Raw genomic sequence first — 56017 nt, 5'->3', positions numbered from 1 at the left:
TTTTGATCTTGATTCCCAGGGGTTTGGTGCCACCATTGATCGAAATTCTTTTTTGTAGTGTCCGAAATTAAAGAAGTTTGAAAATCGTTGATGGAACGGTTTGAGTAGATTTATCGGCATAGTCTGAATTGGTAATTGTTTGTGCTCGATTTTCGAAGTACATTTTATGTTTGGTTAAATATTATATTTTTAAAGTTGATAAATAGATTCCATCCAATTGTTAAATCTAATGTCTCCAAATTCTTCTGAATTGTTCTATCCAATTGTCAATTTCTTTTAATTTGTCAATTTCAGTGTATCATAAAAATCTTCTACCCTGCTGATTTTGTGTGACCATTTTCACATTCTGAAGAATTTTTCAAATGTTAAAAAATGTTTGCCGGGCCAGTCTAAAAATTTATGCAAATAGCATTTGGTGTTAATGTGTGTGATGCAATTAGGAAACGATAGCACGCCTTGTGGGATCTGACAGGCTTGAAAAACATCTTCTTTTTCTCATTATAAATTTTAGAATAGCAATGAGCGGGTTGGAAATAATAAGTGCAATTTTCGGTCGCGCAAATTATTTTTTCTTTATTACGATTATTAGAATTTACACTTCTGAGAAGGATAAAAACGACAACCTAGCCCCCGATGGAAACGGCATCTGAGTCACGGACGAAGGGACGTGAACGGATATAGTGGATAGTCGGAACTGAAGTTTGAAAAAAGTAGACCTTTCTGCTGCTCTTCTAAAAAAAATTGAAACTTTTGAAAATTTTGGATGATGTTGCTTTCTCAATTTTTATCTACTTAATCCATTCTATTAAGATTTGTGGACGCTTTGGGATTGTTGGATAGAATCCCAATGTTCACAAATTTTTCCTTTCGCATCAAATCGGAAAAAATTCAGTAGTGATGTATTGATCTTCGGGGCAAATTGGTGAGTGGGAAAGACACTAAATCCCTTCACAATGGCGCGGAAAAGTGATCGATTTCACTGGATATCTTCGCTGCATTTTTTCAAAATAGTCAATGAAAACCTTGTGTTTTGGAGTTTTTTCCACAGCGGGTATTGTGTGAAATATTCTTCACAAATGCGTCGAACAGCACTTTCGGCTTTCTCCTTTGATAACGCGATTTTATAAAAAATTGATGGCATTTTGTTTATTTTGTTCGTCAAAGTTCATGGTATTTTCGATATTTATTTTTATATAAATTAATCTCTTCAAATTACTTTGAAAGAGGTTAATTTTATTATTTTCTAGAAAATTTTAAATACTATTAATGGTCACTTAATCTTCCCATCACGGTATCAAGCGATTTTTTCATTTTAATAGAAGCGTCTTTCACCGCTTTTTCTATGGTATCCTCATGGCTTGTCACCACTAGAGGTTGCATACCTTTGATACGCGCCTCCAAAACACATTTTTTATCTTTTTCAGTACTTTTATCACCATTTTCATCGCTGATTTTCACTTCAATTCTAGTCAAATGTTCATTAAATCTTTCAAAATTTTCTTGAATTTCAGTTTTGAAGTAAGCAATCATTTCCGCGTGCCCATCTATGTTATGGTCTGTGTTTATTAGGATCTCCATATTTAATATTTTTAATTCTTCTAAAGGTACAATTTTTAATTGCGATAATATCTCAACAATTCCGGCGCATCAAAATATAAAGAGATTGTTTTCGGCTTTATCTAATTTCTTACTGATCGTCAAAGCCCATAAAATAAGTTCTTTGCAGAAATTCTGGTCTTCTTTGCTTTGTTCAGGCGCATATTCTTTGATGATTTCCGTCAAAGGTTTTACGGTTTTTAAACTTGCAAAAAATTCTTCGTCTGTATCGGTAAAATTGAGTTCCAATTCATTGTTCAAACCATTGAATTAAATCTGTGTACGCATTTTTCTTACCTTCTTTTTCAAGTTTAGAAATCCTTGGGAATATTTTTTCAAATTCGTTAATCACCGCTTTGTCGATTAAGATTTTAGCTACAAAATCTGCACCCTCCTGTTCACCTTCATAAACCAACTCAATTTTCCCCGTGATGGAAGGAATTATCGAAATAAAATCGACCAAACGAACGGTCGTTTTGTCAGAACCAGATTCTATTAAACGTAATTTTGCGGCTGCTATTAAATTTTCCATAGCGCTGATTGTCAATCTTGCGCTTACGCCACTTTTTGCATCCACATATTCGCTATCTCGCGCGGCGAAAGCGACCTCTTCTAATAAATCTTTGGCTAAATTTGGCACTAAAATCTGTGCTTTATCTTCAGCGGAAACTTTGGCCTCTTGCTCCGTAATTTGTTTCGCTAACGCAATAGTTTTTGGATAATGCGTAAAGATCTGCGAGCCAATTCTATCTTTCAAAGGCGTTACAATGCTTCCTCTGTTCGTATAATCTTCCGGGTTTGCGGTAAATACAAACTGAATATCCAAGGGCATTCTCAATTGAAATCCGCGGATCTGAATATCGCCTTCCTGTAAAATATTAAATAAGGAAACCTGAATTCTCGCCTGCAGATCTGGCAATTCATTTAATACAAAAATACAACGGTTCGCTCGAGGGATCATTCCGTAATGTAATACACGTTCATCAGAATAAGGTAATTTTAAAGTCGCCGCCTTTATTGGGTCGATATCACCAATTAAATCCGCTACATTTACATCTGGCGTAGCCAATTTTTCAAAAAATCTTTCAGAACGATGCACCCAAGAAATTGGCGTTAAATCTCCTTTTTCTTCAATTAAATCCCGGGCAAATTTTGAAATCGGCTGAAAAGGACTGTCATTAATTTCAGATCCTTTTACAATCGGCATATACTCATCCAACAAATTCACCATGCTTCTGGCGATCTTGGTTTTTGCCTGACCGCGAAGACCCAATAAATTAATGTGATGTCCTGCCAGAATTGCTTTTTTCAATTGCGGAACAACGGTATCTTCATAACCCCAAAGTCCTTCAAAAACGGATTCTTTGGCTTTGATGCGCGCAATTAAATTCGCCTGAATTTCTTGGTTAATGGTTTTATTTATGTAACCAGAATTTTTTAATTCTTTAAATGTAATATCTTTTTTCATATCTTTTTTTTGGTGTAAAATGCACTGCGTGTAATGTCAAAATACTTTATACTTTGACTTTTATATTTTTTACTTTTTTTAAATTCTTTTTATTCTATTTTTTTCGTAATCTTCAAATATCATTTCACCCAAACCAGAAAGTCCGGTAAGAAAGGCTTTCCCTTGATTCTGTGCGGTAAAAGCTTCCACGAATTTCCTTAAATAAGGGTCTTGTGCAATCATAAAGGTCGTGATCGGGATCTTTAATTTTCTGGCTTGTGCAGCTTTATTAAGACATTGGCCTACAATAAATTCATCTAAACCGTTGCTGTTCATGTAAAATTCTCCTGAAGGCAATTTAATACAACTTGGTTTCCCATCGGTGATCATAAAAATCTGCTTATTCGTATTTCGTTTTCTGCGCAGAATATCCATTGCTAGTTCTAGTCCTGCAACGGTATTTGTGTGATAAGGACCCACTTTTAAATAAGGAAGATCTTTAATTTTTATCGGCCAAGCTTCATCACCAAAAACAATAATATCGATGGAATCTTTGGGATATTTTCGGTGAATTAATTCCACCAAAGCCATCGCCACTTTTTTTGCAGGTGTAATTCGGTCTTCGCCGTACAAGATCATAGAGTGACTGATGTCAATCATTAAAACCGTGCTCATCTGCGCTTTATGCTTCGTTTCCTCAACAATTAAATCGTTTTCCGTCAGACGTAAATCTGAAATTCCGTTGTTGATTTGGGCATTTTTTAAACTTTCTGTCATATTCATCGTTGATAGATCATCACCATATTGAAAGTTTCTGGTTTCGCCGTCACGCTCATCGCCAACGCCAATTTTCTTGGTGTTGTGATTTCCTACACCACTTTTTTTCAGTTTTCCAAAAATTTGGTCTAAGGCGTATTCGCGCAAAGCATTTTCCAGTTTGGCAGTTAAGACATTTTTGCCTTTTCCTGTTCCAGTATTTCCATCTTTCGGGTCAATTTCTTCTTTAATGTAACCACGTTTTTTGAGGTCTTCTTCAAAATCCTCCAGTGAATAGTCGTCAGTGAAAATATCGTATTCTTTGTTCAGCATTTCCAGCCATTCAAAAGCTTCCTCAATATCACCAGATGTGTGTGTTAGTAAATCTTTAAAAACATCAAAGACCCGCTCAAAATGCGAGACTTCCTCTGGAACGTGTTTTTTAAAAACAAAACCCTTTCCAAAATTATAATTTATATCCTTCATTTATTCTTCCTTTTTTTGTCTTTTAATTAGCTTAGTAATTTACGAAATAGTTTCAGCAGAAATTCCCGTGGTACTTATAAATTAAAGTTAAATTATTGAGATGAGATAATGTATTTCCTCATGGATTTAACGAACAGCAAGGTACAGAAATTTAAAATAAAATATCTTACTAATAAATAGAAAATAGTAATGATTAGTATACAAGTTTGGAACAAATTAATCGGATAGTAAAATTTGAAAGACATTTTGAAAACCTTAAATCAAAAACTTTCAGAGATTTTACAAATAACCTTGATCTCTTTTCTCGTTGCTCATTTTAGATCTGCTGTGTCCGGCAAATATTCGAAGAAAAAGATTTGGTATTATTTAAAGCTAAGTACAAAATCAATCACACCCTGCCCACCATTTTTCATAGACTTTGCTGTTATCTTCCCAATCAACTTTCTCACCAATTCTTGGGGTAATTACACGCATTTTTTCGGATTCATTAAACTTAGATATCTGTTCCAAAGGTTCTTTCCAGGTGTGAACGGATAAAGCAAATTTTGAGTTGTGAACGGCAATAACGCGTTTTGCTTGAAGGTTTTTTGCAGCAACCAAAAATTCTTCCGGCACCAAATGAATGTATTTCCAGGCCTCGTTATACTGTCCGTTTTCTAGAATAGCCAGATCAAAACCGCCATATTTTCTACCGATTTTTTCAAAATGCGTATCAAAACCAGAATCTCCGCCAATGTAGATTTTTCGTTCGGGGGTTTCGAAAATAAAACTTGCCCAAAGCGCTTTATTTTTTTTAAAACTTCTACCCGAAAAATGCCGTGCTGTTTCCGCGTAAACTTTAAAACCGTTTCCGAGATCGCAATTTTCTCCCCAGTCCAGTTCAATAATTATTTTGGGATCGTACTTCCAGTATTCTAAATGTTCGCCCGTTCCCAAACCTGTGATGATCTGTTTTACTTTTAGGCGCAGTTTTGTGACTGTTTTATAATCCAAATGGTCCCAGTGATCGTGCGTGATAATTAAATAATCAAGTTCCGGCATATCATCCGCTGAATATAAATCACTTCCAGCAAAGGCTTTTGTGGTAAAACTTACCGGCGAGGCATTGCCGCTTAAGACGGGATCGACAAGAATTTTTTTGCCGTCAATTTGAATAAAATAAGAAGAATGTCCCATCCAAACATAGACGTTTTCAGTGGGGTTTAAGTTTTTAAGATCTGTTTTGGTAAACTTAAATTTCTGCTTTGGTTTTACATTTTCTTTTTTTCCAAAAATAAAATTAAACATTACTTTCGTCATAGAATAGCCTTCTGTCAATTGTGGCGTAAAACTGAGATTATCAAACGCCCCATTTTTATAATGCTGTGATTTTTTTATTCGTTCTAAACGTTTGCCCGAAGGTGCTTTTCCAAAGGTTGGCTGATGAAGGAATATGCAAATTACAGTGAAAATAATTGCAAGTATTATTAGAAATAGGATCATAAATTTATTTAAAATTTACAGTTTTTATTTAAAAATATTCACAAGTTTAATTGAATTTAGATAAAGAGAAATATCCTGTTGTTTAATGTAATTTAATCAGCCAAATCAATGGCTTTATTAAATTTATTTAATTTTTCAATTCTTGTTTTTGAATTGTCTTCCCAAACATCAGCGAATAGAATTTCTCTTTCGATAGCAATTTTTGCTAAATTTTTAATATCCGAATCAATTTTACCCAATAAAAATAACTGGGCAAAAGCCAGAGAAATAACAGTGTTGTCTATTGTGTTAATATCATAATATTTATTAGGCATTTTGTCTACCATCAATAATAATTTTTCAGGATTTTTTGTGGTAGTATTTAAATCAAAAGTCGACAAGCCGATTTCAGCAAGGTTTTCAGTTAAAAATTCAATTGCTTTTTTAGTTACATTTTTATTTCTCCATGCTAAGTAAAGATAGAAAGTGTCATTTCCAACGTCGTTTCCAAATGGTGCAAATTCATCTGTTATATCATAAAATAATTCGTCTAACATTATTTTTTGACCCGTAGTATTTGCATTTTCTTTTTTTATTTCGATATTCATAGGAATATTTTGTCCTTCGCCTTTAAAAGAATTGAGGATAAAAATTATAGATAATATTTGAACTACTTTTTTCATAATATGGAAGATTTTTTTTGATAATGACTAACTTAAATAAACCACCTTTTCACGCTCAGAACTTTTCAAAACCGCTTCAATAATTTTCATATTTTGAATAATCTCACTTCCGGGAGAAGGTAATTTTTTACCTGAAAAAATATGGTCATAAATTTCCTGATAGTAATTCATATAATTCCCCGCTTCGCTGGAAGTTAATTGTCTTTTCCAAACTGAATTTTCATCTACATAATTTAAAATTCCGTCGGGTTCTTTTAAATTTTCTGTCAAATTTTCATCCACTTTTGGAATAATTCCCGAAATCAATTCCGTTTCCTGATTATCGGTTCTTTCCTGCAAAAAACTGCCTTTCTCACCTTGAAGTACAAAAGCGTAATGCGTTTCTTTGGCGAAAACAGACGCTTTTAATCGCACGCGCAAATCATTTTTGTAATAGAGAATGAGCTCAAAATAATCATTGGCAAATGCAGAACCTTTCATAGAAAAAACGTCGGCAAAGAGTTTTTCGGGGAAGCCAAAAAGCTGCGTCGCCTGATCTATTAAATGCGAACCCAGATCATGAACAGCACCGGAACCTGGCAATTGTGGATTTTCTTTGTGTTCTTTGCCACCAGCTTCAGTGCGGAAACGGTCAAAACTGATCTCAGCTTCTTTTATAGTTCCTAATTTTCCTCCGTTTAAAATCTTTTTAATTTGTAGATAATCCCTGTCAAAACGACGGTTTTGATAAACGCTTAAAAAGCAGTTTTTTTCTTTTGCCAAATTGACCAATTCTTCTGCTTCGGCAACATCAATGGTAAAAGGTTTTTCTACGATTACATTTTTTCCGGCTTCCAAAGCCATTTTCACATATTCAAAGTGCGTTTGAATGGGCGAATTAACCACCAACAGATCGATATCTGCTTTTTGTAGCATGTCGCCAACAGATCTGTAAATCGTAGCATCGGCATATTTTTCTTTGGATTCCTCTCTGTTTCGTTCCACAATCGCGGACAAAACAAATCCGGGATGCTCTTTTATAAAAGGCGCGTGAAATACTTTTCCACTCATTCCAAAGGCGCAAAGACCAACTTTTAACACTTGCATCAATTTAATTTTTAACAAATGTATTTATAAATCAGTAAATATTTCACGTAATGGCGCAATGAAATGAAACGCAATGAGTGGAAAGATTTTTTAAGCAGAAACGCAAAGAAATGGTAGCAACAAAATGTAGGAATATTAAATTTTAAATATTCCCAGTAAAAATCTTTGCGGCTTTCCATGGAAATTATTTGTTTCGGACAAAAAAATTCCCGTCGCTTTAGCCCTGATGGAAGCGGTATCCTTTTTTGGCGCGAGCGAAGCGAGCGCCAAAAAAGATAAAGCGGACAGCGAGTACAATCTTTAATAAAAGCAAAAAAGGTCTTGCTCCTAAATCTTAAAAAAGTTTAAATAAGATAACAAATTCGCAGTTTTGAACTGAAAGCCTTAGCTTTGTGAAACAAGATTTTAAACTATAAAAATAAATATATGTCAAAAGCAATTTCGGATGTACCAGTGGTTTTAAACGAACCGGTAAGATCTTACGAACCTGGCTCTGCAGAAGTAAAAAGCCTGATCTCTACCTATAAAAAAATGTGGGGAGAGAAGCTGGAAATCCCAATGATCATCAACGGAAAGGAAGTAAAAACGTCTGATAAAGTGCGATTACAGTCGCCGCAAGATCACCAGCACGATTTTGGATTTTATTACAAAGGCGATATGTCTCACGTAGATGATGCGATAAAAACGGCTTTGGAAGCGCGTCAAAAATGGGCGGACTTACCATGGGAACAGCGTGTTTCAATATTTTTAAAAGCCGCAGATTTATTTGCCGGTCCATATAGAGACAGACTGAACGCTGCGACAATGATCGGGCAATCAAAAAGTGTGCATCAAACAGAAATTGACGCGGCTTGTGAATTCATCGATTTTTTAAGATTCAATGTAGAGTTTGTTCGTGAAATGTACGCAGAACAACCTATCTCTGACGAAGGAATGTGGAACCGCGTAGAATACCGACCTTTGGAAGGTTTTACTTTTGCAGTAACGCCTTTTAATTTCACGGCAATTTCCGGGAATTTGCCCTCATGTATGGCAATGCTTGGAAATGTAGTGGTTTGGAAACCCTCTGACAAACAAGTTTATTCAGCCCACGTAATTATGGACGTTTTCCGCGAAGCTGGACTTCCAGATGGTGTTATCAATTTAATTTTTACGGGCGGAAAAGATACGGCAGAAAAAGTGATGCAACATCCAGATTTTGCTGGTTTGCATTTTACAGGTTCTACAAGTGTTTTCCAAAATATGTGGAAACAAATTGGCGACAATATTCATAAATACAAAACGTACCCAAGAATAGTAGGTGAAACGGGCGGTAAAGATTTTGTAATCGCGCATCCTTCTGCACATCCGGATGCAGTTGCCACAGGTTTGATTCGTGGTTCTTTTGAATACCAAGGTCAAAAATGTTCTGCAGCGTCAAGAGCGTATATTCCACAATCCTTATGGGAAGCTGTGAAGGCTTCAATGGACGCACAACTGAAAACTATAAAAATGGGTTCTCCAGAAGATCCTTCCAATTATATCAACGCTGTAATTAGTCAAGTTTCTTTTGATAAATGCAAAGGTTACATTGAACGTGCAAATTCGTCGAAAGATGCGGAAGTTATTTTCGGTGGAAAATGTGACGACAGCAAAGGTTGGTTTGTTCAGCCAACTGTTATTTTGACCACCAATTCAAAGTACGAAAGTATTTGCGAAGAGATTTTTGGACCAATTTTGACCATTTTTGTTTATGAAGATGCAGACTGGACAAAAACTTTAAAATTAGTAGATGAAACTTCACCTTATGCTTTAACAGGTGCTGTTTTCAGCCAAGACCGTTATGCGATTGAAGAAGCTTACAAAGCCTTGGAAAATGCAGCAGGAAATTTCTATATCAATGATAAACCAACGGGCGCGGTAGTTGGCCAGCAACCTTTTGGTGGCGCAAGAGCTTCGGGAACGAATGACAAAGCGGGTTCTAAAATGAATTTGATGCGTTGGGTTTCTGTTCGTACGATTAAAGAAACATTTAATCCGCCGAAAAATTATAAATATCCTTTTTTAGGCTAAGATGTTAAGAATGTATTCCGGAGTTTAATCATTCCGGAATTTTTTTTCTTCGAATTACTGGCTGGAAATTTAGATTTTATATTTTAATTAACATTTAATAAATTTCTTTGGCACATAATTTTCAGTGCTGAGAGAACAATTCAAAAATTATTAACTTTAAAAAATTAGAAATTATGGCAGTTAAAGGTAAAGGTCTCCTAGCATTAATAGGATTAGGTGCATTAGCTTATTGGAAATACAAAAATTCTTCTAAGGAAGATCAACAAGTTGTAAAAGACAAAATCAACAACGCAAAAGACAACTTGAAAGGTTGGGGAAGCGATTTAAAAGCTAAAGCGAATGACGTTGTAGATCGAGTTAAAGATAAAGCAAATGATGTGCATGCAGATGTAGAAAATGCTGCTCAAACTAATAATTAGTTTAAGCAAAACAAAAACTCCATTCTTCGGAAAGGAGTTTTTTTTGGAGTATTTCCAAATAATTAAATTTCACTAACATTTGCTGAAATCAATTTTTTGTTAAAAGTCTATTAAACAGGCAATTTCTTTGCTTATAAGTTTACAAAATGGGTGTTAAATAGTTTAGATTTCCGGAAGACTTTCTCTACAGTTGTGTAAGAAACTCGTCTTGTTTATAAGTATTTTGTTCGCCGGACTGAAGATTTTTTACTGTAATTGTTGCATTTCTAAGTTCTTCCTCACCAAGAAAAACCATTTTTTCGATACCTTTTTTTTCAGCATAAATGAATTGTTTTTTAATCTTGGTATTTTCTGGATATAATTCAGCAGAAATATTTTTTTTATGAAGTTCATTAATTATTCTCAATGCCTGAATACTTTCTTGAATTCCATAATTAACAAACAAATATTTTGTTTTTTCGACAGAGTTTTCGGGGAATAATTGAAGTTCTTCCATCACCAAATAAATGCGATCTAAGCCAAAGGATATCCCAATTCCAGGAATATTTTTCACGCCAAAAACCTCCGTTAAATTGTTATATCGTCCGCCGCCGCCGACAGAACCCATTTCTACACCGTCGGCTTTTATTTCAAAAATCGCACCTGTGTAATAATCTAAACCTCGCGCCAAAGTAATATTGAAAACTAAATTTTCATGTGAAATACCCAGATTGATGCAATTGGTTAAAACAAATTCCAGTTCTTCCACGCCTTCTAAACCAACAGGAATTCCTGCGAATTTTTCTTTTAAATCCAATAATAATCTAAGTTGATCGCTCTGCGGAATAAAAAGAAATTCTAATTTCTGGATGGAATCTTTACTGATATTTTTACTTTCCAGTTCTTTTACAACACCATCTCTTCCTATTTTATCAAGCTTATCTAAAGCGACGGTGAAATCAATAAGTTGATCTGGAATTCCCGCGAATTCTGCCAAGCCGGTCAGAATTTTACGATTATTTAATTGAAGTTTTACGGGAATTTTTAAATCTAAAAAAGATTTCAAATATAATTGAACCAATTCTACTTCCTGTAATAAACTTTCACTTCCCACGACGTCAGCGTCACATTGATAAAATTCTCTAAAACGTCCTTTTTGTGGACGATCAGCACGCCAAACTGGTTGAATTTGATATCGTTTAAAAGGAAAAGTTAGTTGTCCATGATTCATTGCCACATAACGAGCGAACGGCACTGTTAAATCATAACGGAGTGCTTTTTCAGATATTTGAGAAGTTAATTTTTGTGAGTTTTTAGAACTCCAGTCTTCGGTATTAGTTTTTGACGCATAATCTCCAGAATTTAAAATTTTAAAAATCAATCGATCGCCTTCTTCGCCGTATTTTCCAGTTAAAGTGGAAAGATTTTCAAAACTCGGTGTTTCCAAAGGCTGAAAACCAAAAAGCCGGAAGTTTTTTTCTAAAACTGAAATAATATATTTTCGGCGGTAAACTTCTTCTGCGGTAAAATCGCGCGTACCTTTTGCTAAACTGGGCTTCATTATTTATTAGTAATTGGTAATGAGTAATAAGTTATTTAATATTTGCAAAAATAACTAATTTAAAACGATTGCAAATTACACATTGCTAATTACTCATATCTTTCAGCATCCAAAGATTGCAACCGCTATGTCCAGAATTTCCCAAAGGTTTTTCTAAATAGTTAAAACCTTGTTTTTCGTAGATAGAAACTGCAGTAGAGAACTCAGGTAAACTTTCGATGTAAATTGAAGAATAGCCAGTTTCTTTTGCAAAGTTGACACTTGCCTCCATTAATTGGCGTCCGATTCCTTTGCCGCGCGCATCCTTGTGCAGATAAAATTTAACGAGTTCTGCACAATTTGCAGGTAAACCTTCAGTTGGGAAAATTCCACAGCAACCAAGTAGTTTTCCATTTTCTTCCGCAACAAAAAGCGCTGAATTATCTTGTTGAAATAATTCAAAAAGATGATCAGTGGAGGAATCCACATAAACAGTTCCTGCGGTAGCGACTTTAAAATCATGAAAGCAACTTCTAATGATTTTTGCTATTTCAAAGTTATCCGATTTCTGAATTTTTCTAATAGTAATTTCCATGCCTTAAAAATACTTAAATATTTTTAAATTAATTTATTTCGTTTAAATAAAAAAAGCCGCAGAATATATCTACGACTCTTTCTTTTCCATCAAACCGCGTGCTATATTTGCTCTAAAATTTCTAAAATTTCAGTACCATAATGTTCAATTTTAAATTTGCCAAAACCTTTTATTTCTAATAATTCTTCTTTTTTTGCGGGTTTAAATTTTGCAATTGAATAAAGTTCCTGATTAGTCGCTACAAAATAGACCGGAAGATTTTGATCTTTTGCCTTTTCTGTACGCCAAAGTTTGAGGCTTTCTAAAGTTTTAACTTCGTCAGAATTCAATTCGTTATTTTCCGCAGAATATTTAGCAGCTTTTTGATCGTTCAAAGAATTAATGTCCGGTTTTGAATTTTTATTACTAGAATAATTTACATTTGATTTTAAGTCCTCGTAATAAATAAAAACTGACCAATACTTTTCGTCTTTTGAATATGCAGTCGTGGTTTTACAGATTTCATGCTTTTCTAAAAAATCATCAACTATTTTTTGATCAGAAAACAAATATTCATCTGAAATGCGAACTTTTAAAACTTTTACTTTCATGGGAATAGACTTTAGAAATTGATTAAAACTTTGCCAAAGATTCAAAACTTTAGCAAAGTAAAAATTTTAAATTATTTTGCACCTAAAAGTACTAATTCATCAACGCGGATTTCAGTGGAATAGCGTTTGATTCCGTCTTTATCATCGTAAGTTCTGTACTGAATTTTTCCTTCTACAGCAATTTCTTTTCCTTTCGTCACATATTTTTCCATAATATCTGCGAGTTTGCCATTGACAACCAGATTGTGCCATTGCGTTTCTTCTACTTTCTCGCCGGCAGCGTTTGTGTAGTAATCGTTGGTAGCCAAAGTGACTTTCGCTAATTTTCCTTTTTCGAAGTTGATGATTTCTACTTCTTTTCCTGTGTGCCCAATTAAGGATACTTTGTTTCTTAGTGACATAACATTTAAGTTTTAAAAAATTAATATTAGAAATGAAACGTTAATTTGTTTTATCATTTCTCTGCTGCAAAGATTCATCAACATCAAAAAATCATTCGGTAGATATCTATTTATTTTCGTTTGTAGTCATTTGTAAACGAATAAGTTGTATTTTAGTTGAACTATATATTAATTGTGAATTCTTAAAAACTGAATTTTTGAGTAAATTTTAAAAATATTTAATTTATGTACGAACATTTTTATACCTGCCCTTATTGCTGGGAAAATATTTCTGCCCTACTCGATTCATCAGTTCGGGACCAAACTTACATAGAAGATTGTGAGGTTTGCTGCAATCCAATTGAACTTCATGTGATTTTTGAAGATGAAGAATTAATGGGTTTTGAAGCCATTAATATTGAACAGTAAATAAAGTGTGAAAAAGAAATTTTAGGAAATACCACTTAAAAAATAATTATGGAATGTCTGGAATGCGGTGAAAAAATTGTTGGCAGAGCAGATAAAAAATTCTGCGATGATGCCTGTAGAAATAGTTTTAACAACAAACAAAACAGTGATTCTACTAATTTAATGCGCAATATAAATAACAAACTTCGTAAAAACTTTCGCATTTTGAGCTCCATTAATAAAGACGGCAAAACCAAAACGACCAAAACAAAATTGACTTCTAAAGGTTTTGATTTTGATTATATCACGCAGGTTGTGGTTTACAAAAACGGCGCAGAATATAAATTTATTTATAACCAAGGTTACAAATTTCTGGAGGAAGATTGGGTATTGCTTGTTAAAAAGGAATAATAAAATTTGCGACTTACAATAATTAATGAAAAAAATCTATCACTTCTTTTCCTTTTTACGATATCTGTTTTAAGATTTGGACAAAAAGTAAAACCAACTACTGTCTTCTAATACAAAAATTGAAGATCTGACCAGATACCAAGAAATTTAATGAGTAATTCTACAACTTATATTTCGAGTATTTTAATCAAAATCAAGTAGCAATGAATTACCGACTCCAACTTATTGGTACAATACTAAAGTTTTGGAAGGTAGAATTCTAAACGGTTATTTACTTTTGAAAAACAGAAATTAAAAAATTTATTCTCCCGCTTCGTACAGTTTGATTTTATCCTCTAAAATCTCAATTTTATTCCATTTGTAAAGTCCGCCAATGGCTTTTTTGAAATTTTTCTTGCTCATTTGTAGTTCCTGCTTGATGTCTTCGGGAGAAGACTTGTCAGACAAGTAAAGCAAACCGTGATTTTGTTCCAAAGCATTTAAAATAATTTGCTGGAACTCATCATTATTCTCATAACCTTCTGGCTGAAGCGAAACATCAATTTTTCCATCTTCACGAACAGCCTTTATGTAGCCAATTTCTTCCGATAAAGGATAAAGTTTTTTGTATACATCTGAAGCATAGATTAATCCAATAAATTCTTTATTAACCACGACATTCCAACCTAATTCTGACTCGTTCATCAAAATTAAATTCACTTTATCACCTTTCTGAAAAGGTACATTTTCATATTGTGGATTTCTTTTAAATTTAGTGGTTCCGGTAATTAAATCCGTGAATTCATCGACATAAAGATTAACCAGATATCTTTTGCCTTCTAAAATTTTTGATTTTTGCTGCTTGTAAGGAATAAAAAGATCTTTGATAATGCCCCAGTTCATAAAAGCGCCGCTAGGCATAGATTCTACGCAGGTTAAAACTGCAAACTCGCCAACTTCCGCAATTGGTTTTTCAGTTGTTGCTTTTAATTTATCATCGTCCTGAAAAACAAAAACTTCCATTTCATCGCCCATTACAGGATTTTCTGGAGCGAACACTTTAGACAAAAAAGCGCGCTCACCATCTTCATCTTCCAGAAATAAACCGGAATAATTTTGTTCTGATATTTTTAAAAATTGAGTTTTTCCGAGTTTCATAAGAGATGTAAATTGATTGAATATAGAATCTGCAAATTTAGTTTAATAAAATGAGTATAAAAATTTAAGTAAAATACTTTAATTCTGTGAAATAATATTGTGACGCGCTTTTTTCCTGCAATTAGTACATTTTGTTAAACTTTCACAAAAATTTTTTTATTTCTAACCAATTGTTTAGTTTTGCATTGTATTAAAAAAATGGCAAGAAAAAAAGAATATATTAAGGAAGAAGTTTTGGAAAAAGCAATGAATGTTTTTTGGCGTAATGGCTATGAAAAAACATCCATGCAAATGCTTGAACGAGAAATGGGAATAAACAAATTTTCAATTTATTCCAGTTTTGGAAATAAGAACGGACTTTTTCTTGAAAGTATAAAGCGCTATAAATTAAAGACCGACGTCATTTTCGAGAAATTCAGAAAGGCGTCAAATGGAGTTCCAGATATAAAACAATTCTTTTATGATTCTATATCCAGTGATTATATGGATACCGAGAAAAAAGGCTGTTTGATCACAAATACTTATAACGAATCTTCAGAAAAAAGAGATCTGCGCATCAATGAACAAATGACTTCTTTTATGCGTGATCTGAAGGCGGAATTTATTAGAAAATTAGAAACAGATACTACTAAAGACGAAAGAACGGTACTTCAACAAGCCAATTTTTTACTTTTAGCAAAACACGGATTAGCCGCGGCTTCTCGGGTAAACACTCACACGGAAATCGAAGATTATATAGAAATGACTTTTAAAAATATATAGTTTTTTTACAATAAAACTAAACGATTGTTTAGAAAAAATAATTAATAATTTAAAAATAAAATATGACAACACTAAAAATCCATAATATGGAAAGTGCACCAGAAGAAAGCAAAGCGTTGCTAGAAAAATCTCAAAAGGCATACGGTATGATTCCGGGTTTACATGGAGTATTAGCAGGAGCACCAGGAATTTTCCAGGCTTACCAAACGCTCCATGAATTATTTATGAATTCTTCATTTAACAAAGAAGAACAAACCGTAGTGTGGCAAACCATTAACGTAGAGCACGAGTGTCATTATTGCGTTCCTGCTCATACTGGAATTGCCAAAATGATGAAAGTGGACGACGAAATTACAGAAGCTTTGCGCAATGAAACTCCTCTTCAAAATCCCAAATTAGAGGCCTTGAGAACTATGACTTTGAAAATTGTCCGAAATCGCGGTCACGTAACCGAACAAGATTTAACCGCGTTTTATGATGCTGGTTTTGCAGAAAGACAGGTTTTAGAAATCATTTTAGGCCTTTCTCAAAAAACGATTAGTAATTATGTTAATCATATCGCAAATACCCCGGTAGATGCACCCTTCCAACAATATGCATGGACCAAAAATGATCCTAAAGCTTAATTTTTCAAAATCTAATTTTAGGTATTAATAAATCTTCCAAAAAATTGGAAGGTTTATTGATGTCTTAAAGAAATTTAAATAAATAAAAAATCATGATAAAAGTATCAATATTGTATCGAAATGGCAATGATGTAAAATTCGATGCAGAGTATTATAAAAATACCCATTTGAAGATGATTTCTGAAAAAATCGGCACTGCATTAAAAGGTTTAGAGCTGGATCTGGGCATTGGCGGTCGGAAAGATGAGGAACCAGCACCTTATGTCGCAATTGCCCATCTGCATTTTGAGGATCTTAATTCTTTTAAAAAATCTTTTTTACCTCACTCAGAATTATTTGGAGCAGATGTGAAAAACTATAGTAATGTATCGGGTGAACTTCAAATAAGTGAAATAATTACTTTTTAGAAATAAAAAAAATTAACATTATTTAAAAACTTTCTTATCACGCTTTATGTGACTGGATATAAATATTCGCAAAGGTTCTTTGATAACTATGCTTTCATTACACGCGGTTAAATCGAATATCAAGCATTTAAATTAATTTAAAATAGGATGTCAAAAGATATAATTAGACAACTAGCACTCAAAAAAATTAAATATTAATTATAAAAGTAATTTTGATACGAGCAGTTGACATATGCAATTTATTTATTTATTTAAAGTTGCGAAAACAGTTGTACATTATTATGACATAAAAAATATTTTATCAAATCAAAAAAGCTGTTTCATTTTGTGAAGCAGTTTTTTTAACCAAAAAAAAAAAGAGAAGCCGAAACTTCTCTAATTATTTTAACAAATAAAATTTTACAACTTCACAGTTGAACGATTTTAAAACTTAAGAATGAATAGATCTCTTTCCCGTTGCGTCCAAAGCTGCTTCTTTCACCGCTTCAGCATAAGTTGGATGCGCGTGTGACATTCTTGCAATATCCTCCGCACTCGCGCGGAATTCCATAGCGACAACTGCTTCTGCAATTAAATCGGCGACTCTTGCACCGATCATATGAACGCCTAAAACTTCATCTGTTTTTTCATCTGCGATAATTTTTATTAAACCGTCTGTATCGCCGGAAGCACGGCTTCTTCCCAAAGCACGCATCGGGAAAGTTCCGATTTTGATCGCGTGACCTTCAGCTCTCAGCTCTTCTTCTGTTTTCCCAACTCCAGAAACTTCTGGCCAAGTATAAACGACGTTTGGAATTAAATTATAATCAATATGGGGTTTTTGTCCGGCAAGAATTTCCGCCACGAGCGTGCCTTCTTCTTCGGCTTTGTGCGCCAACATTGCACCTGCGACAACATCACCAATCGCGTAGATATTTGAAACATTAGTTTGTAAATGTCCGTTTGTTTTTACTCTGCCTCTTTCGTCTAATTCTACGCCAGCTTTTTCTAAACCTAAACCTTCCGTGTAAGGTTTTCTTCCTACAGAAACCAAGCAATAATCGCCTTCAACGGTTATTTCTTCGCCTTTTTTATCTTTTGCGGTCACTTTTACAGAATCACCATTTCTTTCAACACCCGAAACTGCTGTTGAAAGCATAAATTTAACACCCTGTTTCTTCAATACTTTTAGTAATTCTTTAGACATAGCACCGTCCATCACGGCAATTATTTTATCTAAATATTCTATAACCGTCACTTCGGCACCTAATCTTTTATAGATTGAACCAATCTCCAAACCAATAACACCGCCACCGATTATAACCAGATGTTTTGGGATTTCTTTTAATTCTAAAGCTTCTGTTGAAGTAATGACGCGTTCTTTATCTAATTTAATGAAAGGTAAACTTGCCGGTTTTGAACCCGTTGCAATGATCACATATTTCGTGTCAATAATTTCTGAAGTGCCGTCACTTTTCGCCACATTAATTTTTGTAGCCGTTTCGAAACTTCCCATTCCTGTGAAAACTTCGATTTTATTTTTATCCATTAAAAACTCGATGCCTTTCGTTGTCACATCAACCACTTCATTTTTACGGGCGATCATTCTGGCGAGATCTGCTTTCGGCTCATCAATGATAATACCGTGGTCTGCGAAAGAATGTTTCGCATTATAAAAATGTTCAGAACTGTCTAACAAAGCCTTTGAAGGAATACAACCGACATTTAAACACGTTCCGCCAAGTGTGGAATATTTTTCAATAAGGGCCGTTTTAAATCCCAATTGCGCGCAACGAATGGCTGCAACATATCCTCCAGGTCCTGAACCGATTACGGTAACATCAAATTGACTCATTATTTTTCTTTTTTAAATTTAAAGTAATGCAAATTTAAGAAATTTTTTTCCTTCAGGTCTTATAGAATTCCTGAGATTTCTTTGCAAAGTCATTGCGAGAAATGCGTTGATTATTATTGCGAGGAATGCGTAAAGAATTAAAGCCTGTCCGTGCCGCAAGCGCCGGCTTGTCACAAAACATTCGGTAAACCTTCGTAACGCAAAAAAAGCACAAACAGACCGCTAAATTTTAAAAATAAATACGGATTTTTACTAACCGGTATTGGAAATAATTTCATAATAAAAGACGCAAAAAATTGCGTCTTTTATTATTTAAAAACATGGCTTTACCCACATTTACTACTCCCACAATTCCTACAAACCCACAAGAAATAGAATACTAAAATGAAATTCAAAAAAACAACGCTTTATTTTTTTATTTCTATTAAAACTTTTTTTACTTCAGTCTCAGGCGTTTTACAAACTTTATTTTGGCAAGCGTAAATAGTGGTTTGTCCAGGTCTATTTTTATCTTTTAGTAATTCTAAATTCCCTTCTGTTTTTCCGCCAGACAAAAAAACATTAGGCAGATAATGGGAATCAAATTCTATTCGTTTTTTTATAGCATCATTTCCGACGATGGCAACTTCATAAGGTTCGCTAATAAACCACGCCATCAGAATATCCCAGTTTGCATAATATGCTCCGCCTTTTAATGCGTCTTGTTTTACATTATTCAGCATTTGTTTTGACATTGAAATATAATTGTCATTATAAAAATACTGTCCTAAAACAAATAAGTTTTTTGCCATTTGGGAATTGGAAGAAGGAATCACGTTATCAGAAATTTCCATTTTTCGGGCAATAAGTTTTGGGTCGATATCAGACGTATAAAAAAACATTTTACTTTTATCATCATAAAAATGGACAATTGCATATTCTTGTAAATTTTGCGCTTCTAAGAGCCATTTCTCATCGAACGTTGCTTGATATAAATCAATAAAAGCATCGATCGTAAAAGCATAATCATCTAAAAATCCGTTTATAGAAGATTTTCCGTTTTTATAATTTCTGTCTAAACGATAATCCGATTTTTGAGTGTTTTTTAAAATAAAATTTGCGTTTTTTAGGGCTGCATTTAAATATTTAGGTTCATTAAAAACCCGATAAGCATCTACATATCCTTTTAGCATAAGCCCATTCCAAGCGGTTATTATTTTATCATCAGTTTTTGGACGGATACGTTTGCTTCTTTCTTTTAAAAGGATTTTTTTTGAAAGTTCTATTTTTTCAATTAAGTCTTTTTCTGATATTTTATATTTATCAGCGACTTTTTTAAGGTTTTCTGTAATGAATAAAATATTGTTTCCGTTTTCCCAATTTCCATTTTTGGTAACAGAATAATAATCCTCAATTATTGCTGCATCTTTGCCTAATAAAGGGTCTAATTCGCTTTTCGTCCAAACATAAAATTTCCCTTCTTCGCCCTCACTGTCTGCATCTAACGAAGAATAAAAAGCGCCATTGTCATTTGTTAATTCCCTAGCTACAAAGCCTAAAGTTTCATCGACTATCGTTTTATATTTGGGGTTTTTTGTCGCTTGAAAAGCTGAAGAATATAAACTTACCAATTGTGAATTATCGTAAATCATTTTTTCAAAATGAGGCACTTTCCAATCTTCATCGGTAGAATATCTTGCAAACCCGCCACCAATTTGGTCATAAATACCGCCATCTGCCATTTTGTTTAAAGTAACATCTACTGCTTTCAGTGCGTCTTTATCTTTTGTTAAATAATTTTGAAATAATAAAAATTGATAACCAACTGGTAGCGGAAACTTAGGGGCACGCTTATTTCCTCCTTTTGTAAAATCAATAGTACTTTTCCAATTAGAAAATATTGTATTGAGATTATTGATATTATACTCTACTTTTCCATTCTGTGCAACTACTATTTCGCTGCCTTTAATACCTTCGGTTAAGGTTTTTGCTTGTAATTCTGCTTTTTCAGGATTATTTTTTACAAAATTAGAAACCTGTGTAAGCATATCAATCCATTTATCTTTTGGAAAATAAGTTCCGCCATAAATTGGTCTTCCGTCTGGCAAAGCGATTACATTTAAAGGCCAACCGCCGCTTCCCGTCAATAACTGAACAGCATTCATATAAACTTGGTCAATATCTGGATGCTCTTCTCTGTCAATTTTTATGGCTACAAAATTATCATTCATATATTTTGCCACTTGTTCATCTTCAAAACTCTCATGTTCCATCACATGACACCAATGACAGGCGGCATAACCGATACTAATTAAAAGTAGTTTATTTTCTTTTTTTGCTTTAGTTAAAGCTTCTTCACCCCACGGGTACCAATTTACCGGGTTATGCGCATGTTGCAGCAAATAAGGACTAGTTTCGTTGATGAGATGGTTGGTAAAAGGATATGAGCTAGTCATATTTTTTTTTTGATTAGACTGCTTTTGTCCACAAGAATTCATTGAAATTAATAAGATTAAACCTAAAAGTACTTTTTTCATTTTTTATCAATTTTATATTAAAAAGATAGTTTGTTATCCATTCAATAATTTACAATTTTTAACTCGAACTGACTTCAATCATAATGTTAATGTTTCCTATTGTTCCTATTTAAATGCCCTTTCAGCCGTAAAAATGTAAAACTGTAGATTTCATATCTCCAAAAAAACATCTTCATATTTTTTCAAAATATAATTCTTCGAAAATCTCGATTTTATAGAATTTTTAATCAATTCTTCATCGTGCATTTCTTTTAAAACTTCAATTATTTTTTCCGCAAATAGCTTGTGATTTTCAATATCACAAATCTCACCATTAATTTTTGGCTGAATAATTTCCGTAATTCCGCCTTTGCAATTATTCACCAAAGAATAAGTTCCGCACGCGCCGGCTTCTAGCAAAACATTCGGAAAACCTTCGTAACGGGAAGAAAGCACAAACAGATCTGCAAATTTTAGAAATTGATAAGGATTTTTTTGCTGTCCATGAAAGATGACATTTTCTAAATTTAAATCTGATTTCATTTGATTCAAAAGTGCAGCATCTCTTCCATCACCTAAAATATGAAGTTGAATTTTTTCATATTTAAGGTGCGAAAAAACTTTAAGTAAATTGTCAAAACCTTTTCTGGCAGAAAGATTTCCAATAGCAACTACATTTTTAAAATCGTTCGAAAAAGTGTCGGGTTTTACAGCATTTTCTAACTTCTCATTTATAAATTCAAAATCAACCGGGTTATTTATTTTTATCAATTTCTCATTTTTGATGTTGAAATTCTCGATCAGATCATCTTTCATATCGTCACTTTGGCAAATAATTTTCTGGTAATTATTATAAAATTTATAGAAAAACTTGATTTCCTTTTTTGTCACATGTCGCGAAACAACATTAGTTTCTCTTGCAATAAATTTTGTCTTCGGAAAAAGTTTAATAAAAAGCGCCAAATAAGCATTCACTTCACCAAAACCGCTGAAAACTAGATCTGGTTTTCTCCTTTTAATTTCCTTTAAAATAGGAATTAAAGAGTTTCTAATTCTTTGAATTTTTAAGTCAATAATTTCTATATCTTCTTTTAAAAAATCCAAATAAGCGCCTTCCTTGCGCAAAAGCATAATTTTCGGTTCAAATTTCTCACGTGGCAAATGATTGGCAATTGTGGTAACAATTCTTTCTGCGCCGCCAGTTTCCAGATCTGGAAGAATGAAAATAATAGACATTTTCTTCATAGTTACATTAATTCTGGAAATTCGTTTGAATGGTTATTTAAAATGAAATTAACCAAAAAATTGTTTTCTTTTTTATCGAAGAAAATGTACCAGAAAGTTTTATTATTGGATTTATATTTTAAAAAATAGTTACCCTATTTTTGGAATTTCTCTCGTGTTATTTTTGACAAAGGTTTATTTGTATTGGAATTGACGAAATGGTAAATTTTGTCGATGTAAAAATCTATATCTTCTATAAAACTGAAATATTTTTGGAAGTACAGAACTTTAGCAAGTTCATCTAATTGAGAAATAAAATTATCTGTATAAATTATTTCCCCCACCATTCTCTAACTCTTTTCTTTGACTCTTTTCGGGAGTTTTCGGAACCCATTCCCTTCGCAAATTTTTCATCAAAATCATCTTTTACAGCATACTCCGCAGAACTTTCAAAAACTTGAGAAGGTGAATTATTTTCATTTTTTAACTCCAAAAGTTGCTGAATAATATCTAAATCATCCAAGTTTCCAACCCATTTCATGATTTCATTTTTTGCGTCTAAAATAGGATTTTCCACAGTATTAAAGATTAGTTTGCCACATCAGATATAAATTTGATTCGAAGCATTCTCACTTCTTCATCACTCAGATCATCACCAAATTCACCAAGTAAAACTTTCATAGAATCGCTTTCAGAGGATTTCATAAAATCCATAAATTCCTCTACAAGATCTTCATCAAAATTTTCATCTACATAATACGCAATATTTAGTTTAGTTCCTTGATAAACAATACGTTCCATTTCCTTTAAAAGTTCGTCAATAGAAAGATTTTTGGCTTTTGCAATATCTTCCAGATCAATTTTTTTATCGCAACTTTGAATAATAAAAACTTTGTGGCTAGATTTATTTGCAACTTGTTTCAGAACCATGTCTTGCGTACGCTCGATCTCGTTTTCTTCGACATATTTTTTAATAAAATCTGCAAAATCTTTTCCAAATTTCTTTGCTTTTCCTTCACCAACACCGTAGATTTTTCCGATTTCCTCAATACTTACGGGATATTGCACGGTCATATCTTCCAAACTGGGATCCATGAAAACCGTGTAAGGTGGAATACCATTTTTATGCGCTACTTTTTTACGTAAATCTTTAAGTTGCAAATACAAAGTTTCATCTAACCCACCACTGCTCTGAACTTCAACCTGATCCGAATCTGCTTTTGTTTGCGCAAGATCATATTCACGGTCTTCAGAAATCATAAACTTTTCTGTATTTTTTCCGCTCAAAGTTTGAGTTCCTTTTTCAGTCAATTTTAAAACGCCATAAGTTTCAATATCTTTTTGAAGATAATTTTGAACAGTTGCTTGTCTAATAATAGTTTTCCAATAATTTTCAGATTCCTTTTTACCAGAGCCAAAATGTTTGTTAGTTTCTAATTTATAAGATTTTGTAACTGGACTTTCTTTTCCCGTCAAAACAGCGATTAAATCTTTAGTGCGGAATTTTTCTTCTAACTCTTTTATAAGTTGAAGAATTTTTAACAAATCTTTTGTTGCTTCTTTTAAACTGACAGGATTGGTAGAATTATCGCACATTTTTGCGCCTTCACCTAATTCAGGATCAAACTGTTCTCCAAAATAATTAAGCAAGTATTGACGTCGGTTCATGGAAGTTTCAGTGTAACCAGAAACTTCATTTAAAAGTTGAAGACCAATTTCACGCTCGGAAACTGGTTTTTGTGCCAAAAATTTTTCTAATTTTTCAATATCTTTTGGATCATAAAAAGCCAGACAATAACCTTCCCCCCCATCTCTTCCGGCTCTTCCAGTTTCTTGATAATAACTTTCTAGCGATTTTGGAATATCATAGTGAATCACAAAACGAACGTCTGGCTTGTCAATTCCCATTCCAAAAGCGATCGTTGCAACAATAATATCCGCTTCTTCCATCAAAAATTTGTCCTGATTAGCAACGCGTGTTTTTTGATCTAAACCTGCGTGATAAGGCAAAGCATTAATTCCATTAACTTGTAAAAGTTGTGAAAATTCTTCCACTTTCCTGCGGCTTAAACAATAAACTATTCCTGATTTTCCTTTGTATTTAGAAACAAATTTTACAATTTCGCGATCAATATTAACTTTAGGTCGAACTTCATAATAAAGATTCGGTCGGTTAAAACTTTCTTTAAAAACAGTCGCACCGCTCATTCCCAAAGTTTTTTGAATATCATCCTGAACTTTCGGCGTCGCGGTTGCTGTTAGAGCAATGACAGGTAAATCCGCAATTCTATCTACAATCGCTTTTATATTTCTGTATTCAGGACGAAAGTCATGACCCCATTCTGAGATACAATGGGCTTCATCAATGGCAACAAAAGAAATTTTTACAGTTTTTAGAAATTCTTGGTATTCTTCTTTTATAAGACTTTCTGGCGCAACATAAAGCAGTTTTGTTTTGCCTGCTCGTATATCGTCCATCACTTGTTTGGTCTGTGCTTTATTTAATGAAGAATTTAAAACATGCGCTACACCTTCTTTATCAGAAAGTCCGTTTACAGCATCAACCTGGTTTTTCATTAATGCAATTAATGGTGAAACTACAATCGCAGTTCCTTCAGAAATCAAAGCGGGAAGCTGATAACAAAGAGATTTTCCGCCGCCAGTCGGCATTAAAACAAAAACATCATTTCCATTTAGTAGCGTTTTTATAATTTTTTCCTGCTGACCTTTAAATTTAGAGAAACCAAAATATTTTTTAAGTTCTTTTGATAAATCGGTGTTTTTTGTTTCCATCTAATTTTGTTTGCTAAATTTGCACGTGCAACCAAAGTTATAAAAAAAATATGAAAATCAATTTTTTAAAACTTAACTTTTAATTAAAATCAACTAGCAAATTGAAAAATTCCGACCTTTTAGAATTAGCAAAAAAATCAATTGAGATTGAAATAGAAGAATTAAGTCGCCTTAAAAATCGCCTTGACAATAGCTTTATTAAGGCATTGGAATTAATCAATAAAGCGACGGGAAAATTAATTATTGTGGGAATTGGTAAGTCTGCGCACGTGGCAAATAAAATTGTAGCAACGCTAAATTCCACTGGGACACCTTCTCAATTCCTACACGCTTCCGAAGCATTTCATGGTGATTTAGGTGTAATTCAAAAAAGCGATATCGTTTTATGCATTTCAAATTCGGGTAATTCCTCGGAAATAGTAAATGTTTTGCCTTATTTAAAACAATACAGTTCTGCGTTAATTGGCATGACCGGAAATTTAGAATCAAAATTAGCCGAGTATTCTGATGTCGTTTTAAATACATTTGTAGAAAAAGAAGCTTGTCCTATAAAATTGGCACCAACGAGTTCCACAACCGTTCAAATGGCACTTGGAGACGCTTTAGCAGTGTGTTTAATGGAAATGAAAAACTTTAAAGAGCAGGATTTTGCAAAATTCCATCCCGGTGGAAGTTTAGGAAAAAATTTAACCGCAACTGTGGAGCATTTTCTATCTCAAAACAAACCTACCGTTACAGAAAATGCTAAAATTAGAGAAATAATAATCTCAATTTCCAGTTCAAAGCATGGTATCACAGTCGTGGTGGAAAATGAAAAAATATTAGGCGTTATTACAGATGGTGATTTACGGAGAATGCTTTTGAACAACGATTCTTTAGAAAATATCAGTGCGGGAAAAATAATGTCCTTAAATCCCAAAAGTATTTCAAAAGATTCGCTTGCAAAAGAAGCGATGGCAATTTTGAAAGAGAACAACATCGGTCAGTTAATAGTCACGGATTCTGATAAATATTGCGGCATCATTGATATTCATAAGCTTCTGGATGAAGGTATTATTTAAAATTTAATTTAATTTAAATCTTAGTCAGTTTCTTTTTTCGTACTTTACAAAATAACAATCCGAAGTTTCTTTTAATAATCTAATTTTTTTCTAGATTAATCATTAATTTCGCAGAGATAAAAATAGTTATCAAAAAAAGAATGGAACAAAAAGAAATGTCTTTTTTAGGACACATTGGAGAATTAAGAGGACATTTAATTCGCTCAGCTATTGCCATAATTATTTGTGCAATATTTATTGGTTTTAATATCAACTTTATAATGGACCATATTTTCTTCGGTCCCACGAGAAATAATTTTCCCACATTTAGAGTTGTTAATCATTTCTCCAGATTGCTTATAGGAAGCGACAGTATTCATTTGCCAAACCAATTTCCAGTGCGTGTTCAAAAATTATATCAGCAGTTTAATGTAATGATGGCTGTTTCACTATTTGGAGGGATGGTTCTTGCTTTCCCTTACTTAATCTGGGAAGTCTGGCGTTTTATAGGTCCTGCACTTCACCCGAAAGAAAGAAAAAACTCCGTTTTTTTGATTAATTTCATCTGGATCCTATTTATAACAGGAATTTTATGCGGTTATTTTATGATTTTACCATTCGCAATTAATTTCGGGGTGATTTTTAAAATTTCGGATATTATCGTTCCACTTTATGACTTGAGCGATTATACTTCACTTTTTCTTCAAGTAGTTTTAGGAATGGGAATTATATTTCTTTTTCCTGTATTGGTATATTTTCTTACACATTTAAAAATTTTAACACCGGAATTCATGAAAAAATACCGTCGCCACGCGATTGTTTTAATTATGGGTGTTGCGGCTATTATAACGCCTGCAGATGTTTTAAGTATGATGGCTGCGGCGCTTCCACTTTTATTACTTTATGAATTTAGTATTGTGATGTGTAAAATCACACTTAAAAGAATGAATAAAAGAAGTAAAACTACAGACATCGTGATTTCAAAATAATCTTGTCTAAATGAATAAAAAAGTAATCTTATTATTTTTAGCGGTTTCATCTTTATCTTGGGCGCAAACTTTTACAAAATCTGACACGTTAAAAGGTTCAAATACGGAGTTTCGAAATTTTTGGGACATTAAGAAATATGATGTTTTTGTAGAACCTCATTTTGCAGATAAATCTATCATTGGGACTAATAAAATTTCTTTTGAAATTACAAAAGATGTTGAAAACCCCACTTTTCAAATTGATCTTAAAGAGCCTATGAAATACCAAATTTTGGCTTCTGATATTAAATTTAAAAGCGAAAAAAGAGATGGCGATTTTATTTTTTTAAAAACAGATCAAAAATTTAAAAAAAATCAAAAATTTACCATTACTTTTAAATTTTACGGAAATCCAATTATTGCTGTGAAACCACCTTGGGACGGCGGTTGGGTTTTCACTGAAGACAAAAATAAAAACCCTTGGATCTCTGTTGCGGACGAAGGAATCGGCGTTTCGGTTTGGTTACCAAGCAAGGATATTTGGAGCGATGAGCCAGACGAAGGATTAATTTTAAAAATAAAAACCCCAAAAAATTTAGTTGGTGTCGGAAATGGAAGATTAGTTTCGACAAAATCTGAAGGCGATTCCAAAATTTATACTTGGGAAGTAAGAAACCCAATTAATGATTATTCAATCATTCCAAATGTGGGGAAATACGTCAATTTTAAAGACACTTATAATGGTGAAAAGGGCAAATTAGATTTAGATTATTGGGTTTTAGATTATAATTTAGATAAAGCAAAAAAACAATTTCAGCAGGTAAAGCCAATGCTTAAAGCCTTTGAATATTGGTTTGGACCTTATCCTTTTTATGAAGATTCTTATAAATTAGTTGAAAGTCCCTACTTGGGAATGGAACACCAAAGTTCGGTGGCCTACGGAAATCATTATGAAAACGGTTATTTGGGACGAGATTTAAGCGGTACAGGCGTTGGATTAAACTGGGATTTCATAATCGTGCACGAAAGCGGACATGAATGGTTTGCGAATAATATTACGGCAAAAGACCAAGCAGACATGTGGGTTCACGAAGGATTTACCTGCTATTCTGAAACACTTTTCACCGAAAATTATATGGGAAAAGAAGCTGCGCAAAAATACATTGTTGGATTACGTAAAAATATTAGAAATGATGAGCCAATTGTAGGGAAATTTGGCGTTAGAAATGAAGGTAGCGGTGATATGTATTATAAAGGTGCAAATATGTTGCACACGATTCGGCAAGTCATCAATAATGATGAAAAATTTCGGCAAATTTTACGCGGTTTAAATAAGAATTTTTATCATCAAACAGTGACTGGCAAACAAGTTGAGGATTATATCACCCAAAAATCAGGTATTGATTTTAGTAGCGTTTTTCATCAGTATTTAGAAACGATTAAAATCCCGAAATTAGTTTACAAACAAGACGGAAGTTCTTTAAAATACAAATGGGAAGATACAGTTGATAATTTTCAACTTCCTATGCGTATTAACAACGGTTCTCAAACGATTATACCAAGCAGTAACTGGCAAAATTCAACTTTAAATTCTACAGCCGAAGTTACTTTTGATCCCAACTATTACATTTTTTATCAGAAGGAAAATTAATGAAATCTGAAAAAGAAAAAATGCTTTCAGGCGAACCTTATAAAGCATTCGGTAAAGAATTATTTTTAGATAGGCAAAAAGCCAAAGAATTAATTTTTGAATTTAATAATTTACCGCCTTCTAAAATTAAAGAACGGCACGAATTAATTAAACCATTATTTGGAAAGACCAAAGGCACTTTTTACTTAGAACCGCCTTTTAGATGCGATTACGGTTATAATATTGAAATAGGTAAAAACTTTTATGCTAACTATAATTTTACCGTATTAGACGCCGCAAAAGTTAAAATTGGTGACCAAGTTATGATTGGGCCAAATGTCTCGTTAATTACCGTCAACCATCCCATCGATAAAGATTTTCGCGCAAATGGCTATGAAATTTCTAAAGAAATTATTATTCAAGATCATGTTTGGCTTGGTGCCAATGTAAACGTGAATCCGGGTGTCACAATCGGAGAAAATTCAATAATTGGTTCCGGAAGTGTGGTCACAAAAAATATTCCTGAAAATGTGATTGCCGTAGGAAATCCTTGTAAAGTTTTAAGACAAATTACTGAGGATGACAAAAGGAATTTTGAAGAAATTTTAAATAAAATTTAAGTATTTTTCATTGAAATTCTAAAAACAGTCCCCTGACCGACCTCGGAATATACAATTTTAATATCGCCCTTGTGGTAGTCTTTCACAACTCTTTTAGCCAAAGACAAACCAAGACCCCAACCGCGTTTTTTAGTAGAAAATCCAGGGTTAAATGCGTTTCTGATCTGTGAAGGCGTCATTCCACTTCCTGAATCTTTAATATCAATGGTAACTAAATCATTTTTTTCCGCTAAAATAATTTCTAAATTTCCTGCACCGCGCATGGCATCAACGGCATTTTTCACTAAATTTTCTACTACCCAACTCATCAGAATTTTACTGTGCGGAATTAGTATTTCCTGGCTTGAAAGTTTTAAAGAAAAATTGACCTTCGCAGAAATTCTGTTCTTTAAATAATCAAAATTTTGCTGCACAGTTTCATTGATATTTAAATCATTTAAAGTTGGTACTGATCCAATTTTTGAAAATCTTTCGCTGATGGTTTTTAGACGATAAATATCTTTTTCAAATTCTCTTACACCTTCAGAATTGGGATTTTCTTCTCTTAAAACTTCAATCCAACCAATCATAGAAGATAACGGAGTTCCGATCTGGTGCGCAGTTTCTTTAGCCAAACCTGCCCAAAGAAATCCCTCATCGGTTTTTTTAATAGTGCGAAGAAACCAAAAGGAAAAAAGTAAATAAGCGAAAATAAATAGTCCTAACGCGAAAGGATAATAGCGCAAATTGTTTAGTAACGCGGAATTATCGTAATAAACAAACTGATTATTATGATCTGGAAATTCAATTTCAATGGGTGGATATTTATTTCTCATCCTTTGCATTAAACGCTGCATTTTATCCGGACTTTTTGCAGTTTTTTCTGGAATATTAGACTGAAAGGTGAGAACATTATTTTTATCTGTGACGATAAATGGCATTGAATTGTTTGATTGTCCGATTTGTAAAACCAGATCCAAAATTTCTGGTGACGGCGATTTTATTTCCTGCTGGTATTTAATAGCCGTCGCAAATAGATTGATGCGTTTAATTTCTTCCTTTCTTAAATAATTAATTAAAACGGTTGTCGATAAAATTATAGCGGTAATCATTGCAGTAAATGCAAAAAAAACAAACCAATTATTAAATCTGGAAAAAAAACTCCTTCTTTTCATAAATTACTTTAGAACATTTAAAACTTTATAAAGTTCATTACTAACGTTATTTCCACTGTAATTATTGATGATAATAGAAAATATATAATCGCCACTTTTTGAATATCCTGCAAAAGATTTACTGTCTTTTATCGTTCCGCTTTTCATTTTCATTCCATTACTTTGATTGGGAAATCCATCATAAAATTGCGAGAAATAACTTTGTTTTTTTGCGTAAAGCAGTGCCAAAACTTCGGCCTTTGATGAAACATAGTTTTGTGGAGAAAGTCCGCTTCCATCAGCAAAATTTATCATCGAAGGATTGATTCCTTTCTTAACCCAAAAATCTTTTAAATATTTTACACCTTCATTAAAACTTCCTTCTTTTCCTTTTTCTTTTGCCATTGTTTTAATAAAAGTCTCGGCGTAAAGATTAATACTTTTTTTCAATAACCAAAAAACAATTTTATCTAAAGCTGGTGATTCATAAGTCAAAAAGATATTTTCTTTTGGCGCCACTAAAATCTTTTCACCAGCAACTAATCTTTCGGAATTTGTTATGATTTTTCCGTTAAAATCAATCCCATTAGTTTTCAACAATTCCATTATTTCTACACCTAGCTGTAAAGGTGGATTTGGCATGGAACCTGAAACAGTAGTTGACTTTCCTGCAGGAAGCATTCCATTGATGTAAGCGACATTCGAAAGTGGCGCGGTAAAAACTAAACTTTGGTCAGAACTTCCGCCTATTTTTAATTCATTTACAAATTTAAGATCTCTTAAATCATAAGAAAATTTCTTGATTTTATTGCCGCTAAAGTCAATATCAAACTGGTTTTCTTTCCAATTCACACTCCAAACTCCGGCACCATAATAATTTCCGAGATCATTCCACGGCCAACCTCCCGGAATCGTTTGGAAATCAAAATAAGAATCATCAATTATTAAATCACCATCAATTTTTTTTATATTTTTTTTCTTTAATGCCAGTAGTAATTTTTGTTTAAAATCTTCAGCATTGTAACCTTCATAACGCCAACTTCCTAAAGTTGGATCGCCGTTGGAAACTATAAATAAATTTCCGGAAAGTTCATCAGATGAAATGGTCCCGCTGAAAGAAGCGTTCGTTTTATATTTATAATCCTTGCCTAAAGTTTCTAACGCGGCGACTGCTGTAAATATTTTTTGAGTTGAAGCTGTTGATAAACCTTTATTTCCATTATATTCATAAACCAATTTACCTTCTTTATCTGAGACGTAAAAAGATAAATTAGCAGAAAAGGCGCTTGAAGTTTCCAGTAAATTTTTTGTCGCTTTTTCTAGTTTTTGACTGATCGTTTGAGCCGACAAAATCTGAAATAAACCTAAAAAAAGAAACATAATTTTTTTCATAACCAAAATTCTTTCCAAATATAGAGAATTAATATATTTTTTTTAACTGTAAATACTCGTCTTTCAAAAAACAATTACTTGACAGAATAAAATCTTTAAAACTAAATCGTTGTACACATTATAAATAAATCGTAACTTTTGAGTGAAATTAATAAAAAAATACTATGGCATCGATTATTACAGGCTTATTTAAAAGTCAAAATCAGTCTCAGAAAATTTCCGAAGACTTAAAGAATGCAGGTTTTAGTAATACAAATTTTATTATTTACAGGCATGAAAATTCTATTTCGAAAGAAGTAAAAACAAAACTTTGGCAATCATTTTTTAAAGACAGCACAAAATTAGAAGATGAAAGCTTAGTTGTAAGTGTTAAAACGAAAGAAGTTGAATCTCAAGAAAAGATTAAACAAATTTTTGATGAAAACGACGTTCTACATCAAAATTTAATTGAAAATATTAAATTTGAAGATGCCAAGTCATTGCATTATTTAAAAAGAATAGTTTCTTTGAGAGCAAAATCCATGATTTATTCCTCACCCGAAATCAGACATCATGGGAAAACCAGAGGTATCAACTCTGAAGTTTTTTTTGGTAAAAATTAATAGGTATAAACTATAGTAATGAAGCAAAAATTCCTAATAAATTAAATAGGAGTAAAACTCTTTTTTTCGTATTTTCGTTCGAAATAGACTGCGAATATGCCGTATGATTTAGAACAGGAAAATAAAGAAATTCTTGCACGTTATAAAGATTTAATTTCTAACACTTACAGAACTTTAGATGAGGAAAATAATAAACTCATCAGGAAAGCTTTTGACATTGCCCTAGATGCTCATAAAGACCAACGCCGCAAAAGTGGCGAACCGTACATTTATCACCCGATTGATGTGGCAAAAATTGTTGCTAACGAAATTGGTTTAGGTGCAACTTCCATTTCATGCGCATTACTTCATGATGTTGTTGAAGATTCAGAATATACCTATGATGATTTAAAAAAGATTTTCGGGGAAAAAATCGCAGAGATTGTAAATGGTTTGACCAAAATTTCTGTGATGAACCATCAAAATATATCAGTTCAATCTGAAAATTACCGCAAATTACTTTTAACATTATCCGAAGATTTTCGAGTTATTTTAATTAAAATTGCAGACAGACTTCACAACATGCGTACACTTGACAGCATGGCGCCGTCTAAACAGCGCAAGATAGCAAGTGAAACCGTTTATATTTATGCCCCTCTAGCCCACAGACTAGGTCTTTACGTGATTAAATCTGAACTTGAAGATCTTTCTCTAAAATATAATAATCCTGATGTTTTTAATGAAATTGCCGGCAAACTGGAAATTGCAGAAGAAAATAGAAGGAAATATGTTGATGAATTTAAAAACGAGGTCTCTGAGCAATTAGAAGCGGAACATCTAAATTTCACGATAAAAGGCAGAGTAAAGGCCATCAGTTCTATATATCGGAAAATGCAGAAGCAAAACGTAAGTTTTGAAGAAGTGTATGACAATTACGCAATCCGCATTATCTATAAATCAGATTCTAAAAATGAGAAATTTATTGCCTGGAAAATATATTCTATCGTAACAGATTTATACCACAGCAATCCGCAAAGAATGCGTGATTGGATTTCACAGCCTCGTTCAACAGGTTATGAAAGTTTACATCTGACAGTTTTAGGACCGGATAAAAAATGGATAGAAGTGCAGATCCGTAGTGAAAGAATGGACGATATTGCAGAAAAAGGTGTTGCTGCACATTATAAATATAAAGAAGGTTACAAACAAAATTCTGACGAGCGAAATATTGAAAATTGGGTTTCTGAGATCAGAGATGTTTTGGAAAATCAGCAAGCACTTACGACGACGGAACTTTTAGACAATGTAAAGCTAAATCTGTATAGCAAAGAGGTTTTCGTTTTTACCCCAAAGGGTGAAATAAAAATTCTACCAGTTGGTTCTACCGCTTTAGATTTTGCTTTTTCTGTCCATTCAGATTTAGGGATGAAATGTCTAGGCGCAAAAGTTAATGGCAAATTGGTACCGATAAGTTATACTTTGCAGAACGGCGATCAAATCGATATTTTGTCTTCGCAGAATCAAAAGCCAAAATTAGACTGGCTGGATTTTGTAGTCACTTCAAAAGCAAAATCAAAAATAAAAGCGATTTTAAATTCTGAAAAAACACATTTAGTTGAAGAAGGAAAAGAAACTTTACAGCGTAAAATGCGGCACGCGAAAATTAATTTTAATGATGAGGAGATTAATAAACTTCAGAAATTTTTTAACCTAAAAACCTCTCAGGACTTATTTATTTCCTTTCAAAATGGAACTTTAGATACTTCTGATATTAAAAGATTCACAGAGAGTAAGGGATTGATCAGCAATTTTATCAGCCGTTTTAAAAAATCTACCAATAAAAGTGTTGAGTTTCAAGAAACGCCACAATCCGATTTAGATCTAATTGTTTTTGGTAAAGATGAAGAAAAACTGAATTATTCTTTTGCAAAATGTTGCACTGTAATTCCGGGTGATAAGATGTTTGGATTTATTACGATTTCAGATGGAATAAAAATTCATAATGATCAATGTCCGAATGCCATAAATTTGCGCGCAAATTATGATTACCGCGTAATGCCCGCGAAATGGGTTAATGAGGAGCGATTTAAAAATAGAATAAAAGTAGAAATTGAAGGGCTTGACAGAATAGGAATGATCAATGATATTACAGCTGTTATCAGCAATGGGATGAATATAGATATGAAAAGTATGACTATCGAATCTAACGACGGGATTTTTAGAGGAACGATCACTTTAGAAGTTCGAAATAAAATACAGTTAGAAGAAAGTTTTAAACAATTAAAAAGTATTAATGGGGTTAATAAAGTAAAAAGAATGTAAATCGAAAGCGCAAATTCCGAAAAAAAAACTAAAGTTTAATAACTAATAACCAAAACTAAAAACCAAATATGGCATTAACCAAATATTTTAAGAATTTTTTTCAAAGCAGCGAGACCTCCGGTATTTTGTTAATTATGTGCGTCATCATTTCTTTGTTTATCGCAAATTCCTCCGCAGCAGAAGGATTTAATAGTTTGTTACATTCTTATATTGGTTTTGAATCCATCGATTTAAATTTTTCCGTAAGTCACTGGATAAATGATGGTTTAATGGCTGTTTTTTTCCTCTTAGTTGGTTTAGAGATAAAAAGAGAAGTTGTAGAAGGCGAACTTTCAACAATTAAAAGTGCCTCTTTACCAATATTTGCGGCAATCGGTGGAATGATAATCCCCGCCTTAATTTATTTACTTTTTAATCACGGAACGCCCTACGCAAAAGGATGGGCAATTCCGATGGCGACTGACATTGCATTTTCCTTGGCTATTGTTGGGATGCTTGGAAAAGCTGTTCCTTCCTCCATAAAAATATTTCTGGCGGCCTTAGCAATTGTGGATGATTTAGGTGCCATTTTGATTATCGCCTTTTTTTACACGGATTCACTTCATTGGACCTATTTAGGAATTTGTTTAATTATTATCGGAATTTTAATTTTATTCAATTTTCTCAATTTTAAAAATTATTATTTCTACTTAGTTCCAGGTATTTTTCTCTGGTATTTTATGATTCATTCCGGTATTCACGCAACAATCGCAGGTGTTATTTTAGCATTTACAATTCCTACCAATATTAATAAAGACATTCCCTCACCTTTAGAAAAATTAGAATCAAAACTTCACATTCCTGTTAGTTTTTTTATAATGCCAATTTTTGCTTTAACTAATACAGATATCACATTTCACACAGGAATGATCGACGGTCTTTTCACTAGTTTTGGCGCAGGAATAATACTTGGTTTAGTTCTGGGGAAAATTATAGGAATCAATTTGTTTTCCTGGCTCGCTATAAAATTAAGCTTTAGTGAATTACCCTATAAAAGCACGTGGATTCAGATGATTGGCGTTGGTTTATTAGCAGGAATCGGTTTCACAATGTCTATATTTATTGCTCTTTTAAGTTTTAAAGGGCATACAGATTTACAGGATGAAGCGAAATTTGCAATTTTAGCAGCCTCATTAATTTCAGGATTTGCAGGATTTTTACTTTTAAAATATTCCAGACGTAAAAAGATTATTTTGTCCGAATACAGAGAGGAATGTAAAAACAGATTTTAGATTTTATCTCGCCAAACAATATTATGAGTTTCCTCTTCTTGTGGAGAATCTGGAAGATGTGAACTTACATAATTATCATCAAAAGTGCCAATTTCTTCAGACATTATTTTCTCTACGCGCACTTTTTTTATTGCGATATTTAACTCATTACCAAGGAGTACTAAAATGATATTTAAATTAATCCATGCCATCACTAAAATAATAGAGCCAATTGAGCCATAAAGCACATTATATCGGGCAAATCTTTTGACGTAGAAGGCAAAAATAAAAGTTATAATTACAAACAGAACAGTCGTGAAAATAGCCCCCGGAATAGCTTGTTTCATCGTCGTGATTTTTAAACAGCCTACCCAGTAAAAGAACATAAGCAAAATAAAATAAAAAAATGGAAATGAAATATAACCGATTATTTTAGAGAGATTATCAACAAACCAACTGATATTATATTGTGGCGTAAACAATTTTAAAACCACCTCACTGTAATAAATACCTAAAAGTGAAAGCATAATAACTGCAATAAAAGCTATCGTAATGGCAAATGAAACCAAATATTCCTTTATGAAAGTTCTCTTTAATTCTGTATTTAAATTAAAACCATTTATAAGGGAATGTGCACCGTTTGTCGCAAAAACCAAGGCGAAAATTATGGTTATATTACTAAAATTCTTTAAATTCGGAATTATGGAATGCTGGATGTAATCTGAAACATCATTTTGCATATGTGCTGGAAAAATATTTCGCATTAAAATTTCAAAAACGTAAAATTGTAACTTATCATAATGTGGCAAATAGGGCAAAAGCGAAAGCATAAAAAGTAAAAGTGGAAAAAGACTCAAGAAAAAACTCCATGAGATACTCGCAGCTTGCCTACCAAGTTGAATTCTGAAAATCCCTTTTCCGTATATCTCAAACATTTTCCATAGAGAGATGCCTAAAAACGGAATGTGAATTCCGTCGAAATAAGTATGAATTTTTTTTATAAAGAGAGGCGATTTTAAGCCCATTAATTTAAATTTGTAAAACAAAGATAACAAATGAGAATCAATTTAATGTGCATTGGTAAAACTGACGATAAAGAAATTTCCCGCCTGCTCTCCTACTATATTCAGCGTTTGCCAAAACATTGGAATTTTGAAACTACAATCTTGCCTGATGTTAAAAATGCAAAAAATTTGACTCCAGATTTAATTAAAAGAGAGGAAGCTAAACTGTTTCAAAGTCAACTTGAAGGATCAGATTTAATAATTCTTTTAGATGAAAAGGGAAAACAATATACAAGTCGGGAATTTTCAGAAAAAATGGACTTTTATATAAGTAGTTCAGTGAAAAGGATCTGCTTTTTGATTGGTGGTGCTTACGGTTTTTCAGAAGAGATTTATGCAAAAGCAACTGAAAAGATATCACTTTCAAAAATGACTTTCACACATCAGATGATCCGCTTATTTTTTATTGAACAGATTTACCGCGCATCATCAATACTACAAGGGAAACCATATCATAATGATTAATTAAAACGAAATTGGCGTTACTTAATAGCCAACACCTGATTTTCTTCAATCCTTTATAAATTCAAATATTTTGAATCTGCTTTCATTCTAATCGTTCGCTTTGCAAGAACTGAAAACAAACCGCCCAAAAGAAATCCAATTAAGTTTCCGTATAGAACATCAAAAGGAAAATGAACACCTAAATAAATTCTGCTATAAGAAATTACAATGGCCCAGATGAAAATTGAAATCGTGAAAAATTTATATTTTTTTCCTAAAAGTGAAGAAAGAAAAGTAGCCAGAAAAAACATGTTGGAAGCGTGCGAAGAATAAAAGCCATACTGTCCACCGCAGGTTACTAATCGCATTTTAGCTTGTAAATAAGGTGTGTGACAAGGTCTTAACCTCAAAACATCGTTTTTAAAAATATTCGCTAATTGATCAGAAATTGTGATTCCAATGCCAATGAAAACAAGAATAAAAATGAAATTACGTAATTTGTAATTTTTATAAAGTAAATAAAGAAATATAATGTAAAGCGGAATCCAGACAAATTTATCAGACATTAAAATCCAGAAAGGATCAAAACTCTTACTACCTAAACCATTGAGATAAAGCAAAAGTTGCTGGTCTTTGGCAATAAATTCTTCCATCTATTTTATCGACTTACCGGACCTTCGTGCGTCTCATCTTCAATTAATTGGACAGGTTTTGGCTCGTCTATTAAACCTTGGGAAGTCGGCTTATCCATCATATCCTTTTTAATATCAGCCATCGGATTAAACTCACTTGCTTCAGAACGGATTCTATCAATTTCCCGTTTAATATCAGAAACCGGATTATCCGTTTCCTTCATTATATCGGTTTTAATATCTTCCATCGCGCCACGCATTTTGCGTACACCTTGTCCCAATCCACGGGCAATTTCCGGTATTTTATCTGGTCCAAATAATACGACGATTACTAGGGCAATTACCAGCATTTCACTCAAATCCATTTGGCTAAATTACGAAACATTTTAATTGAAAAATTCATTTTAAGAAATATTTATATATTTACGGCATTTCTACGCTTTAAGATTTATAAATTGTTAGAAGTTTCACAAGTTTAGCCTTTCCAAAATTTGTACCCGCTTTCCGTTGCAATCTTTTTTTTCGTCAAATGCACGAGAAAAAAAAGGATTTTCACTGCAATCGGGACTAGAAGTTAGTTTATCGCTTTTCTCACGGGAAGAATTTTAAACTGCGAAATGCTATTCCGTAATTACATCACTTTCCTTTTTTAATTTCTCAGTTGTAAATACCCGGTAAGCCACAATTGCGGCAATTCCCATTAAAATCGAAGCAAGAAAAAAAGGTGCGCCCGCAAAAGTAAAAGGTGCTTCATCATGCGTAAAAAAGAAAAAAGTGTTTGTCATTAAAGGTGGCCCAATAATGGCGGTCAGACTTACTAAACTTGCCAAAGCGCCCTGCAATTCACCCTGCTCATTTTTGGGAACTTGCGCAGAAATTACACTTTGTATGGCTGGTCCGGCAATTCCGCCCAAACCATAAGGAATTAAAAAAGCAAACATCATCCAACTCTGAGTGGCAAAAGCGAATAACATCATACCCAATGAATACAGCATTAAACCGTAATAAATACTTTTTTGATTTCCTATTTTCGGATGAATGTATCTTATCAAAACCCCCTGAACTAAGGCTGTAATAATTCCCACGACTCCTAGCGACAAACCGACAGTTTTTGATGTCCAATTAAACTTATACATGGTAAAATAGGTCCAGTTTGTTTGCACTGCATGACCACCAATGTAAACTAAAATAAGTGCCACAATTAATCCTAATATTTTTGGATACTTTTTTAATCGAAGTAAAGAACCAACGGGATTTGCTCTTTTTATCGAGAAATCTCTCCGCTGATCTTTTGGCAAACTTTCTGGAAGAACAAAATAGCCGTAAAGAAAATTAACCAAACATAAGATTCCTGCCGCAATAAATGGAACTCGAGAACCAAACTGACCAAGAAGCCCGCCGAGAACTGGACCGATTATAAATCCAAGTCCAAAAGCAGCACCAATTAATCCGAAATTTTTCGAGCGATTTTCATCCGTAGAAACATCAGCGATATAGGCGCTAGCAGTTGTAATACTTGCGCCGGTAACGCCTGAAAGTAAGCGACCAACGAATAACCACATAATTGTTGGAGCCCAGGCTTGCATAAAAAAATTAAATGCAAAGCCTAAAAGTGAAAATAAAATTACAGGTCTTCGTCCGAATTTATCGCTCAAACCACCCAAAACAGAGGCGAATATAAATTGCATAAAAGCATATGAAAAACTCAACCATCCACCATATTGCGACGCCACACTTATATCAGCGTGTAGCAGTTCCTGTATCAATTTAGGAACGACAGGAATTACAATTCCCCAGCCAGTAATATCTATCAAAATGGTGATAAATATAAAACCTACCGCAGCAGATTTTTGGTTTTTTTTCATCACGTAAAGATATTTTTTTTTCTGGAAAAAATGATAATTTAAAAAAACAAAATTCTTAAGTAAATCAGTCGTTTTTAATGAATTATAAACTAAAAATACAACCTAAAAACCTGACTAAAAATCTTTGTTCACGCCCATTCCGAACAATGCGAAATCATAAACTGCAGGATCTTCTGGGTTGAATTTTCTGATCATTACATCTAATTCTTCTACCGATTTCCAATCGTTTTGAGTGCGTTTTAATAAACCCAATTCGCGCGAAATATTTGCGGTATGAACGTCTAACGGAATTGATAAATATTGAGGATTAATATTTTTCCAGATGCCAAAATCAACGCCTTTTTTGTCATCGCGAACCATCCAACGCAAATACATAATCAATCGCTTTGCGGCGGAATTTTTATAAGTTGAGCTGACATGTTTGGCTGATCTTCCTGGAATTTCATTTAAGAAACAGGTTCGAAATCTCCCTAAAGCGTGGTAAAAATTAGTTTCATTTCCCTGTAAAAGAAAAATCTTTTCCAGACTTTCAAAATTGCTGTAAATTCTTTTTAAACTTCTTAAGAAATAAGCAAAATCATCTCCGCTAAAAGTTCGGTGAAGTGCTTTATTTTCTATTTGTCTCAAATCTTTTTCGGTGAAATTCTGAATAAAATCAAATGGCGAATTATCCATAAAATCCAACATCTTTTTTGCTGAATTTAAAATGGCTTTTCTGTTTCCCCAAGAGATTGTCGCGGTTAGAAATCCAGAGATTTCAATGTCCTGTTTTAAAGAAAAACGGTGCGGAATACTTATTGGATCTAGTTCTATAAAATTTGGATGGTTATATTGCTCGGCTTTCTCATTTAAAAGTAAAAAAACCTCATCCAAATTTACTTTGCTTTTTTTCATTCCAGTTTTATACTTTCCAACGCTTTTGGCAAATAACTTTCTGGGAAAATTGTGCGCGCTTCTTCCGTGAAAACACTTAAATCCACATAACGATTAGAAAAATGACCTAAAATTAATTTCTTAACATTGGCTTTTTTTGCAATTTTTGCCGCTTCTAGAGCTGTTGTATGCCCTGTATAATCTGCCATTTCTTTCAAATCATGCAAGAAAGTAGATTCGTGGTAAAGGACATTTACATTTTCTATTAGGGGAATAATATCCTCCAGATATCTTGTGTCACTACAAAACGCATAGGTTATTGGTGGCAATGGATTTGTTGTTAATCGATCGTTTTTTAAAATATAACCGCTAGATAACTCAAAATCTCTGCCGCTTTTAATATTTTGATAATCGCAGGTTTCAATTTCTGGGTATTTTGAAATTTCTTCCATATTAAGATGTCGTTCTTTTTCCTTTTCTTTAAATAAATAACCATTGCAATAAATGCGGTGGTTTAAAGGAATTGTAAAAACTTCTACCCGATTATCTTCATATATTTTTTCAGAATATTTTTTATTTAATTCGTGGTAGATCAATTCAAAACCACGATAAGTTTCAGTGATTCTAAAAATCGTTTCCAGCATTTCTTTAATGCCTTCCGGTCCATAAATATGCAAAGGTTTATCTCTACCTAAAAGCCTGAAAGAGGCAATTAATCCTGGCAAACCAAAACAGTGGTCGCCATGAAGATGCGAAATAAAAATATGATTTATTTTAGAAAATTTTGCTTTCGCTTTCCGCAACTGAACCTGTGTTCCTTCACCGCAATCAATAAGAAAATGGCGTTCTTCCATTTCCAAAAACTGCGCTGTTGGGGAAGAGTTTACTGTTGGAATAGCGGAATTAAAACCGAGAATAGTAAGGTAAGAACTCAAAATAGTTGTTTAATGTTTTGATTTACAAATTATAACTGACTGCCACTATTTAAAAACTTAATAAACTGATCTAACGCCAATTTTCTGTGGCTGATTTTATTTTTTTCTTCCACCTGCATTTCGGCGAAAGTTTGGTTGCTATCTTCCGGCGTAAAGATCGGATCGTATCCAAAACCATCTTCACCAAAACGTTTATCAGTAATATTTCCGTAAACCCGGCCTTCAAAAAAGTGATCTCCCTGTTCATCTTTAAAGCAAAGCATCGTGATAAAATAGGCTTTTCTGTTTGGTTCATCTTTCATTTCTTCTAGAACTTTGGCAATATTTTTTTTAAAATCGTGATTGCCAGCATAACGTGCAGATAAAATTCCAGGTCTCCCATCTAAGGCTTCTACAACTAGTCCAGAATCATCTCCTAGGCTTGACTTACCGGTTTTTTCAAAACAATATTTTGCCTTAATTAAAGCATTTTCCTGAAAAGTTTTTCCGTCTTCCACGATCTCATTATTCAGATCATAATCAGTTAAAGTGGTAATCAGATATTCTGTTCCCAAAATCTGTTGAATTTCTTCTTTCTTATGAAGATTATGTGTTGCAACTAAAAGTTCCATTGAGTTTTTTTAAAATTAATTTTCTTGGTAAATCACTTTATTCCGATGCATGAAAAAATAATATGAAATACCGAATAGTACTAAACCTACTATTAAAATATAAATTTCCGGCTGATTTAAAACTGTTTTAAAACTTTCATCTTTTGTAAAGATTATTAACATCGCCGCAATAAAATTATTAAAAGAATGTAGTAAAATAGACATTAACAAAGATTTTGTTTTCCAATAAACCAATCCTAGAACTAGACCTAGCAAAAATGCACCCACAAATTGCCAAGGATATCCATGAACCGCACCAAATATTAAAGCAGAAAAAAATATGGCTTTCTTTGGGCTTATTCCTTTGTTCAGCATTGCTTTTAAAATAATGCCACGAAATAAAATTTCTTCTAAAAGCGGCGCAAAAACAGCAACCATTATTAACATTGCTGCGTGATCAATTGAAATAGAATTCATCTGTTCCATAAATTGCAGGTACAACCAACCAAAAACTGGACCTGTTGTCGGAATTAAATTGGTCAAAAATTCGGAAATCAACATCATCCCAAACATCATCATAAAAATTAAGACGTATGTTAAGAATGGTTTTGAAGTGAAGTTAAAATTTAATTTAAATCCTCTTGGTCGGGTTACAAATAAATCAAAAAATAAGATTGGCAAGCCTAAACTTAATACATAAGCTATGAGCAAAAATCCTGAAGATGATGCAATATCTTGACCTAAAACGAACTTGTAAACACCCAATATAATTGCGAGAACGAATTGTGCGGCAAAATAACCTCCAAATAAAATCGCTATTTGCCCCCAACCAATTGTATAATCAAATTTTTTAACAGTTCCCAATCATTAATTTTTAGCAAAGATAAAGCAATTCTACAATCCGTAACGTCTATGCTTTTCATTGTCAATAAAAATAACGATTTTTGCAATTGTAAATTTTTAAACAAAAAAATGTTTAAAAATTTACAAAGATTTGAATTTCAAAATTTATAATTCAAAATCTAAAATTTAAAATCTAACAAATGTCTTTACAACAAGAAATCAATAAAAGAAAAACTTTCGGCATTATTTCTCACCCAGATGCTGGTAAAACTACATTGACAGAAAAATTATTGCTTTTCGGTGGTGCTATTCAGGAAGCAGGGGCAGTTAAATCTAATAAAATTAAGAAAGGTGCGACTTCAGATTTTATGGAAATTGAGCGCCAAAGGGGGATTTCCGTGGCAACTTCCGTATTGGCTTTTGAATACAAAAATCATAAAATAAATATTCTTGATACGCCTGGTCACAAAGATTTTGCAGAAGATACTTACCGAACTTTAACGGCTGTAGATTCCGTAATTGTCGTAATTGATGTGGCAAAAGGTGTGGAAGAACAGACTGAAAAATTAGTTCAGGTTTGTAGAATGCGAAATATTCCGATGTTAGTTTTCATCAATAAATTAGACAGAGAAGGAAAAGACGCCTTTGATTTATTGGATGAAGTGGAACAGAAACTTGGATTACGCACTTGTCCCCTTTCTTTGCCAATTGGAATGGGCGAAAGTTTTCAGGGAATTTATAATATTTGGGAAAATAATATTCAATTATTTTTAGAGGAAAAAAAGCAAAGAATAAGTGAAACTATAAAGTTTGATGATATTAATGATGAAAGTATCGACGATTTAGTTGGTAAAAAAGCCGCAGAAAATTTACGTGAAGAATTAGAATTAATTCAGGAAGTTTATCCGCCCTTTAACAGAGAAGAATATCTGGCAGGCGAGCTTCAACCTGTCTTTTTTGGTTCGGCTTTAAATAATTTCGGCGTTCGCGAATTATTAGATGCTTTTATAGAAATTGCACCGGAACCGCAACCGAAAAATTCTGACCGCCGTTTGGTAAAACCAAATGAAGAAGATTTCACCGGTTTTGTTTTTAAAATTCACGCGAATATGGATCCGAAGCACAGAGATCGATTGGCTTTCGTGAAAATTGTTTCTGGGACTTTTAAAAGAAATGAAAATTATTTATTAGTTCGTGACGGTAAAAAATTAAAATTTTCTTCACCGAACGCATTTTTCGCCGATAAAAAAGAAGTCGTGGAAGAAAGTTTTCCCGGCGATATTGTGGGGCTTCATGATACAGGAAATTTCAGAATTGGCGATACTTTAACGAGTGGCGAAAAAATTAATTTTAAAGGAATTCCGAACTTTTCACCAGAACATTTTAGATATATCAATAATTCTGATCCATTGAAAGCCAAACAATTAGCCAAAGGAATTGATCAATTAATGGACGAAGGTGTGGCACAATTATTCACTATGGAAATGAATAATCGTAAGATAATTGGAACAGTCGGTGCGCTGCAATATGAAGTAATTCAGTACAGATTAGAGCACGAATATGGCGCAAAATGTTCTTATGAACCACTTTCCATTCACAAAGCGTGTTGGATAGAAGCCGATGAAAAATCTGACGAGTTTAAAGAATTTGCAAGGTTAAAACAAAGATTTATGGCAAGAGATAAATTCAATCAACTGGTGTTTTTAGCAGATTCTTCTTTCACCATTCACATGACGCAGGAAAAATTTCCGAATGTGAAATTACACTTTATAAGTGAGTTTCGAAATGCGGATAATTTTGAGAAGATTTAGTTTTTTAGCGAACGGATTTCACAGAATTGCACGGATTGAAATACTGATTTTTTTCTCGCAGATTTTGCAGATTAAATTATTGTAAAAATCTGCATAATCCCTAAAATCTGCGAAAATATAAAATTTAAAGAAAATTAATCTATTCCTGCGACAGCGCATAAACTGCAAAACTTGCCAACCAATGATCACCACCATAATTTCCTTCGAAAACTAAAGGCAACGCATTTTTAAGAAAAACATTTGCCGTTTCTGTAAATTTCTTTTTCAGTGGATGATTTTTAGGTAACGCATTTGCGATTCCTTTCATACACCAGGCTTTTGTAAAAGACAAACCAACTAAATGCACAGTTTGAAAATCATTAATATCACTTATCACAGGGATTTTAGAAATGTTTTCAAGGCTTCTTTTATCATAAAAATGATTGATCCAATTTACAAATTCTTTCTGCGGCAGAATTCTACGCATTAAATCTGCAATCTCTAAACTGGGCGAGAAAAAATCGCTTCCATCAGGTTCCAAATAAGCAGGTGTATTTTGATCTTTTAAATAAAAATATTTAGATTTTTCTATCAACATATTTTCAAAACTCTTGTCACCATTTGCTCTGGCCCAATCCAACGCAAATGACATGGCGAAAGCCGTATTTGGATGAACGCCGGTTCTGTTGGGATAAGTTTGTTTGGGCAGATAATCTTTCCAAAGTCGCAAAATTTCGTCCGTTAACGGCTTTAAATTTTTGTGCCAAATCTTTGCTTTTGGATTATCCCAAGTTGCTAATTCTTTGTCTAATTGTAAGATCCACGCCCAGCCGTAAGTTCTTTCAAAATTTTGAGCCACCTCGTATTTTGTAAAATAATCGGCTTCTTTTTTCATTTTATCCGCTTGAAATGAAGCGTCTAAAATGGCAGTGATTTCGTCAGATTTTTGAAGATTTGGTTTGCTTTTAAGAATCCGCACTAACATCCAATGTCCATGAACAGATGAATGCCAATCTAGACAGCCATAAAAAGCGGGATGTAAATCAGCGGGTGTCAATGTTGCTTCTTCAGCATTATTAATGACATGCGCGGTTTTGTTTGGATATTGTTGATTGATGCATTTCAAAGGTTTTTCAGCCAATTTGATTGCAACTTCATCGGTAAATTCCATATTTTTTTGAGCAAAAATTAAAGTTCCATTTAAGAGAAAAAAGAATAAAATATATTTCATAATAAATGTTTAAAATTAAAATTAAAAAATCCTTTCAAATATATTGAAAGGATTTGATATTTACTTCATATCGATCACTTTATCTACGATATAAACTGTGTTTCCACGCCATGGGATTGTACCGTGGTATTCTTTGTAATGCAAATCAAAACTCTTTCCACTGTTGGCTTCCATTTGTTTAAAAACGGCATCGTCATCTATTGAAAATTCAAATTCATAACTCGTTAAAGCACCAGTTTTTCCCGTACTTCCAAAACCTTGTTGGATTAATTTTCCTTCATAAGTTTTAAAAACATTTCCTTTTCTAACGACATAATTCAATTGCCCAGATTTTACACCTTCACCAAAAACAAAAAAATATTTGTACCAGGTAAAAATACCACCAACCAGCAAAATGATTAAAAGTGCCCAAAAAATAATTTTTCCAAAACCACTTTTCTTTTCTTCGTATATGCTTTCTGCCATTATAATTATTTAACGAAATAAATTTACACTATTTTTTGGAAATACTTCTACTAATTACAATTTTTTGGATTTCAGAAGTTCCTTCGTAAATTTGGGTAATTTTGGCATCACGCATCATTCTTTCTACGTGGTATTCTTTTACATAACCGTATCCACCGTGAATTTGAACAGCTTCAATAGTCGTGTCCATGGCAACTTGAGATGCATAAAGTTTTGCCATCGCACCACTTTCAGAAATATCTTTTCCTTCATCTTTTTCCGACGCTGCTTTGTAGCAAAGTAGTCGCGCCGCCATTATACTCACGTGCATATCTGCTAATTTGAATGCAATTGCCTGATGATTTATAATTTCAGTGCCGAAAGATTTCCTTTGTTGCGCGTATTTTAGCGCCAATTCATAAGCGCCGCTGGCAATTCCTAAGGCTTGTGATGCAATCCCGATTCTACCACCGTTTAATACCGCCATCGCAAACTTAAATCCGAAACCATCTTCTCCTATTCTATTTTCTTTTGGGACTTTCACATCAGTAAACATTAAAGAACATGTATCGCTACCTCTGATTCCTAATTTATCTTCCTTATTTCCCACAGTGAAACCTTCCCAACCTTTTTCCACAATAAATGCATTGATTCCTTTGTGCTTTTTGGAAACATCGGTCTGTGCCATAACTACATAGTATGTTGCAGTCGAACCGTTTGTAATCCAGTTTTTTGTACCGTTTAAAAGATAATGATCTCCTTTGTCAATGGCCGTGGTTGCTTGCGAAGTCGCATCAGATCCAGCTTCAGGTTCGCTAAGCGCAAAAGCACCAATAACTTCGCCACTTGCTAAAGGTTTTAAATATTTTTGTTTTTGCTCTTCATTACAAAATTTTTCTATTCCCGCACAAACAAGGGAATTATTTACAGACATTACAACTGCTGCAGAAGCATCAACCTTAGAAATCTCTTCTATTGCTAAAACATAAGAAATACTGTCCATTCCTGCGCCGCCATATTTTGGATCGACCATCATCCCCATAAAACCCAGTTGCCCCATTTTTTTAATCTGTTCGGTTGGGAATTTTTGATTTGTATCTCTTTCAATGACGCCAGCTAAAAGTTCTGTATGTGCAAAATCTCTCGCTGCTTGCTGGATCATGAGTTGTTCTTCGGATAAATTAAAGTCCATAAAATAATTTTAATGTTACTTTGTAAAAATACGATAAATAGTAAAAACATTAAAAGAAATTTATTTTTTGATTTATACCGATAATTTTAATATTTTTACTTAATAGTCAAAATAAATACCAATCTTTTTTAAATATAATAAATATGTCAATTACGAGACTTTTTGATTTTGCCCATAATTCTCTGGAAAAATTTCCAAAGGATGATTTTTTAGTCACCAAGAAAAATGGAGAATGGAAAAAAACTTCTACTTTAGAATTTGTGAATCAAGGAAATAAGGTTTCCCGCGGATTATTAAAATTAGGAATTAAACCGGGCGATAAAATTGGTTTAATTTCTACTACAAATCGCACAGAATGGTGTATTATGGATTTGGGTATTTCACAAATTGGTGTAATCACTGTTCCAGTTTATCCCACTATTTCCGTGGATGATTATATTTATATTTTTAATAATGCAGAAATTAAGTATTGCTTTGTATCAGATAAAGAATTGTATGATAAATTGATAGATGTTCAAAAAAGTGTGAGTTCCTTAGTAGGAATTTTTTGCTTTGATGATGTTAAAAGTGCACCAAGTTGGAAGGAAATTTTAGATTTAGGCGAAGATGATGCCACGCAAGAGGAAGTGGAAGATTTAAAAAAATCTATAAATGAAGAAGATTTGGCAACTTTAATTTACACTTCAGGAACTACAGGCCAACCAAAAGGCGTGATGCTGACACACCGAAATCTTGTTTCAAATGTTCTAGCTTCAAATCCCAGAATTCCACGGTTAAAAATTGATTATAAAGATATGAAAGCCTTAAGTTTTCTACCAATTTGTCATGTTTTCGAAAGGATGATCTATTACATTTACAGTTATAATGGTTTTTCAATTTATTTCGCAGAAAGCATTGATAAAATTGGTGATAATGTACGTGAAGTGAAACCGCAATACATGACCGTTGTCCCAAGATTAGTGGAAAAAGTGTACGATACTATTTATAGCAAAGGAACTTCTTCCGGTGGTTTAAAAGCGAAAATTTTCCTTTGGGCGGTTGGAATCGCAGAGAATTATGACATTAATAAATCTAAAACTTTCAAACACTGGATTGCTGATAAATTAGTTTTTTCCAAATGGCGGGACGGTTTAGGTGGGAACATTTTAACTCTGGTTTCCGGTTCTGCAGCTTTATCTAAAAGATTAAATATCATGTTTCACGCAGCGGGAATTCCTATCTTGGAAGGTTATGGTTTAACAGAAACTTCACCCGTAATTTCTGTTAATAGTTTTGACAAATTAAAAATCGGTTCTGTTGGTCAACCTTTGGCGAATTTAGAGGTGAAAATTGCGGAAGATGGCGAAATCATTGTAAAAGGACCTTCTGTAACGAAAGGTTATTTTAAAGCAGATGATAAAAATGAAGAATCTTTTACTAAAGATGGCTTTTTTATGACTGGAGATATTGGACACTTAGATGAAGATAATTTCTTATTTATTACCGATCGCAAAAAAGAAATGTTTAAAACCAGTGGTGGGAAATATATTGCGCCACAAGTGATTGAAAATGCGGCAAAAGCCTCGAAATTTATTGAACAAATAATGGTTGTCGGTGATGGTGAAAAAATGCCTTGCGCGTTAGTACAACCAAATTTCGAGATGGTTAGAAATTGGGCGAAAATTCACCATGTAACTGTTGGAGATACTAATCAAGATTTGTGTAATAATCAAGAAATTAAAGCTAGAATAGAAAAAGAATTAGAACAATATAATAGCCATTTAGGCAAATGGGAACAGATAAAAAGAATTGAATTAACGCCAGATGTTTGGTCTGTAGAAGACGGTTTGCTTACGCCGACTTTGAAATTAAAAAGAAAAGCGGTAAAAGAAAAATATCTTGACCTTTACGATAAAATGTACGGACATTAGAAATTTGGAATAATTAAAAATCCACGAAAAATTATATTTTCGTGGATTTTTAATATTTGACAATTTTTAAATCTATTTTCTATAAATCTGTTCGTAATATTCTGTCGCCATTCTATCGCTATTAAACTGATCTTTAACGTCATTCATTGCATTTTTTACCACTTCGCGCCATCTTTTTGGCTCGTCATAATACATTGGCAAAATTTCGTTTTCTAAAACATCATAAAGATTATTTAAGTCAAATTGATCTTGGTCATAAATACTCAAATTATTATAATCTGCAAGTAGCGTCACGAAAGAGTTTTCACCGTTTTTTGCAAATTCTGGGATCCAACCATCATCGGTAGATAAATTTACCGAACCATTCATTGATGCGGTCATACCAGAAGTTCCTGATGCTTCTCTTGGAACGCGAGGATTATTTAACCACAGATCTGAACCTTGCTTTAAACTTTTACTTAACGCCAACTCATAACCAGTTAGAACTGCCATATTCTTGTAATTTTTACTTGCTTCCACTAAAGAATTGAACGTAGAAATCGAAGAATAATCCATCGGATAAGGTTTTCCTGCCCAAATAATTTGAACCGGATATTTTGGATTATTTAATAATTTTTCAAAACGTTCTTTATCATGCAAAAGCAAATCTGCTCTTTTGTAACCTGCAAAGCGTCTCGCCCAGACGATTGTAAAAATATTCGGATTAAATAGATTTCCCGTTTGGTCGGCTACAATTTTAAACGCTCTCTTTTTTAAAAGTTTTTTCCGTTGGTCAAAACCTTTATTGTCTTTTTCCTCTTTTGCTTTATATAATGGATGATCCGCCCAATATTTAAATTCTTGCGCGTTCGTAATCGCCTTTATTTCGCATATATCTGGATATTTATTCCACATTTCTCTTGAAACTTTGCCATGAAGTTGAGAAACTGCGTTAGAAATTCTTGCCATTTTTAAAGCGCAAAGTGAATGATTAAAGCGATCATCATTAAACCCTTCAATTTTTTTTGCAGCCTCAATATTTAATCCGCAGAAATAGGACATGTCATAACAAAGATGCAGATTGTGTTTTTCATTTCCTGCTTCTTCTGGCGTATGAGTCGTAAAAACTAATTTTTCTCTTACCTTTTCTAGATCGCCACCATATTTATTTAACAAATAAAATGCTGCCGGCAAACCGTGCGCTTCATTTAAATGATAAACGTCTCGTTCGAAATTCATCATGTCTAAAAGTTTTGCTCCACCTTTACCAAGCAAAATCATTTGCGCTAATTTTGTAGATTCATTTGCGTCATACAAACGGTGAGAAATCGTTTTAGAAATATGGTCATTTTCGGGAACATCGGTACTTAAAAAAAACATCGGTGCCGTATCAAAAGTATCGGGTTTTAAGTAATAGGCTTTTACCCAAACCGGTGCGCTGTGAATTTCGATTTGAAATTTAATTCCCGTGTCTTCTAAAAAACTATACATTTTTCTAGTCCAGGTCGGAAGTAAAGTTTGATCGTGATTTCTGTCTTGGTCGTAATAACCAAATTTCCATAAAATACCGATTCCTACTAAATCTTGTTTTAAATTATAGGCACTTCTCATGTGGGAACCTGCAAGAAATCCTAAACCACCGGAATATATTTTTAATGCTTGATCTATGGCAAATTCCATAGAGAAATAGACTACTTTTTCAGAAAATTGATTATCGATGCTATATGGCATCTTGAAATTTTTAAAATCCATTTTTGGCTATTTGTTTTTATGAATCACAAATATAATATTTTAATTTTTTTTAAAATAAATTAATAAAAAAAAGCCTTCGTAAAAAGGCTTTGAAATATCTATAAACTATTTTTATTATTTAAAACACGAAGTGTCTTTAAAATAATCAGACAAAAATTTTATTTTTCCATTTTCTGCAAAAGAAACGATAGTACAAATTTGATTACTGTAAATTCCCTTATTTGCGATAGTTCCTTTAGACATTGTTTCATAAAAAAATTTACCATTACCCAAATGGAAAATTTCATCAACGTTCCATTCTAATTTTTCATATTTTCTGAATATTGCTCTAAACAAGGCCATAATTCGTCTAACACCAATCACTTCGCCTGCTGGCGGAATCCATATTCTGCTCTCATCATTAAACCATTTTTGAAGATTTTCAATATTCAAAGAGTTTAAATCTTCCATAAAAGAAGTTACTTTACAATCCATACGCATATATACGAAAAATTTGGTATAAACAGTTTGGCTATTACTAAATAATTTGGAACTGAAATTTATACATTTCAAAGGTAAAGGTTTTTAACTAAGATTTTTAAAATAAATCACTTGAAGATCTGCTTTTTTACAATTAAATAAATAAAAAATTCTTTTGTAAATTTGCATCTCAAATTATGGATTTAATTACTACTAAAAAAGCGGCTTTTCATACATTAGGATGCAAACTTAATTTTGCAGAAACTTCTACTATTGCCCGGCAATTAACTGATTCTGGTTATGAAAAAGTAAATTTTGATGAAGTGGCGCAGGTTTATATTATTAACACTTGTTCCGTTACAGAAAATGCGGACAGAGAATGTAAACTTCACGTAAAGCGCGCCTTAAAGGCAAATCCGGAAGGTTTGGTAATCATTATCGGTTGTTACGCCCAATTAAAACCTGAAGAAATTTCCGCAATTGAAGGTGTGGATTTGGTTTTAGGTGCTAAAGAAAAATTCAATGTTTTAAGTTATCTTGAAGATTTAGAAAAAGCCACAAATCACGCTTTAGTTCATTCCTGCGAAATCGAAGAAGCAGATTTTTTTATTGGCAGTTATTCCATCGGGGACAGAACCCGCGCCTTTTTAAAAGTGCAGGATGGCTGTGATTATAAATGCACGTATTGCACCATTCCATTGGCAAGAGGCATCTCGCGGTCAGACACTATTGAAAGCGTCGTAAAAAATGCAACAGAAATTGCTTTAAAAAATATAAAAGAAATTGTTTTAACAGGCGTAAATATTGGTGATTACGGAAAAGGTGAGTTTGGAAATAAAAAACACGAACATACATTTTTAGAACTGATTTCTGCTTTAGATTTAGTTGACGGGATCGAAAGAATCCGTATTTCATCCATCGAACCAAATTTACTAAATGACAGTTGTATTGATTTAGTCGCACAAAGTGAAAGATTTGTGCCGCATTTTCACATTCCTTTGCAATCTGGCAGCGATGATTTACTAAAAAAAATGAAACGCCGGTATCTTACAAATCTCTATTACAACCGTATTTCAAAAATAAAAGAAGTTTTACCAAATGCTTGTATTGGAGTTGATGTGATAGTCGGTTTTCCGGGTGAAAGCGAGGAACATTTTTTAGAAACATACAATTTTTTAAATTCGCTTCCAATCAGTTATTTACACGTTTTCACTTATTCTGAACGGGAAAATACGGAAGCGGCTTCTATGGAAAATCCAGTGCCAATTCCAGAAAGAAAACGCCGCAATAAAATGCTCAGAATTTTATCTGAGAAAAAGAAAATGGCTTTTTACCAAACTCAATTGGGAAAAACTTTGCCTGTACTTTGGGAGCACGAAAATAAAAATGGTTTTATGTTTGGGTTTACCGAGAATTACGTGCGCGTTAAAAAACCTTTCAATAAAAAATTTGTTAATGAAATTGAAGAATTAGAATTAAATAAAGTTGAAGAAGACGGAACGGTTTCAGTAAATTTCAGTTTTTCAAATTTTCTTGAAAAGGTTTGAGTATCGATATACTCGTTTCAAAAAATCATTGAAAAATTCTATTTTTTAATTTCCATCTGCCAATTATTAAAAACTTAAGTTTAAATTACATTATAAGATTTTCTTTAAGTAAAGTATATTTATAAAACATTTTCAATAAAAATTCAATTATTCTATTAAATTAATGCAAAAAGCGCTATATTTAAATAATGTGGTAGTTTTGTAAAAATTTAAAAAATGAGAAATAAATTTTTAATTTGGGGTGCCGTTTTAGTAGTATTTACTTTAACAATTTCACTTCTTATAAAAACCCATTATTGGATTCCTATTTTACTGGGATCTATTTATTTACTCGGTCTTTATAACTTGACTCAAAGTAAACACGCTATTCTTCGAAACTTCCCGGTCTTGGGTTATTTCAGGTATTTTTTTGAAGAAATTTCGCCTGAGATGCAACAGTATTTTATCGAGCGTGAAACAGATGGAAAACCTTTCCCAAGAAACCAAAGAGCTGCAGCTTACCGCCGTGCAAAAAATTTGAGTGACACGGTGCCTTTTGGAACACAATTGGAAATCAACCAAAGAAAATACGAAGGTTTAAAACACTCAATATATGCGAAAAGTCCTTCAGAAGAATTACCGCGCGTTATTGTAGGAAATGAGCAATGTTCACAACCTTATGATGCCTCGCTGTTTAATATTTCTGCCATGAGTTTTGGAGCTCTAAGTGATAGAGCGCACGTCGCTTTAAACCGCGGTGCAAAAAAAGGAAATTTTTATCACAACACTGGTGAAGGTGGTATTTCTCCCTATCATTTAGAAGGTGGCGGAGATCTATGCTGGCAAATTGGAACCGGTTATTTTGGATGTCGAAATGAAGATGGAACATTTTCGGGAGAAATATTTAAAAAATATGCCACTTTATCGAATGTCAAAATGATTGAAATAAAATTATCACAGGGTGCAAAACCTGGACATGGTGGTGTTTTACCTGGAGTAAAAAATACAGCAGAAATTGCAAAGATCCGTCACGTAAGACCGGGTATAACAATTCTTTCTCCTCCTGGACATTCTTCTTTTTCAGATGCTTGCGGTTTGCTGAGATTCGTTTCAGAACTTAGAAATTTAAGCGGTGGAAAACCTGTTGGTTTTAAGTTATGTATTGGTGATACCACTGAATTTGAAGATATTTGCGAGCAAATGAATGTTATGAAAATTTATCCAGATTTTATAACTATTGATGGCGCAGAAGGTGGAACGGGAGCTGCTCCACCAGAATTTTCAGACGGTGTAGGAATGCCATTAGAACCCGCATTAATTTTTGTCAATAATACATTGCAAGCATTCAATGTGCGTAAAAAAATGCGTGTGATCGCAAGCGGAAAAGTTTTGACTTCCTTAGATATTTTACGCGCTATTGCGATGGGTGCAGATATGTGTAATAATGCACGCGGTTTTATGTTTGCCTTGGGATGTATTCAAGCTTTAAGATGCAACACAAATACTTGTCCAACGGGAGTTGCAACGCAAGATAAAATGCTAATAAAAGGTTTAGACGTTAATGATAAAAGCGAACGTGTTTTTCATTTTCATAAAAATACATTGCATACTTGTAATGAATTAATTGCTGCAACAGGCAGACATTGTTACAGCGAAATAGATGCATCAATGTTTATGCGGGGTGACGAATTTGAACATCTTTCTGACACCTACTTTCCTAATATTTTAACTGGCACCAGACACAATCACGAAAAAAATTAACCGAAAAAATCCGTCTAGAAATAAATCAGTACGGATTTTTTTAAAGTTTTTAAGTATTTACTATGCGTTAAAGTGCTGTTTTACATGCTCTAGAAAATGTTCGTCGCTCATTTTCTGATCGGTTCCTAATTCTACTTTTAAATTTTTGAATTGTGCAGTTTCTGCCAAATGGTGTTTAAATTGTTCCTGAATATCACCAGTTCCAGTTAAATATAGTTCTTCAGTATTTATAATTAAATGTTCCAAATCCTTAAAAAATTTCGCTGTATTAGTTTGCTCTGCGTTATTTGCATTTTTTTCATTAGAATTTCCACCTTGTACAATTCTTTTTACAGGATCACAAAGGAAAAATTTAAAAGCGCTTTCAATATCGTGATTTTTCACTACGATCGCATTTTCTGTGTCCATCCAAATGCCTGCTAATTTTTTGTCTGTCATAATAATTTATTTGCAGACTAATATTCAAGAATGATGCAAAGGTTTTGTTAATTGGTGTTAAAGTTATTTTTAATTATTTTCCAATGAGAAAAACGGTTGGGATCTTATGAAGATTCGGTTTTTCTTTTGGCCAATTTTTTACCTGGATTGTTTTGATGTATTCATCAGTCGGATGATTAATATTTG

Annotated in this window: 51 protein-coding genes and 1 pseudogene (1 of these 52 running past the window's edge); 19 read left to right on the top strand and 33 right to left on the bottom strand. The window is 33.2% G+C overall.

Annotated features, from left to right (window positions below; all coding sequences use genetic code 11):
- Positions 1-1263: 1263 nt before the first annotated feature.
- The 6 genes and pseudogenes from ACVBED_RS00910 to ACVBED_RS00885 form a co-directional block, all read right to left on the bottom strand.
- Entirely contained in the window at positions 1264-1578 is a 315-nt protein-coding gene (locus tag ACVBED_RS00910) for an HPF/RaiA family ribosome-associated protein (protein ID WP_473094352.1), read from the bottom strand.
- A gap of 69 nt (positions 1579-1647) precedes the next feature.
- Positions 1648-3064: pseudogene (locus ACVBED_RS00905) on the bottom strand (sigma 54-interacting transcriptional regulator).
- Between the two features lie 78 nt (positions 3065-3142).
- Positions 3143-4285, bottom strand: coding sequence for a vWA domain-containing protein (locus ACVBED_RS00900; protein WP_473094351.1), 1143 nt, complete (start codon positions 4283-4285; stop codon positions 3143-3145).
- A gap of 384 nt (positions 4286-4669) precedes the next feature.
- On the bottom strand, positions 4670-5767 hold the full coding sequence (locus ACVBED_RS00895) for an MBL fold metallo-hydrolase (protein WP_447120707.1): 1098 nt from the start codon (positions 5765-5767) through the stop codon (positions 4670-4672).
- A gap of 92 nt (positions 5768-5859) precedes the next feature.
- Entirely contained in the window at positions 5860-6429 is a 570-nt protein-coding gene (locus ACVBED_RS00890) for a hypothetical protein (RefSeq protein WP_447120706.1), read from the bottom strand.
- A 27-nt stretch (positions 6430-6456) separates the two neighbouring features.
- Entirely contained in the window at positions 6457-7515 is a 1059-nt protein-coding gene (locus ACVBED_RS00885; RefSeq protein WP_473094350.1) for a Gfo/Idh/MocA family oxidoreductase, read from the bottom strand.
- A 426-nt stretch (positions 7516-7941) separates the two neighbouring features.
- On the opposite strand from ACVBED_RS00885, the gene pruA reads away from it, so the two are divergent.
- A complete protein-coding gene (gene pruA, locus ACVBED_RS00880; protein ID WP_473094349.1) occupies positions 7942-9567 on the top strand; it encodes an L-glutamate gamma-semialdehyde dehydrogenase in 1626 nt (541 codons plus the stop codon).
- A gap of 173 nt (positions 9568-9740) precedes the next feature.
- Complete coding sequence (locus tag ACVBED_RS00875; protein ID WP_447120705.1) at positions 9741-9986, top strand: YtxH domain-containing protein; 246 nt, start codon at positions 9741-9743, stop codon at positions 9984-9986.
- A 184-nt stretch (positions 9987-10170) separates the two neighbouring features.
- Here the strand turns inward: ACVBED_RS00875 and hisS are convergent, their stop codons facing one another.
- The 4 genes from hisS to ACVBED_RS00855 form a co-directional block, all read right to left on the bottom strand.
- Positions 10171-11526, bottom strand: a complete 1356-nt coding sequence (gene hisS, locus ACVBED_RS00870; protein WP_473094348.1) for a histidine--tRNA ligase — start codon at positions 11524-11526, stop codon at positions 10171-10173.
- An 85-nt stretch (positions 11527-11611) separates the two neighbouring features.
- Positions 11612-12100: a GNAT family N-acetyltransferase gene (locus ACVBED_RS00865; protein ID WP_447120704.1), complete on the bottom strand. Its 489-nt coding sequence runs from the start codon at positions 12098-12100 to the stop codon at positions 11612-11614.
- A 101-nt stretch (positions 12101-12201) separates the two neighbouring features.
- Positions 12202-12690, bottom strand: a complete 489-nt coding sequence (locus tag ACVBED_RS00860) for an HRDC domain-containing protein (RefSeq protein WP_473094347.1) — start codon at positions 12688-12690, stop codon at positions 12202-12204.
- Positions 12691-12761: 71 nt separating this feature from the next.
- Positions 12762-13091 carry a single-stranded DNA-binding protein gene (locus ACVBED_RS00855; protein WP_447120702.1) on the bottom strand — a complete coding sequence of 110 codons (330 nt, stop codon included), beginning with the start codon at positions 13089-13091 and terminating at the stop codon, positions 12762-12764.
- A 225-nt stretch (positions 13092-13316) separates the two neighbouring features.
- Between ACVBED_RS00855 and ACVBED_RS00850 the strand changes: the two genes are divergently transcribed.
- Both ACVBED_RS00850 and ACVBED_RS00845 read left to right on the top strand, forming a co-directional pair.
- Positions 13317-13499, top strand: a complete 183-nt coding sequence (locus ACVBED_RS00850) for a CPXCG motif-containing cysteine-rich protein (RefSeq protein WP_447120701.1) — start codon at positions 13317-13319, stop codon at positions 13497-13499.
- Between the two features lie 45 nt (positions 13500-13544).
- The gene (locus ACVBED_RS00845) at positions 13545-13889 is read left to right on the top strand and encodes a hypothetical protein (protein ID WP_447120713.1); all 345 of its coding nucleotides are present in this window, start codon (positions 13545-13547) and stop codon (positions 13887-13889) included.
- A 300-nt stretch (positions 13890-14189) separates the two neighbouring features.
- On the opposite strand, the gene ACVBED_RS00840 is transcribed toward ACVBED_RS00845, so the two are convergent.
- Entirely contained in the window at positions 14190-15026 is an 837-nt protein-coding gene (locus ACVBED_RS00840) for a CvfB family protein (protein WP_447120700.1), read from the bottom strand.
- A 198-nt stretch (positions 15027-15224) separates the two neighbouring features.
- On the opposite strand from ACVBED_RS00840, the gene ACVBED_RS00835 reads away from it, so the two are divergent.
- From ACVBED_RS00835 to ACVBED_RS00825, 3 genes are all read left to right on the top strand, one after another.
- Entirely contained in the window at positions 15225-15788 is a 564-nt protein-coding gene (locus tag ACVBED_RS00835) for a TetR/AcrR family transcriptional regulator (protein WP_473094346.1), read from the top strand.
- A 62-nt stretch (positions 15789-15850) separates the two neighbouring features.
- Positions 15851-16414 carry a carboxymuconolactone decarboxylase family protein gene (locus ACVBED_RS00830; protein ID WP_447120698.1) on the top strand — a complete coding sequence of 188 codons (564 nt, stop codon included), beginning with the start codon at positions 15851-15853 and terminating at the stop codon, positions 16412-16414.
- A 92-nt stretch (positions 16415-16506) separates the two neighbouring features.
- Positions 16507-16821: an EthD family reductase gene (locus ACVBED_RS00825; RefSeq protein WP_447120697.1), complete on the top strand. Its 315-nt coding sequence runs from the start codon at positions 16507-16509 to the stop codon at positions 16819-16821.
- Between the two features lie 430 nt (positions 16822-17251).
- Here the strand turns inward: ACVBED_RS00825 and lpdA are convergent, their stop codons facing one another.
- From lpdA to recQ, 5 genes are all read right to left on the bottom strand, one after another.
- Positions 17252-18655 carry a dihydrolipoyl dehydrogenase gene (gene lpdA / locus ACVBED_RS00820; RefSeq protein ID WP_473094345.1) on the bottom strand — a complete coding sequence of 468 codons (1404 nt, stop codon included), beginning with the start codon at positions 18653-18655 and terminating at the stop codon, positions 17252-17254.
- Between the two features lie 407 nt (positions 18656-19062).
- Positions 19063-21171, bottom strand: coding sequence for a thioredoxin domain-containing protein (locus ACVBED_RS00815; RefSeq protein ID WP_447120696.1), 2109 nt, complete (start codon positions 21169-21171; stop codon positions 19063-19065).
- Between the two features lie 150 nt (positions 21172-21321).
- Positions 21322-22395 (bottom strand): glycosyltransferase, encoded by a 1074-nt coding sequence (locus ACVBED_RS00810; protein ID WP_447120695.1) that lies wholly within the window; start codon positions 22393-22395, stop codon positions 21322-21324.
- A 310-nt stretch (positions 22396-22705) separates the two neighbouring features.
- Positions 22706-22951, bottom strand: coding sequence for a hypothetical protein (locus tag ACVBED_RS00805; RefSeq protein ID WP_447120693.1), 246 nt, complete (start codon positions 22949-22951; stop codon positions 22706-22708).
- An 11-nt stretch (positions 22952-22962) separates the two neighbouring features.
- Positions 22963-25167, bottom strand: coding sequence for a DNA helicase RecQ (gene recQ, locus ACVBED_RS00800; protein WP_447120692.1), 2205 nt, complete (start codon positions 25165-25167; stop codon positions 22963-22965).
- A 101-nt stretch (positions 25168-25268) separates the two neighbouring features.
- Between recQ and ACVBED_RS00795 the strand changes: the two genes are divergently transcribed.
- From ACVBED_RS00795 to ACVBED_RS00780, 4 genes are all read left to right on the top strand, one after another.
- Positions 25269-26228, top strand: a complete 960-nt coding sequence (locus tag ACVBED_RS00795; protein ID WP_447120691.1) for a KpsF/GutQ family sugar-phosphate isomerase — start codon at positions 25269-25271, stop codon at positions 26226-26228.
- A 140-nt stretch (positions 26229-26368) separates the two neighbouring features.
- Positions 26369-27196: a twin-arginine translocase subunit TatC gene (gene tatC, locus ACVBED_RS00790; protein ID WP_447120690.1), complete on the top strand. Its 828-nt coding sequence runs from the start codon at positions 26369-26371 to the stop codon at positions 27194-27196.
- A 10-nt stretch (positions 27197-27206) separates the two neighbouring features.
- On the top strand, positions 27207-28826 hold the full coding sequence (locus ACVBED_RS00785; RefSeq protein ID WP_447120689.1) for a M1 family metallopeptidase: 1620 nt from the start codon (positions 27207-27209) through the stop codon (positions 28824-28826).
- A complete protein-coding gene (locus tag ACVBED_RS00780; RefSeq protein WP_447120688.1) occupies positions 28826-29425 on the top strand; it encodes a sugar O-acetyltransferase in 600 nt (199 codons plus the stop codon). The genes ACVBED_RS00785 and ACVBED_RS00780 overlap by 1 nt, the downstream gene beginning before the upstream one ends.
- Here the strand turns inward: ACVBED_RS00780 and ACVBED_RS00775 are convergent.
- Together ACVBED_RS00775 and dacB are read right to left on the bottom strand one after the other, a co-directional pair.
- Complete coding sequence (locus ACVBED_RS00775) at positions 29422-30579, bottom strand: sensor histidine kinase (RefSeq protein ID WP_473094344.1); 1158 nt, start codon at positions 30577-30579, stop codon at positions 29422-29424. The two genes, ACVBED_RS00780 and ACVBED_RS00775, sit on opposite strands and share 4 nt — an antisense overlap.
- Positions 30580-30582: 3 nt before the next feature.
- Positions 30583-31950: a D-alanyl-D-alanine carboxypeptidase/D-alanyl-D-alanine endopeptidase gene (gene dacB / locus ACVBED_RS00770; protein WP_473094343.1), complete on the bottom strand. Its 1368-nt coding sequence runs from the start codon at positions 31948-31950 to the stop codon at positions 30583-30585.
- A gap of 164 nt (positions 31951-32114) precedes the next feature.
- Between dacB and ACVBED_RS00765 the strand changes: the two genes are divergently transcribed.
- The 3 genes from ACVBED_RS00765 (at position 32115) to nhaA (ending at position 36124) form a co-directional block, all read left to right on the top strand.
- Positions 32115-32552: a hypothetical protein gene (locus tag ACVBED_RS00765; RefSeq protein WP_447120685.1), complete on the top strand. Its 438-nt coding sequence runs from the start codon at positions 32115-32117 to the stop codon at positions 32550-32552.
- 96 nt (positions 32553-32648) lie between these two features.
- Positions 32649-34853, top strand: a complete 2205-nt coding sequence (locus ACVBED_RS00760; RefSeq protein WP_473094342.1) for a RelA/SpoT family protein — start codon at positions 32649-32651, stop codon at positions 34851-34853.
- Between the two features lie 68 nt (positions 34854-34921).
- The gene (nhaA, locus tag ACVBED_RS00755; protein WP_473094341.1) at positions 34922-36124 is read left to right on the top strand and encodes a Na+/H+ antiporter NhaA; all 1203 of its coding nucleotides are present in this window, start codon (positions 34922-34924) and stop codon (positions 36122-36124) included.
- Here the strand turns inward: nhaA and ACVBED_RS00750 are convergent.
- Positions 36121-37128: a YihY/virulence factor BrkB family protein gene (locus tag ACVBED_RS00750; protein ID WP_473094340.1), complete on the bottom strand. Its 1008-nt coding sequence runs from the start codon at positions 37126-37128 to the stop codon at positions 36121-36123. The genes nhaA and ACVBED_RS00750 overlap by 4 nt on opposite strands.
- 30 nt (positions 37129-37158) lie before the next feature.
- Between ACVBED_RS00750 and ACVBED_RS00745 the strand changes: the two genes are divergently transcribed.
- Positions 37159-37632 (top strand): 23S rRNA (pseudouridine(1915)-N(3))-methyltransferase RlmH, encoded by a 474-nt coding sequence (locus ACVBED_RS00745; protein ID WP_473094339.1) that lies wholly within the window; start codon positions 37159-37161, stop codon positions 37630-37632.
- A gap of 53 nt (positions 37633-37685) precedes the next feature.
- On the opposite strand, the gene ACVBED_RS00740 is transcribed toward ACVBED_RS00745, so the two are convergent.
- The 7 genes from ACVBED_RS00740 to ACVBED_RS00710 all read right to left on the bottom strand — a co-directional run bounded on the left by ACVBED_RS00740 (position 37686) and on the right by ACVBED_RS00710 (position 43370).
- Positions 37686-38264 (bottom strand): phosphatase PAP2 family protein, encoded by a 579-nt coding sequence (locus tag ACVBED_RS00740; RefSeq protein WP_447120684.1) that lies wholly within the window; start codon positions 38262-38264, stop codon positions 37686-37688.
- A gap of 5 nt (positions 38265-38269) precedes the next feature.
- Entirely contained in the window at positions 38270-38608 is a 339-nt protein-coding gene (locus ACVBED_RS00735; protein ID WP_447120683.1) for a Sec-independent protein translocase subunit TatA/TatB, read from the bottom strand.
- 255 nt (positions 38609-38863) lie between these two features.
- Positions 38864-40108, bottom strand: a complete 1245-nt coding sequence (locus ACVBED_RS00730) for a TCR/Tet family MFS transporter (RefSeq protein WP_473094338.1) — start codon at positions 40106-40108, stop codon at positions 38864-38866.
- Positions 40109-40222: 114 nt separating this feature from the next.
- Positions 40223-41002, bottom strand: a complete 780-nt coding sequence (locus tag ACVBED_RS00725) for a TIGR02757 family protein (protein WP_473094337.1) — start codon at positions 41000-41002, stop codon at positions 40223-40225.
- Entirely contained in the window at positions 40999-41916 is a 918-nt protein-coding gene (locus tag ACVBED_RS00720; RefSeq protein WP_447120681.1) for a ribonuclease Z, read from the bottom strand. Before ACVBED_RS00720 ends, ACVBED_RS00725 begins: the two co-directional genes overlap by 4 nt.
- Before the next feature lie 29 nt (positions 41917-41945).
- On the bottom strand, positions 41946-42527 hold the full coding sequence (rdgB, locus tag ACVBED_RS00715; RefSeq protein ID WP_447120680.1) for an RdgB/HAM1 family non-canonical purine NTP pyrophosphatase: 582 nt from the start codon (positions 42525-42527) through the stop codon (positions 41946-41948).
- 15 nt (positions 42528-42542) lie between these two features.
- The gene (locus tag ACVBED_RS00710; protein WP_447120679.1) at positions 42543-43370 is read right to left on the bottom strand and encodes a CPBP family intramembrane glutamic endopeptidase; all 828 of its coding nucleotides are present in this window, start codon (positions 43368-43370) and stop codon (positions 42543-42545) included.
- Positions 43371-43549: 179 nt separating this feature from the next.
- Here ACVBED_RS00710 and ACVBED_RS00705 point away from each other — a divergent pair, with 179 nt between their 5' ends.
- Positions 43550-45160: a peptide chain release factor 3 gene (locus tag ACVBED_RS00705; RefSeq protein ID WP_473094336.1), complete on the top strand. Its 1611-nt coding sequence runs from the start codon at positions 43550-43552 to the stop codon at positions 45158-45160.
- A gap of 139 nt (positions 45161-45299) precedes the next feature.
- Here ACVBED_RS00705 and ACVBED_RS00700 read toward each other — a convergent pair whose 3' ends face one another.
- Genes ACVBED_RS00700 through ACVBED_RS00690 form a run of 3 tightly spaced genes read right to left on the bottom strand, consistent with a single transcriptional unit; the run spans position 45300 to position 48006 of the window.
- Positions 45300-46370 (bottom strand): DUF2891 domain-containing protein, encoded by a 1071-nt coding sequence (locus ACVBED_RS00700; protein ID WP_473094335.1) that lies wholly within the window; start codon positions 46368-46370, stop codon positions 45300-45302.
- Between the two features lie 60 nt (positions 46371-46430).
- A complete protein-coding gene (locus ACVBED_RS00695; protein ID WP_447120677.1) occupies positions 46431-46835 on the bottom strand; it encodes a hypothetical protein in 405 nt (134 codons plus the stop codon).
- A gap of 28 nt (positions 46836-46863) precedes the next feature.
- Complete coding sequence (locus ACVBED_RS00690; protein ID WP_473094334.1) at positions 46864-48006, bottom strand: acyl-CoA dehydrogenase; 1143 nt, start codon at positions 48004-48006, stop codon at positions 46864-46866.
- A gap of 143 nt (positions 48007-48149) precedes the next feature.
- Here ACVBED_RS00690 and ACVBED_RS00685 point away from each other — a divergent pair, with 143 nt between their 5' ends.
- On the top strand, positions 48150-49916 hold the full coding sequence (locus ACVBED_RS00685) for an AMP-dependent synthetase/ligase (protein ID WP_447120676.1): 1767 nt from the start codon (positions 48150-48152) through the stop codon (positions 49914-49916).
- Positions 49917-49988: 72 nt separating this feature from the next.
- Here ACVBED_RS00685 and glgP read toward each other — a convergent pair whose 3' ends face one another.
- Together glgP and ACVBED_RS00675 are read right to left on the bottom strand one after the other, a co-directional pair.
- Positions 49989-51647 carry an alpha-glucan family phosphorylase gene (glgP, locus tag ACVBED_RS00680; RefSeq protein WP_473094333.1) on the bottom strand — a complete coding sequence of 553 codons (1659 nt, stop codon included), beginning with the start codon at positions 51645-51647 and terminating at the stop codon, positions 49989-49991.
- 114 nt (positions 51648-51761) lie between these two features.
- Positions 51762-52097, bottom strand: a complete 336-nt coding sequence (locus ACVBED_RS00675) for a nuclear transport factor 2 family protein (protein WP_447120675.1) — start codon at positions 52095-52097, stop codon at positions 51762-51764.
- A gap of 206 nt (positions 52098-52303) precedes the next feature.
- Here ACVBED_RS00675 and mtaB point away from each other — a divergent pair, with 206 nt between their 5' ends.
- Positions 52304-53653: a tRNA (N(6)-L-threonylcarbamoyladenosine(37)-C(2))-methylthiotransferase MtaB gene (gene mtaB, locus ACVBED_RS00670; RefSeq protein WP_447120674.1), complete on the top strand. Its 1350-nt coding sequence runs from the start codon at positions 52304-52306 to the stop codon at positions 53651-53653.
- Positions 53654-53869: 216 nt separating this feature from the next.
- On the top strand, positions 53870-55393 hold the full coding sequence (locus tag ACVBED_RS00665) for an FMN-binding glutamate synthase family protein (protein ID WP_447120673.1): 1524 nt from the start codon (positions 53870-53872) through the stop codon (positions 55391-55393).
- Between the two features lie 60 nt (positions 55394-55453).
- Here ACVBED_RS00665 and ACVBED_RS00660 read toward each other — a convergent pair whose 3' ends face one another.
- Together ACVBED_RS00660 and ACVBED_RS00655 are read right to left on the bottom strand one after the other, a co-directional pair.
- Positions 55454-55831 carry a hypothetical protein gene (locus ACVBED_RS00660; protein WP_447120672.1) on the bottom strand — a complete coding sequence of 126 codons (378 nt, stop codon included), beginning with the start codon at positions 55829-55831 and terminating at the stop codon, positions 55454-55456.
- 73 nt (positions 55832-55904) lie between these two features.
- On the bottom strand, positions 55905-56017 hold the final stretch of the coding sequence (locus tag ACVBED_RS00655; protein WP_447120671.1) for an SAM-dependent methyltransferase. The gene runs 586 nt beyond the window's last position; only the last 113 of its 699 coding nucleotides appear in the window; its start codon lies beyond the right edge, outside the window — the gene reads right to left on this strand; its stop codon occupies positions 55905-55907.

The sequence above is a fragment of the Halpernia sp. GG3 genome (assembly GCF_052976925.2).
The sequence above is the reverse complement of the archived record's forward strand: the minus strand, read 5'-3'. Positions and strand labels throughout refer to the sequence as shown.

Bases quoted from the DNA above. Each gene is read 5' to 3' on its own strand.
- dacB (WP_473094343.1), bottom strand. From the start codon at position 31,950: ATGAAAAAAATTATGTTTCTTTTTTTAGGTTTATTTCAGATTTTGTCG.
- ACVBED_RS00830 (WP_447120698.1), top strand. From the start codon at position 15,851: ATGACAACACTAAAAATCCATAATATGGAAAGTGCACCAGAAGAAAGC.
- ACVBED_RS00815 (WP_447120696.1), bottom strand. From the start codon at position 21,171: ATGAAAAAAGTACTTTTAGGTTTAATCTTATTAATTTCAATGAATTCT.
- nhaA (WP_473094341.1), top strand. From the start codon at position 34,922: ATGGCATTAACCAAATATTTTAAGAATTTTTTTCAAAGCAGCGAGACC.
- glgP (WP_473094333.1), bottom strand. From the start codon at position 51,647: ATGGATTTTAAAAATTTCAAGATGCCATATAGCATCGATAATCAATTT.
- ACVBED_RS00665 (WP_447120673.1), top strand. From the start codon at position 53,870: ATGAGAAATAAATTTTTAATTTGGGGTGCCGTTTTAGTAGTATTTACT.
- ACVBED_RS00890 (WP_447120706.1), bottom strand. From the start codon at position 6,429: ATGAAAAAAGTAGTTCAAATATTATCTATAATTTTTATCCTCAATTCT.
- ACVBED_RS00700 (WP_473094335.1), bottom strand. From the start codon at position 46,370: ATGAAATATATTTTATTCTTTTTTCTCTTAAATGGAACTTTAATTTTT.
- pruA (WP_473094349.1), top strand. From the start codon at position 7,942: ATGTCAAAAGCAATTTCGGATGTACCAGTGGTTTTAAACGAACCGGTA.
- ACVBED_RS00900 (WP_473094351.1), bottom strand. From the start codon at position 4,285: ATGAAGGATATAAATTATAATTTTGGAAAGGGTTTTGTTTTTAAAAAA.
- ACVBED_RS00660 (WP_447120672.1), bottom strand. From the start codon at position 55,831: ATGACAGACAAAAAATTAGCAGGCATTTGGATGGACACAGAAAATGCG.
- tatC (WP_447120690.1), top strand. From the start codon at position 26,369: ATGGAACAAAAAGAAATGTCTTTTTTAGGACACATTGGAGAATTAAGA.
- ACVBED_RS00705 (WP_473094336.1), top strand. From the start codon at position 43,550: ATGTCTTTACAACAAGAAATCAATAAAAGAAAAACTTTCGGCATTATT.
- ACVBED_RS00840 (WP_447120700.1), bottom strand. From the start codon at position 15,026: ATGAAACTCGGAAAAACTCAATTTTTAAAAATATCAGAACAAAATTAT.
- ACVBED_RS00910 (WP_473094352.1), bottom strand. From the start codon at position 1,578: ATGGAGATCCTAATAAACACAGACCATAACATAGATGGGCACGCGGAA.
- ACVBED_RS00780 (WP_447120688.1), top strand. From the start codon at position 28,826: ATGAAATCTGAAAAAGAAAAAATGCTTTCAGGCGAACCTTATAAAGCA.
- hisS (WP_473094348.1), bottom strand. From the start codon at position 11,526: ATGAAGCCCAGTTTAGCAAAAGGTACGCGCGATTTTACCGCAGAAGAA.
- mtaB (WP_447120674.1), top strand. From the start codon at position 52,304: ATGGATTTAATTACTACTAAAAAAGCGGCTTTTCATACATTAGGATGC.
- ACVBED_RS00745 (WP_473094339.1), top strand. From the start codon at position 37,159: ATGAGAATCAATTTAATGTGCATTGGTAAAACTGACGATAAAGAAATT.
- ACVBED_RS00750 (WP_473094340.1), bottom strand. From the start codon at position 37,128: ATGGGCTTAAAATCGCCTCTCTTTATAAAAAAAATTCATACTTATTTC.
- ACVBED_RS00875 (WP_447120705.1), top strand. From the start codon at position 9,741: ATGGCAGTTAAAGGTAAAGGTCTCCTAGCATTAATAGGATTAGGTGCA.
- ACVBED_RS00685 (WP_447120676.1), top strand. From the start codon at position 48,150: ATGTCAATTACGAGACTTTTTGATTTTGCCCATAATTCTCTGGAAAAA.
- ACVBED_RS00810 (WP_447120695.1), bottom strand. From the start codon at position 22,395: ATGAAGAAAATGTCTATTATTTTCATTCTTCCAGATCTGGAAACTGGC.
- recQ (WP_447120692.1), bottom strand. From the start codon at position 25,167: ATGGAAACAAAAAACACCGATTTATCAAAAGAACTTAAAAAATATTTT.
- ACVBED_RS00695 (WP_447120677.1), bottom strand. From the start codon at position 46,835: ATGGCAGAAAGCATATACGAAGAAAAGAAAAGTGGTTTTGGAAAAATT.
- rdgB (WP_447120680.1), bottom strand. From the start codon at position 42,527: ATGGAACTTTTAGTTGCAACACATAATCTTCATAAGAAAGAAGAAATT.
- ACVBED_RS00895 (WP_447120707.1), bottom strand. From the start codon at position 5,767: ATGATCCTATTTCTAATAATACTTGCAATTATTTTCACTGTAATTTGC.
- lpdA (WP_473094345.1), bottom strand. From the start codon at position 18,655: ATGAGTCAATTTGATGTTACCGTAATCGGTTCAGGACCTGGAGGATAT.
- ACVBED_RS00785 (WP_447120689.1), top strand. From the start codon at position 27,207: ATGAATAAAAAAGTAATCTTATTATTTTTAGCGGTTTCATCTTTATCT.
- ACVBED_RS00765 (WP_447120685.1), top strand. From the start codon at position 32,115: ATGGCATCGATTATTACAGGCTTATTTAAAAGTCAAAATCAGTCTCAG.
- ACVBED_RS00835 (WP_473094346.1), top strand. From the start codon at position 15,225: ATGGCAAGAAAAAAAGAATATATTAAGGAAGAAGTTTTGGAAAAAGCA.
- ACVBED_RS00725 (WP_473094337.1), bottom strand. From the start codon at position 41,002: ATGAAAAAAAGCAAAGTAAATTTGGATGAGGTTTTTTTACTTTTAAAT.
- ACVBED_RS00740 (WP_447120684.1), bottom strand. From the start codon at position 38,264: ATGGAAGAATTTATTGCCAAAGACCAGCAACTTTTGCTTTATCTCAAT.
- ACVBED_RS00855 (WP_447120702.1), bottom strand. From the start codon at position 13,091: ATGTCACTAAGAAACAAAGTATCCTTAATTGGGCACACAGGAAAAGAA.
- ACVBED_RS00735 (WP_447120683.1), bottom strand. From the start codon at position 38,608: ATGGATTTGAGTGAAATGCTGGTAATTGCCCTAGTAATCGTCGTATTA.
- ACVBED_RS00865 (WP_447120704.1), bottom strand. From the start codon at position 12,100: ATGGAAATTACTATTAGAAAAATTCAGAAATCGGATAACTTTGAAATA.
- ACVBED_RS00850 (WP_447120701.1), top strand. From the start codon at position 13,317: ATGTACGAACATTTTTATACCTGCCCTTATTGCTGGGAAAATATTTCT.
- ACVBED_RS00885 (WP_473094350.1), bottom strand. From the start codon at position 7,515: ATGCAAGTGTTAAAAGTTGGTCTTTGCGCCTTTGGAATGAGTGGAAAA.
- ACVBED_RS00860 (WP_473094347.1), bottom strand. From the start codon at position 12,690: ATGAAAGTAAAAGTTTTAAAAGTTCGCATTTCAGATGAATATTTGTTT.
- ACVBED_RS00730 (WP_473094338.1), bottom strand. From the start codon at position 40,108: ATGAAAAAAAACCAAAAATCTGCTGCGGTAGGTTTTATATTTATCACC.
- ACVBED_RS00825 (WP_447120697.1), top strand. From the start codon at position 16,507: ATGATAAAAGTATCAATATTGTATCGAAATGGCAATGATGTAAAATTC.
- ACVBED_RS00690 (WP_473094334.1), bottom strand. From the start codon at position 48,006: ATGGACTTTAATTTATCCGAAGAACAACTCATGATCCAGCAAGCAGCG.
- ACVBED_RS00760 (WP_473094342.1), top strand. From the start codon at position 32,649: ATGCCGTATGATTTAGAACAGGAAAATAAAGAAATTCTTGCACGTTAT.
- ACVBED_RS00775 (WP_473094344.1), bottom strand. From the start codon at position 30,579: ATGAAAAGAAGGAGTTTTTTTTCCAGATTTAATAATTGGTTTGTTTTT.
- ACVBED_RS00675 (WP_447120675.1), bottom strand. From the start codon at position 52,097: ATGGAAGATTTAAACTCTTTGAATATTGAAAATCTTCAAAAATGGTTT.